This window comes from Microbacterium sp. 8M (assembly GCF_902506375.1).
Classification (GTDB): domain Bacteria; phylum Actinomycetota; class Actinomycetes; order Actinomycetales; family Microbacteriaceae; genus Microbacterium.
In genome coordinates this window covers 843,007-897,612 of record NZ_LR733284.1, presented here as the reverse complement: position 1 = coordinate 897,612, position 54,606 = coordinate 843,007, and the positions used below count along the sequence as shown (strand labels likewise).

The following is a 54,606-nucleotide window of genomic DNA, read 5'->3' as shown; positions in this document are numbered from 1 at the left end:
GGCCCGGTGTTGCCGACCACCACGGCGCCCGCGCGGGCGAGCACTCCGGCCAGCTCCGCGAGGGTGCAGGCGCCGGACAGGTCCAGCGTCCGCGCGGGAGCGGCCGCGCAGACCGCCGCGGCGTCGTCCCGCTCCCCGGGCCCGCCGGTGACGACGATCCGGTGCCCGGCTGCGGCGAGCAGTGTCGCGGCCGCCGCGAACCGCTGCACGGGCCAGCGCCGGGCGGGCACCGCCGCGCCGGGGTGCAGCACGAGGTACGGATCCGGGCCGGTGAGGGCAGTGGTGTCGGGCAGCGGCCGCAGCCGTAGCCGCCCGTCATCGACCGGCGGGTATCCCGCGGCGGCGGCGATCGCGGCGGCCCGCTCGGGCTCGGGGATGTCCTCGGGAAGGTCCTCCCCGGGGCGCAGCCGCACATCGAGCAGTGCGCCGGCGTGGTCGACGGATGCACCGCTGATCCGCGGTACGCCGGCGAGGCGCAGCAGCAGCGCGAGGGGCAGCGGCGACTGGTGGAACGAGGTCAGGATCACCGCCTCGTCGAAGCCGCGCGCACGCACCAGGTGCAGGAGCTCGTCGGCGCGTTCGCCGGTCATCGGCGGAGCCGGATCCAGGATCCAGGGGCACGCCCACACGACCACCTCGTCGACGCCGGGCAGCAGGGATCCGGCCTCCGCACCCTGCGGCCCGGCGAGCAGGGTCACCTCGGCCCGCGCCGCGATCGCGCGGATCGCCGGCCCGGCGACGATGACGTCGCCCATGCTGTCCAGCCGCGCCACGAGCACCTTCCGGCGCGGCGTGCCGCGTACGGCCGCTCGCGTGTTCCCGCTCGTGGCGGGCGTCACGCGCCCACCCCCACGGGCGGGCCCGGCGGGAAGGCGAATCCGGCGACCGCGGGCAGGGACCCGCCGGCGCGTGCCGCGTGGCCCAGCAGCAGCTCGACGGCCTCGAGGAGGTCGGCCGCGACCAGCGGCGCCGCCGCGATCTCCTCGGGCCGGGTCATGGCCGTGGGCACGAGCACGCCCTGCGCCCCCGCGGCCAGCGCCGCCTCGACATCGGCCCCGATATCGCCGATGACCGCGACCTGCTCCGGGGCGAGCCCCAGGGCCTCGGCGGCGTCGAGCACCATGCCGGGGCGCGGCTTGCGGCACCCGCAGCCGTCCTCGGGCCCGTGCGGGCAGATCCGCCACACGTCGAACGGGCCGAGCAGCAGCTCCACCCGGGCGTTCACGCGGCGCACCGCCTCCTCCACGAGCAGACCCCGGGCGATCCCGGACTGGTTGCTGATGACCCCGGTGCGCACGCCTTCGGCCCGCACCCGGCGCAGCGCCTCGGCGGCGACGGGAACCGGCAGCACGAGGGCCGGATCGGGGTTGTAGGGCACGTCGAGGATGAGCGTGCCGTCGCGATCGAACAGGATCGCCTCGGGCCGACGAGGGCCGGCATCCGCCACCGGCGGCGCATCGTGGAGCATGGTCATGTCAGAAGCACTTCCCCATCTCGAGGAGAAGCAAACTCCTCGGCGAGCACTTCTCCTCGACTTCTCCGCTTCTGCTCCTCTTTTCCTCGTCGCCGGCCTCGTGACCCCCGATTCCGGATCCCCTGGCAGAGCGCGACGGGATCCGCAAGGCCGTTCTGTGCGCGCGGATCCCTCGGCAGGGTGAGGTGATGCGCCGCTTCGACCGCCCAGAGGACCGGCCCGTCCTGCTCGCGCTGCGGGCCCTCAAACTCGGCGACCTCCTGGTCGCCGTGCCCGCACTGCACGGCCTGCGCCGGGCGTTCGGCGGCCACGAGCTCGTGCTCGCCGTGTCCGGGTGGCTGGAGCAGATCGTGGAGCTCGTCGACGGGATCGACGCGCTGCTGCCGACGCCGGGGCTGGACGAGCCGCTTCCCGTGCCGCCCGGAGCGGTCGACGTCGCGGCGAACCTGCACGGCAACGGGCCGGAGAGCCGCGCGCTGATCGACGCCCTCCGCCCGCGCCGCCGCATCGCGCACCGCTCGCCGGGGAACCCGGACGGGCCGGAGTGGGTGGACGGCATGCACGAGCGGGTGCGCTGGGCGCGTCTGGTCACGGCGCACGGCGCCCCGGCCGACCCCGACGACGTGCGGATCCGGGTCCCCTCGCGGGAGCCGCACGTCGAGGGCGCGGCGGTCGTGCACGTCGGCGCCTTCTACGGCGCGCGGCAGTGGCCCGTCGAGCGCTTCGCCGCGGTCGCCCGCGCGCTGCGCGGCGACGGAGCGCGGGTGGTGGTGACCGGCGGCGCCTCGGACCGCGCCCGGGCCGAGGCGCTGGCCGAGCGCGCGGGCATCCCCGGCGCCGACGTGCGGGCGGGCCGCTCCGACCTCGCCGATCTGGCCGCCCTCATCGCGCACGCCGGAGTCGTGGTCTCCGCCGACACCGGCGCCGCGCACCTGGCCTCGGCCTACGGCACGCCGTCCGTGGTGATCTTCGGGCCTGCGCCGGCGTCGGAGTGGGGTCCGCCGCCGGGTCCGCACCTCGTGCTCACCGACGAGGCGCGGCGGCGCGGCGACGTCTTCGCGGACGACCCGGATCCGGCCCTGCTCGCGATCACATCCGAGGACGTGATCCGGGCCGCCCGCGCCGTGCAGCGCTGACCTCGCCGTGGGGCGCTGATCGCGCCCGACGGCCGGGGCGTGCGTTCCGCCGAGCCGGCCCGACCTGCTCGGTCGCGGGGCCGCCGACCCGCCCGATCGCGGGGCCGCGACTCCCGCCGATCGCGGGGCCGCCGAGTCCCCGATCGCGGGGCCGCGACGTGCGCGACCCCGCGAAGCCTTCGCCCGCTCAGGCCGCCAGCAGCTCGGGCGACAGGCGTGCGCGCAGATCCCGCAGGATCCGGGTCAGCAGGCGCGAGATCTGCATCTGGGTGACGTGGCACTCGCGGGCGATCTCGTCCTGCGTGCAGTCCTGCACGAACCGCATCTTCAGGATCTTGCGGTCGCGCGGGCTGAGGCCGCGGCAGGCGTGCGAGATCGCGACGAGCTGGTCGGCGCGGGAGAAGTCGTCCCCCGGCGCGTGCAGCGTCTCCCCGAAGGTCGGACTCTCACCGTCCGTGTGCGGGCGGGACGGCATATCCAGCGAGACGGGCTGTCGCGCCTGACCGCAGCGCAGGCCCTCGGCGACCTGGGGGCGCGGGATCCCGGTCTCCTCCGCGACCTCGTCGAGCGAGGGCTCGCGGCCGAGCCGCTGACGCAGCGTCGAGGTCGCGGTGCGCAGTTCGGTGTCGAGCTCCTGCAGCGAGCGAGGCGGCCGCACCACCCAGCTGCAGTCGCGGAAGTAGCGCTTGATCTCGCCGGCGATCGTCGGCACGGCGAACGACACGATGTCGCCGCCGCGAGCGGGGTCGAAGCGCTGCACGGCCTTGACCAGCCCGACGTAGGCGACCTGGCGCACGTCTCCGTGCTCCTGCGGGCGCAGGCGGTACCGGTTCGCGACGGCGTCCGCGACGTCGAGGTACTCCATCACGACGCGCTGCTCGGCGCGGCGGCGCTCATGTTCCGGGCGGCCCTGCGCGCTCGCGAGCAGAGCGACCATGCGCGCGTTGCGCTGCTCCCGGTCGCCGAGGTCCGGATCCGGGACGGCCGTCTCCGGCGGTTCCGGCATCCTGACCGGGATCGCGGTCTCGGCGGGACGGCCGGGGGAGAGGGGCGCTGCACGCATGGTTCACCTCTTTCACTGGTGCGACGGCACGCCGAACACCGCATCGACGCTCGCGCGTCCGGGCTCGTCGTGCCGACTGCGGGGGAGGATCCGGGCGCCGTGCCCGGGAGTCGGTAGGTACCACTGAACGGCAGAGGAACTCGCAGGAGAACCCGCTTGCGAAGTGCGGATCCGAGGAGTAGAAGGAGCAGCGCCTCCGCCCGCGGGCTTCGCCGGACGCCGGCACCGGCGCGTCCGACCCCCTCCGATAGACTGGCCCCGCCCGATCGGGCCAGCTCATCTGCCGGTGCAAGCCCGGCGAAAGCACGGCGGCCACCGGCCGCACCCAAGGGGGATGCACCCATGCCAGGAATCGTGATCGTCGGCGTCCAGTGGGGCGACGAGGGCAAGGGCAAGGCCACGGATCTGCTCGGCGAGCGCACCGACTGGGTCGTGAAGTTCAACGGCGGCAACAACGCCGGGCACACCGTCGTCGTCGGCGACGAGAAGTACGCCCTGCACCTGCTGCCCTCGGGCATCCTCTCGCCCGGCGTCACCCCGGTGATCGGCAACGGCGTCGTCATCGACCTCGAGGTCCTGTTCCACGAGCTCGAGGCCCTCGGGTCCAGGGGCATCGACACGTCGCGCCTCAAGGTGAGCGCCAACGCGCACATCATCACCCAGTACCACCGCACGCTCGACAAGGTCACCGAGCGCTTCCTCGGCAAGCGCATGATCGGCACCACCGGCCGCGGCATCGGCCCCGCCTACGCCGACAAGATCAACCGCGTCGGGATCCGCGTGCAGGACCTGTTCGACGAGAACATCCTGCGCCAGAAGGTCGAGGGTGCGCTCGACCAGAAGAACCACCTCCTCGTGAAGGTGTTCAACCGCCGCGCCATCACCGTCGACGAGATCATGGCGGACCTGCTCTCCTACGCCGAGCGGCTTCGGCCGATGGTCGCCGACACCGGGCACCTGCTCGACGACGCGCTGCAGCGCGGCGAGGTCGTCGTGTTCGAGGGCGGCCAGGCCACCATGCTCGACGTCGACCACGGCACCTACCCGTTCGTGACGTCGTCCTCCGCGACCGCGGGCGGCGCCTCCACCGGATCCGGTGTGGGCCCCGGGCGCCTCGACCGCATCGTCGGCATCGTCAAGGCGTACACGACGCGGGTCGGATCCGGCCCGTTCCCCACCGAGCTCTTCGACGAGCAGGGCGAGTGGCTGCGTGCGCGCGGCTTCGAATTCGGCACCACCACCGGGCGTCCGCGCCGCGTGGGCTGGTACGACGCGCCGATCACCCGCTACGCGACGCGCGTGAACGGCATCACCGACCTCGTGCTCACGAAGCTCGACATCCTCGGCGGTCTCGAGCAGATCCCGGTGTGCGTCGCCTACGACGTCGATGGCGTGCGCTTCGACGACGTGCCGGTGAATCAGAGCGACTTCCACCACGCGAAGCCGATCCTGGAGTATTACCCGGGCTGGCAGGAGGACATCTCCACGGCCCGCACGTTCGACGATCTGCCCAAGAACGCGCAGGACTACGTGCTCGCGCTGGAGGCCATGAGCGGCACTCGCATCTCGGTGATCGGCGTCGGCCCGGAGCGCGACCAGGTGATCGTGCGCCACGACCTCGTCGACTGACATGACCCGGTTCTGGGTCGGCGGCTACGGCGCCGACATGGAGGGCCCCGCCGACGGGATCGGGTTGCTCGCCGTCGCCGAGGGCCAGGGCCCGACCACGCTCGGGTACCGCGGTGCGGTGGCGCCGGCCCCGTCTCCGTCGTGGCTCGCGCAGCATCCGACGCTCGACGTGGTCTATGCGGCGCTCGAGGGCCCGGGCGAGGTCGCCGCCTTCACGCAGACCGGTGAGCGCGCGCTGCGCCCGCTCGGGCGGCCAGTGCCGGCCGGGCAGTTCGTGTGCCACCTCGCCGTGGACCCGCGCGGCCGCTTCCTCGTGGCCAGCTGCTACGGCGACGGCCGGGTGGTGCGGACCGGGCTCGGCGCCGACGGCTCGCTGCAGCCCAACGCCCGCGACAAGGCCGCGGAACTGCGCGAGGCGCTGTTCGGCGGCGGGGACGGTGACGGGGAGGCGGCCTCGGCCGGCGACGTCAACAAGACGGCGGCCGTGGATCCCTACGCCTCGGATCCGAATCCTCGGGATCCGAACGGCGATCCCCGGGTCTCGCACGCGCATGCCGCGGCGTTCCTGGCCGACGGGCGGATCGCGACGACCGACCTCGGCTACGACCTGGTGCGGATCTGGCGCCCCGCGCCGACCGGGCTGACGCTCGACCACGAGGTCGTGCTGCCGCGCGGATCCGGCCCGCGGCACATGGTCGTGCACCCCAGCGGACACCTGCACGTGGTCACCGAGTACTCCTGCGAGTTGTTCACCCTCGCGCCCGATCGCGAGGGCCGCTGGGGCCTCATCGCCGGCACCCCGGTTTCGGCGATCGCGACGCCCGGCCACGACTATCCCGCCGAGCTCAGCCGCTCGAGGGACGGCGAGACCCTGTACGCCGGGGTGCGGGGCAGCAACACGATCGCCGCGCTGCGCGTGCGCGGATCCGGCGAGCGGGTCGAGCCCCTCGCGCTCGCCGACGCAGGCGTCGACTGGCCCCGCCACCACCTCGTGCACGACGGAGCCCTGCTCGTCGCGGGCCAGCGCTCCGACGAGATCAGCGTGCTCGACCTCGACGAGCGCACTGGCGCCCCCGGTCGCGTGCGGCACCGCACCCCGGCGCCCGCGCCGACCCACCTGCTGCTCGCCCGCTGACGCGAGTTACTTCCCTCACTACTAGGCTGCGAGGCTGACCCCGGACCGCTGGGCGACGCGATCGAACTGGGCCCGGAGCCTCGGCCAGCGCTCCTCGGCGCCGGAGTTCGCCTTGGCGGTCGCGAGCTGTTCCGCGATCGCGGCCTGGTCGTCGTTCGCGCACGACCAGGCGAAGAGGTCCAGGTCGAGCCCGGACGAGTTGGCGGCCATCGCCGTGGCGAGCGAGCGGGCGTCGGTGATGGCGGCGAGATGATTGTCGAGCTGCTCGAGCGCAACGCCGAACGCCCGCGCGAGGTCCTCGTCGCTCCAGCTCTCGAGATCGACCCACTGCCCCGGCCAGTCGCGTGGGGCAACGACCGGTGCGAGGTAGTTCCTTACCCAGGTGCTCATCCGCCGCCGAATGGACAGCCGGGGATGCTCCCAAGCGAGATGATCTGACTCCTGCGGATGCGCAGGTCTACAACCGGGCGTTCGGATGGGTCAGGCTCGGTCTTCCCTCGGGGTTGCGGCTGTGTGACCCGATATCCGATCTCCGGCGTCACGTCCTGCCGCCGTGACCGAGCGCCGACTGAGCGCCCAGCTGAGCAGCCCGCAGATCGCGAAGCCTGCCCCGAGGACAGCACATCCCGTCCACCCCGAAGAGGAATAGATGTTGGTGGTCGCCGTCGCACCGAGGGCCGAGCCCAGCGAGTAGAAGAACATATACCCGCCGATGGTGCTGCTGGTCCGGTCGGAGTGGGCGGCCGTGAGAATGGCCTGATTGCTCACGTGCGCCGCCTGGACCGCGAAGTCCAGGACGATCACACCGAGGATCACCAGCCAGAGCGACCAGGTCGCCTGTCCGGATGCCGCCCAGCACAGGGCCAGCAGGGCGAGTGAAGCCCCGATCACCGAGTTGGCGCGTCCGGCGTCCGCCCATCGGCCGGCTCGTGCGGCTCCGAGCGCGCCGGCGAGTCCGGCGATGCCGAACATACCGATCTGCGTCGGGCTCAGCCGCCACGGTTCAGCCGCCAGCGGCAGGGCGAGTCCGCTCCACAACGTCCCGAATGAGGCGAACAGGAAGAATGCGATCAGCCCGCGTGAGACGAAGAGCGGTTCGCGGAAGCGGTGTCCGAGTGACCTCAGCGTCTCGCTGTATGACCCGCGATTCGACCGAGGGTCGGTCGGCAGTTGCTTCAGGACCACGATCGCGAGCGCGACGAGCAGCAGCACCAGCGCGCCGTAGATGCTCCGCCACCCCCACAGGTCGGCGAGGGCCCCGGCCAGGACGCGTGCGCCGAGGATTCCGATGATGACCCCGGAGGTGACGATTCCGAGCGTGCGACCGCGTTCCGGCGGCGTCGAGAGGTCGGCCGCGAACGCCACCGTGGTCTGCACAACCACCGCGAACAGACCCGTCACCGCGAGACCGGCGAGGAGAACCCAGAGCCCGGGAGCGGTCGCGGCGAGCGTCATGCCGACCGCGGCGAGGAGCAGTTGGACGCCGATCAGCTTGCGTCGATCCAGCATCTCTCCCAAGGGGACGAGGACGACCAAGCCGAGCAGGTAGCCGAGCTGCCCTGACGCCACGACCCACCCCAGGTCAGGCTCGGGCACGCGCAGGTCCCGCCCGATCTGCGCAAGCACAGGCTGGGCGACGTAGATCGTCGCTACGGCGACCGAGCAGACCATCGCAAGCAGGGCCCTCCGGGGGTGCGTGAGTTCCACACCTTCTCCAATCAGTAGCAGTTTGAAACCTTTTGCAGCGTGGCAGAATAGGTTTCATTCCGCAACTCACCGGGAGGTGTGATGAAGCCGGATGTGAACGTTGATACCGTCGCTTGGACCGACCCGGCCTGTCCCGTCGCGCGCACGCTCGACCTCGTCGGCGAGCGGTGGAGTCTGCTGATCGTTCGAGACGCGATGGACGGGGCGACGTCTTTCACCGGGTTTCAGCAACGCACGGGGATGGCGCGCAACATCCTCGCCGACCGGCTCCGTCGCCTCGTCGATCACGGCATCCTCGCCCGCGAGACCGCGACGTCCGGCCGCCGCCAGCACTACGTGCTCACCGAAGCCGGCCGTGACCTGTTCACCGTCATCGTCGCTCTGCGCCAGTGGGGCGAGCGGCACGCGTTCGCCGACGACGAGTCGCACTCCACTCTGGTGGACGAACGCGGCCAGCTTCTCGAGCAGCTCCACCCGAGCGACTCTCGGGGTGAGCGCGTCGACGTCGACACGACGAGGGTCATGCGGAGCAACTGATCGGGGCTTCGGGGTGGCCCGACGTCGCGCCGGATTCTACGAAGTCGCCTGCAGCAGGGGGATGCACAGCAGCTCATCGACGCCGTCACGCCGCCTGCGCGACCGGGGCCGGCTGCAGCAGGTGCTCCACCACATACTCCGCGTCGCGGCCCATGCCCATGAGCGTGGGCGAGGCGATGGAGTATTGGAACGGCAGGCCCATGAACGCGAGCCATGGCACGACCGTGGACATGCCGCGTTCGTGGCGCACGCCCTGTTCGTCCGCGAATCCGGGGATGTCGATCCAGTCCAGGACCGGCCGGGATCCGGTGCACCACACGATCGTCGCGGGGTTGAGGCGCTCGCCGTCCTCGAGCACGGGGCGGCCGTCCTCGACGCCCGCCACGCGTCCGACCTGCCGGATCCCCGCCTTGCGCAGGTCGGACAGGTGGTTGCGCACGAGGTTCACGCCGTGACCGCGGCGCTCCTCCCAGAGGCGGCGCCCCTTCTCGGTATCGCTCGTCGCGTTGCGGAGCTTGCGGATGAAGATGTCGCTGATCAGGTTGCCGATCGGGGTGTCGATGTTGCCGGGCACCTGGCCGGGGTGCCGCCCCGCGATGACGGTGGCGTGACCCGCCGCGGCCGCTTCGAGCGCGATGTCCGTGCCGGAGTTCGCCGCGCCGACGACGAGCACGGATCCTGGAGCGAAGTCCTCGGGGCCGTGATAGTCGAGGGAGTGCAGCTGCCGGATCGACGGATCCACGTCGGCCGCGAAAGTCGGCACGACGGCGCGGTGGTGCACGCCGACGGCCACGACCACGCGCTGGGCGACGACGTCCTCCCCCGTGTCGAGCGCCAGGTGGAACAGCCCTTCGGCGTCCACGTGCAGGCGCTGCACCCGGGTCGCCGTGCGCACCGGGATCTCGAAGGTCGCGGCGTACCGCTCCAGGTAGTCGGCGAGCTGCGTCGCCGTGGGGTAGTCGAACACGCCGATGTCGAGCCGCAGACCCGGCAGCTGGGCCCAGCGCCGCGGCGTGAACAGGCGCAGGGAGCGGTAGCGCTCCCGCCAGCTGTCGCCGATGCGGGCGTGCGCGTCGAAGACCTGGATCCGCATGTCGCGGTCCATCGCACGGCGCGCGGTGTGCAGCCCCGCCGCTCCCGCGCCGACGATGGCCAGGTCGAGTGTCGTGGTGGACATGATCGCCTCCTCGGGCTTTCGAGAAAGGTAGGTCTCGGGATCGGGGCCCGGCATCGGCAGAAATGACCAATTCGGATCCGGATCCGGCAGCGCTGCGGGCAGGGATCCGGGCGATCGGATCCGGATCCGGTTCGGGCGGCGGCCGGACTGCGACGACGTCAGGTCGCGGCGACGAGGCCGTGCGCGTAGGCGTAGGCGGTCGCGGCCGAGCGCGACGGCACGCCGAGCTTGCTGAGGATGCTGCCCACATGTCGCGCGACCGTGCGGTCGCTGAGGAAGAGCCGCTCCGCGATGCGCCGGTTCGACCATCCCCGCGCGACGAGCTCGAGCACCTCGCGCTCGCGGCGGCTGAGGCCCGGATCTGTGGACGCCGGGGCGGACGCCGCGGCGAGCCGCTCCAGCCGGGCGAGGTCGGGCACGGCGCCGAGCCCCTCGAGCACCGCGCGGGCGGCGTCGAACTCGAGCAGCGCGCCCTCCTCGTCGCCGGCGGCGCGGGCGGCCGCTCCGATGTCGACGCGCACGAGCGCCGCCTGGTGGGGCGCGTCCAGGCGCCGCCAGTCCAGCCATGCGGCGCGCAGCAGCGGCAGCGCCTCGTCCGGATGGCCGTCGCGCAGCGCCACCTCGCCGCGCGCCTGCGCCGCTTGGGCCCGCAGGCACAGGGTGTCGAACGCCGCCGCGCATTCGGTGAGCTCCTCGGCGGCGGCCCGGGCGTCGGCGAGCCGGCCGCGGTCCAGGGCGACCGCCACCGTGGCGGCGAGCACCTCGGCGCGCTCCGCCGGACCTCCCATCGTGGCGCGCGCCCGGGCAAGGCCCGCCCACGCAGAGTCGAGTTCCCCGGCATCGCGGTGCAGCAGCGCGAGCCCGGGTTGCACGTCGCGGCCGAGCGCGGCGGCCTGGCGGAAAGCGTCCCGCGCGGCGGCGGCGCGACCCGCGATGCGATGCAGTTCCGCTGCCCGGTACCAGGCGTTGCCGAGGGTCTCGGTGCGCTTCTCGGTGCCGCAGACCTGCTCCGCCGCCCGTGCGGCCGCGGCCCATTCGCCGCCCAGCTGCATGACGGTCGCGCGGTGCAGAGTGCACTCCCCGCGGAACGGCTCCAGCCCGCGCTGGCTGTCGCACCAGTCGCCGAGGTCGCGCGTCCACACCCGGGCGCGCTCCAGGTCGCCGCGGGCGAGGAGGCTCGCCACCACGGCGCAGAACGCGGGCCCCGCCGCCCGGTCGCTGACCCGGTCGGATCCGATCATGAGCATCACCCGGTCGAGGCAGTCGAAGCCCTCCTCAGCCCGACCGATCCGCACCAGCGAGCGCCCCAGGCCCATGGTGGCGAGCGCGTCGAGGTCGTCGTCGCCCACGGCCGCCGCGAGGGCGCTCGCCTCGCGGTACAGCGGCACGGATCCCTCCAGGTCTCCCTGCGCGAACCGGGCCACCGCGCGGCACAGCGCCTGGAACGGCTCGGTGCGCTCATCCCCATCCGGGCGGCCGCACAGCTCGAACAGTCGCCCCATCCAGGTGCGCGCCCGCACCTCGTCGCCGTGCTCGCTGAGCGTGAAGCCGAGCCAGAACACGCAGCGCACCGCGGCGGCGAGGTCGCCGGCGTCGAGGAACGCGAGGTGCGCGCGCTCCCACGCGCGGGCGCTGACGTCGTCGCGGCCCGTGAACCACGCCGCCTGGCCGAGCTCGTCCAGCTCCGTCGCGTCGAGGAGCGCCTCCCGCGCGACGAGATCGTCGAATCGCCCGGTCCAGTCCACGACCGGCGCGCCCCGGATCGCCATGGGCACAGTATCTTCCCGCGCCCGGCGCGCGACAAGGGCCGGATCCGGTTCGCGTCCGTGATGGGGGGCGGCCCCGGGAAGGCCGCGAGGCCGACCGACTCCTAGGTCGCCTGCGGGCGCATGCCCATCCGGGCCAGCACCACGTCTTCCACGATCTGGATCACGTTGTAGAGCACGAGCGAGACCACGGTGACGACCACGACCGACGCCCACAGCGCGGTGAACTGGGCCTGCGGGATGAAGCCGCCGATCGAGCCGCCGATCCCGCCGCCGACCGCGAGCCACTCGGCGAGCAGCGCGCCCGTGATGGCTCCCGGCACCGAGATGCGCACGGCGGCGAAGAACGCGGGGAGCGACGACGGCATCGCGACCTTGCGCAGCTGGGCCCAGGATCCGCCGCCGTACACCGCCACGAGGTCGTTCATCTGCGCGGAGGCGGACTTGAGGCCGAACGAGATGTTCACCAGCGCCGGGAACAGCACCACGATGCCGCCGATCACGGCGACGGTCCAGAGGTCGCGTCCGAAGATCAGGATGATCACCGGAGCCATCGCGATGAGCGGCACCGAGCGCAGCAGCATCGCCACCGGCATGAGCGCGTGCTCGACGCCGCGGCTGAGCTGGAACGCCGTGGCGCCCAGCAACGCGACCACGAGCCCTGCCGCGAACCCGATCACCGAGTGCCCGAGCGTCACGACGAGGTTGCCGAAGATGAGCGCCCGGTTGGTCGCCGCCGCGGGGACGACGAAGAGATACTTCCAGACGTCGACAGGCCCCTTCGCGATCAGCGGGGAGACGCCCGACAGCCAGAGCACTCCGACCCACAGCACGCCGATGGCGAGCAGCGTGAGCAGGAACGTCAGCAACGCCCCGCCGCCCGCGGAGAGCGTGCGCCGTGTCCGCTCGCGACGCAGCCGGGCGCCGACATCCGGGATGGTCTGCGCCACCGTGGCCGTGATCACGTCGCTCACCGGGCCGCTCCCTTCGACCAGGGGGTGACAGCTCGTGCCACGAGCCCCACGAGGGCGAACCCGGCGAGGGCGACCGCGCCGCTGGCGAGGGCCAGGCCCCACACCACGGCGGCATCGGAGTTCTGCTGCGCGAGGATCATCGCCAGCCCGACCCCGCGCTCGATCTTGCCGAAGAACTCGCCGAGCACGGCGCCGAGGAACGCGGCGGGGACGGCGATCTGCAGCGCGTTCAGGACGGCCGGCAGCGCCGCGATCAGCCGCACCTTGATCAGCTGGGTGAAGGCGGATCCGCCGTACACGGTGACGACGTCGAGGCTGGCGCGGTCGGCCGACTTCAGCCCCAGCAGCGCGCCGACGACGGTCGTGAAGAACACCGACAGGGCGGCGAGGAAGACCGCGGTCCCGCTCGGCTGTCCCGCCGCGGCGGGAGGCCCGATGAGCACGACGGCGAGCATCCCCACGGCGACGATCGGGACGCAGTAGGTCGTGATCGCGAGCTGCATCGCCACGCCCTCGAGCTTCGGGACGACGAGCACGACGGCGGACAGCAGCAGCGCGAGGCCGTTGCCCCAGAGGTATCCGATGCCCGCCTCGGCGAGGGTCACCGCGAAGTTCTGCGCGTAGTAGGTCCAGCCGCTGCGGGCGAAGCCCGCCAGCACCTCGGGCGGAGTGGGGACGGTGATCGTGCCCACTGCGCTCCTGCCGAAGGCCGCCGCGATGACCCACCAGAGCGCGAACAGCGCCGCGGCGCCGATCACGCCGATCGCCCAGGGCGGCAGCTGTCGGCCTGCGGGCGCCGCGGTGCGCGCCTCAGTGGTCATCGGCTGCGGCTCCCCCGGCGCCGAAGAGCAGTTCGGACGCCTCGTCGACGTAGGCGTGGAACTCCGGGGTGCGCATCATCTCGGGCGTGCGCGGGCGCGGCAGGTCGATGGTCATCACGGCCTTGACGCGACCGGGGCGGGGGCTCATCACCGCCACCTGATCGGAGAGGAAGATCGCCTCGGATACGCCGTGGGTGACCAGGAGCGTGGTCGCCGGCTTCTCGGTCCAGATCCGCAGCAGCTCCAGGTTGAGCTTCTGCCGGGTCATGTCGTCGAGGGCGCCGAACGGCTCGTCGAACAGGAGCACGTCGGGCTTGAGGATCAGCGACCGCGCGATCGAGACGCGCTGGCGCATGCCGCCGGACAGCTGAGCCGGCTTCGCCTTCTCGAACCCGGTCAGCCCCACGAGGTCGATGAGCTCCGAGACGTACGCCTTGTCGACGCTCTGCCCCGCGATCTCGAACGGCAGCCGGACGTTCGACAGCACGCTGCGCCAGGGCATCAGCGCGGAGTCCTGGAAGGCGATGCCGAGCCGGTGCGCTCGCCGCAGCTCATCGGGGCTGCGGCCGTCGACGCGGATCGTGCCGCTGGTGGGCCGTTCCAGCCCGGCGAGGATGCGCAGGATCGTCGACTTCCCGCACCCGGACGGGCCGAGCAGCGAGAGGAAGGTCCCCTGTGCGGTGTGCAGATCGGCGTCCTGCAGCGCGACGACGCTGCGGCGTCCGCTCGTGAACACCTTGTTGAGGGCCGTGATCTGCAGGCCGGTGCCCAGGGCAGCGCCCTGCGCACCGGCCTCGACCGTGATCGCGGAATCCGACATGACGGTCTCGGGATCAGCCGGCGTACTTCACCAGCTCGGGGTGGGCCTTGTAGACCTCTTCGAGCAGCGACAGGTCGAACAGGTCCTTCGCGGTCAGCGTGATCCCTGCTCCGGCCAGGCTCTTGATCGTGCTCTTCTGGAGCGCGTCAGAGATGGTGAAGAGTCCGTTCTTCGCGGTCTCGTCGGAGACGACGAGCTTCTCGGCCTGCTCCTTCGGGCCGGCGATGGAGTTGGCCGGATCCAGCTTGAGATCCTTGCCGTAGTTCTCGACGGCGAGCTTCGCACCGGCCTCTGGATCCTTGACCGCGTCGGTCCAGCCCTTGATCTCGGCCACCAGGAACGACTTCAGCCGCTCGCGGTGCTGGGCGATCATGTCGTCAGTGGTGGTGACCGTCTCCGCGACGAAGGGCAGCCCGTTGTCGGCGAACGGCAGGTTCGTGGTCTCCACGCCCTTGGCCTTGACCGTGATCGCCTCGTTGGTCAGGTAGGCGATGAAGCCGTCGACGTCGCCGCTGAGCAGGGGCGCCGGGTCGTACTGCACGGGCACGATCGTGACGTCCTTGTCCGTGAGGCCGTTCGCGGCGAGCAGCGCCTTGAACAGGGCCGTGTTCGAGTCCTGGACGCCGATCTTCTTGCCCTTGAGGTCGGCGGGGGTCGCGATGTTCCCCTTGCTCTTCAGGGACAGCACCGTGAACGGGTTCTTCTGGTAGGTGGTGCCGATGATCTTCAGCGGTGCGCCTTCGCTCGCCACGACCGATCCGATCGAGACGGCGTCGGAGAGGGCGATGTCGGTCTTGCCGGACAGCAACTCGGCCGCACCGGTGGACGGGCCCGGAGTGAGGGTGACGGTCAGGCCCGCGTCCTTGTAGTAGCCCTTGGAGTCGGCGAAGAACTCGCCGGAGAACTCCTCGTTCTTGACCCAGCTGAGCTGGACGTTGAGGTGTCCGCCATCGGAGGCGCCGGCGGAAGCGGTCGGCGCGGCAGAGGCCCCGCCGGAGCACGCGCTCAGCGCGATCGCGGTGGCGGCGGCGGCGGCGACCACGGCCAGCGTGCGCCGGAGAGAGGAGGGGATTGTCATGGGTGGTCTCCTGCCGGGAAGCGGTCGGGTGGGTGCCGCGCCGACGGGCCGACGCGGACAGGAACCTCACGGTACGCACCGCATGTTTCGGCGAGAGGCACGGTCGGTTTCCCGGTGGTTTCGCGGCTGATCCGGCCGCTGCCGGGGCTCGCGGCGGAATCCTCGCGGTCGGCCCGACGTTCTGCGAGGGTGGACAGGGCGCCGCGCGACGGCGACGCCGAGCGCACGGAAGGCGGACGGATGACCGACGAATACGACCTGATCGTGCTGGGCGGCGGCCCGGTGGGCGAGAACGTGGCCGATCGCGCCGTGCAGGGAGGGCTGACCGTCGTCCTCGTCGAGAGCGAGCTCGTCGGCGGCGAGTGCTCGTACTGGGCGTGCATGCCGTCGAAGGCGCTGCTGCGCTCGCCGCAGGCGCTGCGCGCCGCCCGCCACGTGGGCGGCGCGGCCGAGGCGATCACCGGCGACCTCGACGTGCGGGCGGTGCTCGACCGCCGCGACTCCTTCACGAGCCACTGGCAGGACGACGGGCAGGTCGCCTGGCTCGACTCCGCCGGCATCGACCTCGTCCGAGGACACGGCCGGCTCAGCGGTGAGCGCAGGGTCGCCGTCACCCAGCCCGACGGCACCGTGCGCACCCTCACCGCGCGGCACGCCGTCGTGATCAGCACCGGATCCGACGCCGCCATCCCGCCGATCCCGGGGCTGCACGAGGCGAACCCGTGGACCAGCCGCGAGGCGACGAGCGCGGAGGAGATCCCGCCGTCGCTGGTCGTGATCGGCGGCGGCGTGGTCGCCGTGGAGATGGCCACCGCGTACGCCTCGCTCGGATCGGCCGTCACCGTGCTCGCCCGCAGCGGGCTGCTCGGATCCGTCGAGCCGTTCGCCGGCGAGCTCGTCGCGGAGGGGCTGCGCGGTCTCGGCGTCGACGTGCGCACCGGCGTCGCGACGAAGAGCGTCACCCGCGACACCGACGGGGTCACCGTCACGACCGACGACGGCGACGTGCGCGCCGCCGAGATCCTCGTCGCGACAGGGCGCACGCCGCGCTCGGGCGACATCGGCCTGGAGACCGTCGCGCTCCCGCCCGGACGCTGGATCCGCACCGACGACACCCTGCGCGTGCCCGGCGTCGACTGGCTGTATGCGGTCGGTGACGTGAACGGCCGCGTGCTCCTCACCCACGAGGGCAAGTACCAGGCGCGCGCGGCGGGCGACGTGATCGCCGCGCGGGCGAACGGGGAGACCGTCGACGACGAGCGCTGGGGGCGGCACGTCGCGACCGCCGACCACTCCGCGGTGCCGCAGGTGGTTTTCTCCGAGCCGGAGGTGGCCGCCGTCGGCGTCACCGAGGCGGCGGCGCGGGAGGCCGGGCACCGCGTCCGCGCCGTCGACGTGGAGTTCTCCTCGGTCGCCGGAGCGTCACTGCACGCCGACGGCTACCGCGGGCGCGCACGCATGGTGGTCGACGAGGATCGGCAGGTGCTGCTGGGCGTGACCCTGGTCGGGCCCGACGTGGCCGAGCTGATCCACGCGGCCGCGATCGCGATCGCCGGGGAGGTGCCGCTGGCCCGGCAGTGGCACGCGGTGCCCTCGTACCCGACGATGAGCGAGGTGTGGCTGCGGCTGCTCGAGGCGTACGGACGGCAGTCGGCCTGAGGGGCGTCGGATCCGTGTTCAAAGCGCGCAAATGGCTCCACTGGGGCCCCGGATCCAGCCATTTGCGCGCTTTGAAACCAGATTGATCGGTTCGGCGGGGGAATCCCGGCGGATGTCGGTCTGTTTCCGGATGTGGTGGGGCGCTTCTGGGATGTCGGAGGCTTGGCCTACTGTCGGAAGAGCGCCCGGCGGCGCACGCCGAGAGGAAGCGTCGCACCGATTCGAAGAGGACGGACGAGCATGCAGGCAGTATTCGACGGACGGGTCGTCGCGAACGCGGACGACTCCGACGTGGTGGTGATCGAGGGCAACCGGTACTTCCCGCCCACGGCCGTCACCGAGGGGGTGCTGCGGGAGAGCCCGACGCCGTACACCTGCGCGTGGAAGGGCGAGTGCCAGTACTACTCCCTCCGCGTGAACGAGCAGGACCACAAGGATCTGGCGTGGGCGTACCCGCATCCCTATCCGACGGCCATCGAGCGCGTCGGCGTCGACTTCTCCGGCTACATCGCGTTCGACCGCACGGTGGAGATCCGCGAGGGCGACGTGCCGCAGGAGGGGTCCCTCGCCTGAGGGTCCGCCGCGCATGATCGAGTTCCGCTCCGTCACGAAGACGTTCCCCGACGGCACCCGCGCGGTCGACGAATTCAGCCTGGTCATCCCCGCCCGGCAGACGACCGTGCTGGTCGGATCCTCGGGATCCGGCAAGACCACGCTGCTGCGCATGATCAACCGCATGGTCGAGCCCACCTCGGGGTCGGTCGAGATCGACGGCGAGAGCGTTCTGAACGGCGACCCGGTCGCCCTCCGCCGCCGCATCGGGTACGTGATGCAGAACTCGGGGCTGCTGCCGCACTTCACCGTGATCGACAACGTCGCCACGGTGCTGCGCCTGAACGGGGTGTCCCGGCGCGAGGCGCATGTGCGGGCGCGCGAGCTGCTCGACATCGTCGGCCTCGACCAGGCGCTCGCCGAGCGCTACCCCAGCCAGCTCTCCGGCGGGCAGCAGCAGCGCGTCGGCGTGGCTCGCGGGCTCGCCGCGGATCCCAACATCCTGCTCATGGACGAGCCGTTCGGAGCGGTCGACCCCATCGTGCGCACCGAGCTGCAGCAGGAGCTGCTGCGCCTGCAGCGCGAGCTCGGCAAGACCGTGGTGTTCGTCACGCACGACATCGATGAGGCGCTGCTGCTCGGCGACCGCATCGTGATCCTCGGCAAGGGCGCTCGCATCGTGCAGCAGGGCACGCCGGCCGAGATCCTCGCGGCGCCCGCCGACGACTTCGTCGCCGCGTTCATCGGCTCCGATCGGGGCCGCCGAGCGCTGCACCTGACCGAGACCCCTCACGGCACGGTGGTCGTCGACGCCGACGGCCGCGCTCAGGGAACCCTCGTGCAGACGCCGTCCGACCTCTTGGACGCGCATCCCCCTCGGCCGGCGGACGAGGTCGGCTGACATGACCTGGATCCTCGACAACCTCGGGCTCATCGTGGGCCTCGCCGCCGTGCATCTGCAGCAGAGCCTGATCGCTCTCGTGCTCGGGGTCGTCGTCTCGGTGCCGCTGGGATGGGTCGCCTGGCGGTACCGCCTGGTGCGCGGTCCGCTGATCGTGCTCACCGGACTGCTGTACACGATCCCCTCGCTCGCGCTGCTCATCCTGCTTCCCGCGCTCATCGGATATCAGGCGACGGAAGCACCGAACCTCGTCGTAGCGCTGACCATCTACAACGTCGCGATCCTCGTGCGCGCGGTCGCCGACGGCCTCGACTCGGTCGACGCCGACGTGCGGCGCGCTGCGACGGCCATGGGCTACGGATCCGCGCGCCGGTTCTGGAGCGTCGAGCTGCCGCTCGCCGGGCCCGTGATCCTCGCCGGGGTGCGCGTCGCGGCGGTCTCGACGATCGCCCTCGCCACGGTCGGCATCCTCGTCGGGGTGCAGAACCTCGGCTACCTCTTCACGAACGGGCTAGACCGCCGCCTCATCGAGGAGGTGTTCGCGGGCGTCCTCGCCGTGATCGTGCTGGCCGTCGTGGTCGACGTGCTGCTGGTGCTGCTCGGGCGCCTGCTGATGCCGTGGCAGCGGGCCACGGCGAAGCGCCGCGGCCGGCGCGGCGGATCCGCCGGCCCGCAGGTACAGGCCCCGGGAGCCGACGACGCGATCGACGGAGCCGCCGTCGAGGAGGTCCGCGCATGAACCTCTTCGCCGACGCCATCCGGTGGCTGCTCGACCCCGCGCAGTGGACCGGATCCTACGCACTGCCCGTGCTGCTCGGCCAGCACCTGCTCTACACCGTCGTCTCCGTGCTCGTGGCGAGCCTGATCGCCGTGCCCGCCGGATGGCTGATCGGGCACACCGGTCGTGGGCGGGAGGTCGCCGTGGCGATCTCGGGCGCCGCCCGCGCGATCCCGTCCTTCGGCCTGCTGATCCTGCTCGTGCTGCTGTTCGGCGTGCTGCAGGTGCCGACCGCCGCCCTGGTCACCCTGGTGCTGCTCGCGATCCCCTCGGTCCTCGCCGGCGCGTACACGGGGATCGAGGCGATCGAGCCGCGCGTGATCGACGCGGCGAAGGCGATGGGGATGACGCCGTGGCAGGTGTTCTGGAAGGTCGAGTTCCCGCTCGGCCTGCCCCTGCTCGTCGGCGGGCTGCGCGCGGCGACCCTGCAGGTGATCGCGACCGTGACGATCGCCGCCTGGGTGAACCTCGGCGGCCTGGGCTACCCGATCATCCAGGGCATCCCCCTCGGTCGCTTCGACCAGGTGCTCGCCGGCGCGCTCCTCGTCGCCGCCCTGGCCCTGATCGCCGACCTGCTGTTCGCGATCGCGCAGCGCGCCGCCGTCCCGGCCGGCGTCCGCGCGGCCGACGGGCGCTCCGACCACGAACCCCGCGGCGGCGCCCCGAGCGGGGACCCCGCGCCCCGGAGTCGGGCGAGGAGCGCGAAGGCCGCCGCCCGCATCTGACCTGCACCGACCCACCGAAGAGAGGCACACCATGTTCACCGCTCGCATCACCCGCATCGCCGCCGCGGCCGCCGCCACGGTCGCGGTCGCCCTCGCGCTCAGCGCGTGCGGCTCCAGCAACCCGCTCGACAAGCCCACCGAGACCGGCGGATCCGGCTCGTCCGACACGATCGTGATCGGATCCCAGGCGTACTACTCGAACGAGATCGTCGCGGAGATCTACGCGCAGGCCCTCGAGAAGGACGGCCTGAAGGTCGACCGGAAGTTCAACATCGGTCAGCGTGACGCGTACATGCCGGACGTGAAGTCGGGCGCCATCACCCTGTTCCCCGAGTACACCGGCAACCTGCTGGAGTACCTGGGCGGCAAGGCCGACACGAACAACCCGGACGACGTCTACGACGCGCTGAAGAAGGCGCTGCCCTCGGGTCTCGCCGCCCTCGACTACGCGAAGGCGGCCGATCAGGACACCTACACGGTGACCAAGGCGACCGCCGACAAGTACAGCCTCGAATCGATCGCCGACCTGTCGAAGGTGCCCGCCCCCGTCACGATCGGCGCGGCGCCCGAGTTCGAGAAGCGCCCGTACGGTCCGGCGGCCGCCAAGAGCCTGTACGGCGTCGACCTGACGTTCTCGGCCACCGGGCAGACCACGCTCGAGGCGCTCAAGGCCGGCACGGTGCAGGTCGCGGACATCTACTCCGCCGACCCGGCCTTCGCCACCGGTGACCTCGTCGCGCTGAAGGATCCGAAGAACCTCATCCTGCCGTCCAACATCGTTCCGATCGTGAGCGAGAAGGCGGCCGACAAGGTCTCCAAGGCGATCAACGCCGTGAGCGCCAAGCTCACCACGGAGGAGCTCGTCAAGCTCAACGTGCAGAGCACGGCCGACAAGAAGCAGCCGGCCGACATCGCCAAGGCGTGGCTCAAGGAGCAGGGCCTGAGCTGAGCCGACGCGAACGCCGATCAAGACGGCCCCGGGAGCGATCCCGGGGCCGTCTTGTCGTCTCGGCAGTTCGGCGGCGACGGCCGGTGACGGCCGCACGGGGGGCATGCGGACGCTGCACCGGGCGCTCCCCACCGCCCGCGCCGCGTACAGTGGCGGACGTGAGCGCCCCCAGCCTCGACCACCTGCGCACCTTCGTCACCGTGCACCGCACCGGATCCGTCACCCGGGCCGCCCAGCTGCTCGGCCTGTCGCAGGCGACGGTGTCCGCGCACGTGCAGGCGGTGGAGGCGGCCGTCGGCTTCCCGGTGTTCGACCGCGGCCGTACAGGGGTGACGACCACGCCGAAGGGCGTCGAGCTGGCGCGACGGGTGGCCGCGCACGTCGACGCGATCGAGGACGCCCTGCTTCCGGGGCTCGCGGAGAGCGCCGCGCCGGCCGTCCACGTCGGCGGAGCGGCGGAGATCCTGTCGGTCAAGGTCATCCCGCGGCTCGGTGAGCTGATCGATGCCGCGAGCGCGCCGATCCGCTTGGCGTTCGGCCTGGCGCAGGAACTCCTCGACGCGCTCGCGGCCGGGACGCTCGATCTGGTCGTCAGCGCCGTGTCCCCGCAGCGGGACGGGATTACGGCCATCCCCTTCTACGACGAGGAGTTCGTGCTCGTCGCCGCACCGGCGTGGGCCGCCGCGGATCCGGAAGACGTGCCGGTCGTGGCCTATGCGGAGAACCTCCCGATCGTGCGCCGCTACTGGCGCAGCGTGTTCGGCCGTGCGCCTTCCGCCCTGCGCATCGCGGCCGTGATCCCCGACTTGCGCGGGATCCGCGACGCGGTGCGCGCGGGGATCGGCATGTCGGTGCTCCCCGAGTACCTGGTGGCCGACGACCTGCGCAGCGGTGCGCTGATCGCGCTCGAGGAGCCGGAGATCCCGCCGCTGAACACGCTCTACCTCGCCACGCGCAGCGGCGACGCGGAGCGGTTCCCGGCGATCGCCGCCACCGCGGAGGCGCTGCGGCGGATCATCTCCTGACCACACCTCGGGAATCCGATGGCTGCGTTCGATTCCTCGACGTCGCCGGGATCCGCCGGGGGAGGAGCATGTACGGGTCGAAAGGACCCACATGTCGAAGATCCTCATGGTCGTCACCGCGGCCGACTCCCTCACGCTCGCCGACGGCTCCGCCCATCCCACCGGGTTCTGGGCGGAGGAGCTCGTCGTCGCACACCGCGAGCTCACCCGCGCCGGCCACGACGTCGTCATCGCGACGCCCGGCGGCCGCGTCCCTCCCGTCGACCCGGGATCGCTGAACGCCGAGGTCGTGGGCGACGCCGACCGTGCGGCGGAGTTCCGCGCGTACCTCGACGCGATCCGCTCCGACCTCGACCACCCGATCGCTCTGGACCAGGTCTCGGCCGCCGATTACGCGGCCGTGGTGCTCCCCGGCGGCCACGGGCCGATGGTCGATCTCGCCGTCGACGAGCAGCTCGGCCGGATCCTCGTCGCGGCCGACGACGCGGGACTGCCGATCGCACCGTTCTGCCACGGTCCGGCCGGGCTGCTCAGCGCCACCGCTGCCGACGGCTCGTTCGCCTTCGCCGGGCGCACGCTCACCGTGTTCACGGACGAGGAGGAGCGCACCGGCGGGCTCGGCGAGAACAGCCCGTGGTTCGTCGCGTCCACGCTGAGCGAGCGCGGTGCAGTGGTGCAGGGCGGGGAGCCCTGGACCTCGCACGTCGTGCGCGACGGCAACCTCATCACCGGTCAGAACCCGCAGTCCAGCCACGCTGTGGCGCAGGCGCTGCTCGACGTGCTCGCCGACTGAGCGGGCGTCGCCGGTCGCCGGTCGTCGGTCGTCGGCCGGTCGTCGGTCGCCGGGTGGTGCGGCGCCCTTCGTCTCGTCGCTGCGCTCCTCGCTCAGGGACCGATGTGCACCGGTCCCTGAGCGAGCGCAGCGAGACGAAGGGCGGGTCAGCGCGTCGGCGTCAGGTGCCGCGCGAAGAACCGCCCGGCATCCTCCGCGGCGTGCGGCGGCACGCCCGTATGGCCGCCGAGGTTGGCCTGCAGTGTCTTCTCCGCGGATCCGAACGCGTCGAACACATCGAGCGCGCGCTGCCGGTCGTTGCCCTCGTCGTCCCACTGCAGCAGCACGTGCACGGGGATCGTGACGCGTCGGGCCTCCTCGAACATCCGCAGCGGCACATAGCTGCCGGCGAACAGCCCGGCGGCGATGATGCGCGGCTCGATCGCGGCGAGTCGGATCCCGATCGCCAGCACGCCGCCCGAGTAGGCAACGGGGCCGCCGATCTCCGGGAGCGCGAGCAGCGCGTCGAGCGCGGCCTGCCACTCGGGCACCGCACGGTCGACGAGGGGCAGGACCAGCCGGTCGATGACGTCCTCGCCCGGCCGTTCGCCGGCGTCGAGCGCCTGCCACAGCGCGGCGCGGGCGCTCTCCAGCTCGGGCAGCGGCGTCCGGTCGCCGTTGCCCGGCAGTTCGAGGGCGACCGCGGCGCAGCCGAGCTCGACCGCGGCCCGCGCGCGGGCCTCCAGGCGGGGACGCATGCGGCCGAGGCCCGGCCCGGACGGGTGCCCGAGCAGGATGAGCGGCACGGGCGCCGCGGCGGAGGCGGATCCGGGCATCCACAGCGTGCCGGGGATGCCGCCGTCGCCGCCCGGGACGCCCAGGACGAAGTCGCGTTCGACGATGCCGTCGCCGCGCGGTCGTGCCGAAGTGAAGCTGAGTTCAGGGGTGATGTTCATGGTCGTGCCTTTCGGGAGTGCGCTTGCGCGGCGCTCCCGGACGACCTATCGCCCGACCGTGGCTCCGATCAGGAGCGCCCACGTCGATTCGTTCATCGGGACCACCTCCTGTTCTCATGCCAGCACGGCGTAGGCGACAGTAGCACGCTCCGACGCGGCCCGTTAAGCGGATCCCGTCCCGAATCGCCGAGGAATCGGGGGACACCGTCGGCGAATCGGGACACGTCGGCGCCCTTCGTCTCGCCTTCGGCTCGCTCAGGGACCGGTTCATCCCCCGCGATGGATCAGTCCAGCGCGCTCATCACGTGCTTGATGCGCGTGTAGTCGTCGAAGCCGTACTGCGAGAGGTCCTTGCCGTAGCCGGAGTGCTTGAAGCCGCCGTGCGGCATGTCCGAGACGAACGGGATGTGCGTGTTGATCCACACGCACCCGAAGTCCAGATCGCGGGAGAACCGCAGCGACCGGGCGTGGTCGGTCGTCCACACGGATGCGGCCAGCGCGTAGGGCACATCGTTCGCATACGCGAGCGCCTCGTCGTCGTCCTGGAACGACTGCACGGTCAGCACGGGGCCGAAGATCTCGTTCTGCACGGCCTCGTCGTCCTGGCGCATGCCGGAGACGATCGTGGGCTCGAAGAAGTACCCCACGTCGCCCTGGCGCTTCCCGCCCGTCTGGATCACGGCGTGCGCGGGCAGGCGGTCGATGAAGCCCTGCACCTGCGCCAGCTGCGCGGCGCTGGACAGCGGGCCGAAGAACACGCCCTCCTCGTGCGGGGCCCCGGTGCGGGCGTGCGTGCGCACCCGCTCCACGAGCGCCTTCACGAGCTCATCGTGCACCGACGCGTGCACGATGACGCGGGTGGCCGCGGTGCAGTCCTGGCCGGCGTTGAAGAACGCGCCCGTCACGATGCCTTCGGCGGCCTTCGCGATCGAGGCGTCGGGGAACACGATCGCCGGGGCCTTGCCGCCGAGCTCCAGGTGCACGCGCTTCACGTCGGCAGCCGCCGACTCCGCGACCGCCATGCCCGCGCGCACGGATCCGGTGATCGCGACCATCTGCGGCGTCTTGTGCGCGACCAGGGCGGCCCCCGTGCTGCGGTCGCCGAGCACGACGTTGAGCGTGCCGGCGGGCGTGTGCTCGGCGACGATCTCGGCGAGAAGCAGCGTGGTGAGCGGCGTCGATTCCGCGGGCTTCAGCACGACCGTGTTGCCCGCGGCGAGGGCCGGCGCGATCTTCCAGACCGCCATGTTCAGCGGGTAGTTCCACGGGGTGACCTGGCCGATCACGCCGATCGGCTCGCGGCGCACGTACGACGTGTGGCCGGCCATGTACTCGGCGGCGGCCCGGCCCTCGAGGCTGCGGGCGGCGCCGGCGAAGAAGCGCAGCTGGTCGACCGACTGGTCGATCTCGTCGGCCACGAGGTTCGCCCGGGGCTTGCCGGTGTCCTGCGACTCGAGGTCGGCGAACTCCTCGGCGCGGGCCGCCATGGCGTCGGCGATCCGGAAGAGCGCGAGCTGACGCTGCGCGGGGGTGGTGTCGCGCCAGACGGGGAACGCGGCGGCCGCTGCAGCGTAGGCGGCGTCGATGTCGCTCTGGTCCGAGATGGGCGCCTGCCCGTACACCTGCTCGGTGACGGGGTCGATGAGGTCCATCCGGCCCTCGCCGTGTGCGGCGACGGATCGTCCGCCGATGAAGTTCTGCAACAGTGCTGTTTCGGACAGGGTGCTCTGCATGCTGATCAGGATAGGCGACCATCAACGAAATCGGAAGAAAATGAGATCCGATTCTGCGAAATCAGTTGCATCCATAGCTTCTGAATGTCAAGATCGTCACATGAGCGACAAGCCCAAGGTGCCCGTGCTGGACGACGTGTCGAAGCGGATCATCGAGCTGCTGCAGGAGGACGGCCGCCGCCCCTACGCCGAGATCGGTCGTGCTGTCGGTCTCAGCGAAGCCGCTGTCCGTCAGCGTGTGCAGCGCCTCACCGACAGCGGCGTGGTGCAGATCGTCGCTGTGACCGATCCCCGCCAACTCGGATTCTCCCGCATGGCGATGCTCGGGATCCGCGTGGACGGCGATCCGCGTGTCGCCGCAGAGGCGCTCACGAGTATTCCGGAGATCGCATATGTCAACGTGACGCTGGGATCCTTCGACATCCTCGCCGAGGCCATCTGCGAGAGCGACGAGGATCTGCTCGAGCTCATCGCGACCCGGATCCGCACCATCGATGGCGTCTCGCACACCGAGTGCTTCCTCTACGCGGGGCTCCACAAGGACCTCTACAACTGGGGCACGCGCTGACCCGCTGAAGCCCGGCTCCCTCGCACCCGGCCGCATCGCGGCGGGGCGCTGTGTCGCGCCTCGGCGCGCCGACCATCCACCCTTCTGGACAAGGAAGACCCATGGGAACGACCGTCTTCGAACGACGGCTGCCGAGCGCCTCGGTGATCGAGCGCGCTCTCGAGGACTCCGTGCACGCGGTGTTCTGGCTCGACGACGTGGAGCGCACCGCGTACCCGGCACTGTCGGGCGAGGTGCGCGCCGACCTCGCGATCGTCGGAGGGGGGTACGCGGGCCTGTGGACCGCGATCCGCGCCAAGGAGCGCGACCCGCAGCGCTCGGTCGTGCTGCTCGAGGCGAATCGCGTGGGCTGGGCGGCGTCGGGGCGCAACGGCGGCTTCTGCGAGGCGAGTCTCACCCACGGCGAGGAGAACGGCCGCAACCGCTGGCCCGAGGAGCTGGGCGAGCTCGAGCGCCTGGGGCTGGAGAACCTCGACGGGATCGAGGAGACCGTCGCGCGCTACGGCATGGACGTCGATTGGGAGCGCACCGGGCAGCTGTCGGTCGCCGTCGAACCGCACCAGGTGGCGTGGATGGCGGGCGACGGCTTCCTCGACGAGGCGGCGGTGCAGGCCGAGGTGCGCTCGCCGACCTACCTCGCCGGATCCTGGGACCGCGAGGGGTGCGCCATGGTGCACCCGGCGAAACTCGCGTTCGAGCTCGCCCGCGTCGCCGCCGAGCTCGGAGTGCGCATCTTCGAGCGCACCCGCGTCACCGGGCTCCGCGGCAAGGGCGTGCAGACCGTGATCGCGGAGCACGGATCCGTGGTCGCCGACCAGGTCGTGCTCGCCACGAACGTGTTCCCGTCGCTGCTCAAGCGCAACCGGCTGATGACCGTGCCGGTGTACGACTACGCGCTGATGACCGAGCCGCTCACCGCGGAGCAGTACGACGACATCGGCTGGAAGAACCGGCAGGGCCTGGCCGACAGCGCGAACCAGTTCCACTACTACCGGCTGAGCGCCGACAACCGGATCCTGTTCGGCGGCTATGACGCCGTCTACCATTTCGGCGGCAAGGTGCGGGAGGAGTACGAGGACCGTCCGGAGACGTTCCGCCGGCTCGCCTCGCACTTCTTCACCACGTTCCCGCAGCTCGAGGGGCTGCGGTTCACGCACCGCTGGGCCGGAGCGATCGACTCCTGCAGCCGGTTCTGCGCCTTCTTCGGCACGGCTCGGGGCGGCCGTGTCGCGTACGCGACGGGGTTCACCGGTCTCGGCGTCGGCGCCACCCGGTTCGCGGCGGACGTCATGTTGGATGAGCTCGCGGGACTGGAGACCGAGCGCACCCGCCTGGAGATGGTGCGCACGAAGCCCATCCCGTTCCCGCCGGAGCCCGCCGCGTCGATCGGGGTGAACCTGGTGCGCGCCGCGATGAACCAGGCCGATCACAACCAGGGCCGGCGCAACCTGTTCCTGAAGGCGCTCGACGCGGTCGGCATGGGGTTCGACTCATGACCGCTCCGGTCCCTGAGCCCGTCGAAGGGCCCGGAATCCGCCGGCCTGCCGGGACTGCTCCGGTCCCCGAGCCCGTCGAAGGGCCCGGAACCCGCACCGCTCCGGTCCCTGAGCCTGTCGAAGGGCCCGGAACGCGCCTCCCCGCCGCCGGCACCGCGGTGGCCGATCTCGCCCTCGTGCACGTACCGCTGCCCGCGTCCGAGGTGCTCGCCGGCGCCCCGACGACCGCGATCGCCGTGCTCGACGACACCGGCGACCGCGAGATCGGCGTCTGGGAGATGACGCCCGGCACCGCGACCGACACCGAGGCCGACGAGCTGTTCGTGGTGCTCTCCGGGCGCGCGACGATCGCCTTCGAGGATCCTTCGCTTCCCGATCTCGAGATCGGATCCGGATCCGTCGTGCGCCTGGCCGAGGGCATGCGGACGACCTGGACGGTCACCCAGACGCTGCGGAAGGTCTACATCGCCTGAGCGGGTTCCGGGGAGCGCGCCTGACGGAGGTCAGCGTCCGTGCGCGAGCAGGGCCAGGTGCAGGGCGGAGAGGGTCTCGCCGTCGTCGAGGTCGGCGTCGAGCAGGTCGGCGATGAGCGCCAGCCGCTGGTAGAACACCGAGCGGGACAGGTGCGAGGCGCTCGCCGCCGCCGTGCGGTTGCCGGGATGCGCCACCACCGCGCGCAGCACCCGGAGCAGGTCGCCGTCCGTGGCGTCGTCGTGCCGGATCAGCGGGGCGAGCAGGCGCGCGCTGTGCTCCTGCAGGCGATGGTCACCGCTCAGCTCGGCGGCGAGGCGGGCCAGCGGCCGGTCGGCCACGCGCAGCAGCGTTCCGGCCTCGGCCTGGCGGGCGAGGCGTCGCACGATCGGGATCGCGGCGAGCAGCTCGGTCGTGGAATCGGCCGGGTCGCTGACCGCGCCGGATCCGAGATCGGCGACGAGGGCGTCCGGAAGGCGGGATCCGGCGGGCAGGGAGACGAGAAGGATCCGCTCTCCGTCCACGACCGCGGACAGGATGCCGACGCCTCGCCCTTCGTCTCGCGGCGACCCGCTATGAGCGAGCGTGAGCGCGTCGACGGGTCGCTCAGGAACTGGGGTGATGGCCGCCGGGCCCGCCGCGACGTGCAGCGTCCGGCCGCGCACAGGGAAGCCCGACGCCTCCAGTCGGGCCTCGATGTCGGCGACGGTCGTGTAGCGCTCGCCGAGCAGTGCCGCGATGAGGCCCTCGGCGCGCAGCCGGGACCAGGCGCCCTCGCCGTCGGCGAGCCGGGAGAGCGCGAGCGCGGTCGCGGCCTGCTCCAGCACCGTGGCCGGGCCGGCGGGATGCGGCGGTCCGGGCAGGGCGATCAGCTCGCCCCACTGCGTGCCGCGCGCGGCGACGGGCACCCGGGTCCATTCCGGCGGCAGTCGTCGCGAGCGCCCGGGCCAGCCGGCGAGCACGTCTGCCTCGGAGAGGCCGGCGGTGTCGGCCGCGACGACCTCGTGCGCCAGGTCTTCCAGGACCACGGGCGCGCGCAGCGCCCGGGCGGTCTCGCGCACGACGACTTCGACGGGGGCGCCGCGCAGGGTCAGCGCCGTGAACAGCTCGTGGAGGCGCTGCCGCTCCTGCAGCGCCTCCACCTGGCCCGCGATGATGCGGCGGTGCACCTCCTCGGTGACCGTGACGAACTTCACCTCGCGGTCGAGCGAGACCAGCGCCAGGTCGCGGGCGCGGCAGGCCGCGACCAGAGGCGGCGGCACGACGGCGAACCGGGTCCCCAGCTCCAGCACGATGCCGGCGAGGCCTGCGTCGGCGAGCTCGTCGACGAGGCGGGCGAGCGCTGGGGCGTCGCCGGGCCAGCCGGCGCCCGTGGTGAGCAGCAACTCTCCGCCGTCGAGCAGCGCCGCGACGCGGTCGCTGTCGGAGACGTGCACCCAGCGCACCGGCACGTCGAGGGATCCGGCCAGCACCTCGGGGATCCCGGCCTGGAGCGAGGGGACCTGGACGGCGTCGGCGACGGTCGGCAGACCCGGGTCGCCCTTCGCCTCGGCCGCGCCGCGCGCGTCCTCGCTCAGGGGTCGGGGGTCAGGGCCCTTCGTCTCGCTGCGCTCGCTCAGGGACCGATCCGGACGATCTGTCCGGACCGCATCGAAGTCCGGACGATCTGCGGGCATGGATCCATCCTCCCCTCCGTCAGCATGGGAGAGCAAGCCTTCGGACGCCGTCGATCAGAGTGTCCGAAACCTGCCCGTCACCGAACCCGAGGAGCACCACCCGTGACCCTGATCCCGCACTTCATCGCCGGCGCCGAGACGGCCGAGGCCGAGCGCACCGGCCCCGTCTACAACCCGGCCACCGGTGAGGCCCACCGCACCGTCGCCTTCGCGAGCGCCGCCGAGGTGGAGCAGGCGATCGCCGCCGCGAAGGCCGCCGGTCCCGCGTGGCGCGCGACCAGCCTCATCAAGCGCGCGGACGTGTTCTTCCGGCTGCGTCAGATCCTCGCCGAGCGCACGCCCGAGATCGCCGCGATCGTCACGAGCGAGCACGGCAAGGTGCTCTCCGACGCCGCGGGCGAGGTCTCGCGGGGCATCGAGAACGTCGAGTTCGCCGCCGGCCTCGTGCACCTGCTCAAGGGCGAGCACGCTGAGCAGGTCGCGCGCGGCGTCGACGTGCACTCGGTCAAGCAGCCCGTCGGCGTCGTCGCCTGCATCACCCCGTTCAACTTCCCCGTGATGGTGCCGCTGTGGATGGTCGCCTCCGCGATCGCCTGCGGCAACACCGTCGTCCTGAAGCCGAGCGAGAAGGATCCGTCCGCGGCGATCTGGCTCGCGAAGGCGTTCCAGGAGGCGGGCCTGCCCGACGGCGTGCTCAACGTCGTCAACGGCGACAAGGCCGCGGTCGACACCCTGCTCGATTCGCCCGACGTCAAGGCCGTCAGCTTCGTCGGATCCACTCCGATCGCGAAGTCGATCTACGAGCGCGCCTCCGCGAACGGCAAGCGCGTGCAGGCCCTCGGCGGTGCCAAGAACCACATGGTTGTCATGCCCGACGCCGACATCGACGCCGCAGCGGCCGCCGCGGTCTCCGCCGCCTACGGCTCCGCGGGCGAGCGGTGCATGGCCGTCTCGGTGCTGGTGGCCGTGGGCGACGTCGCCGAGCCCCTGATCGCGTCGATCACCGAGAAGGTGCAGAACCTGCGCATCGGCGACGGCACGGACGCCGCAAGCGAGATGGGCCCGCTGGTCACCCGCGAGCACCGCGACCGCGTGGAGAGCTACGTCGCGGGCGCCGCGGCCGAGGGCGCCACCGTGCTCATCGACGGCACGCAGCGCATCGCCGCCGGCGAGCGGCTCGACGAGAACGGGTTCTTCACCGGCATCAGCCTCATCGACCACGTGAAGCCCGGGATGAAGGTGTACGAGGACGAGATCTTCGGCCCGGTGCTCTCGGTCGTCCGCGTGGCCAGCTACGCGGAGGCGATCGAGCTCATCAACGCGCACCAGTTCGGCAACGGCACCGCGATCTTCACCCGCGACGGCGGCACCGCCCGCGAGTTCGAGTTCGACATCGAGGTCGGCATGGTCGGCGTCAACGTGCCGATCCCCGTGCCGGTCGGCGCGTTCTCCTTCGGCGGCTGGAAGGCCTCGCTGTTCGGCGACTCGCACATCTACGGCCCCGAGTCGATCCACTTCTACACGCGCTCCAAGGTCGTCACCACGCGCTGGCCCGACCACACCCCGGCGCAGGTCGACCTGGGCTTCCCGAGCAACCACTGAGACGGAAGGATCAGCATCATGACCGTCACCACCGAAGCCGCGGCGTTCACCGACCGCAACGGAGTGCCGCACGCCCTTCCCGATGCCGCCGCCGATGCGCAGGTGCGCGCCGACGACCGCGCGCACGTGTTCCACTCCTGGAGCGCGCAGGCGCTCATCGACCCGGTGCCCGTCGCCGCCGGCGAGGGATCCACGTTCTGGGACTACCAGGGCAACGCCTACCTCGACTTCTCCAGCCAGCTGGTGAACCTCAACCTGGGCCACCAGCACCCCGACCTCGTCGCGGCGATCCAGCAGCAGGCCGGCCGGCTCGCCACGATCCAGCCGTCGATGGCGAACGACGTGCGCGGCGAGCTCGCCCGGCTGATCGCCGAGGTCGCCCCCGAGGGCATGAACAAGGTGTTCTTCACCAACGGCGGCGCCGACGCCAATGAGAACGCCGTCCGCATGGCGCGCGCGTTCACGGGACGCCGCAAGGTGCTGTCGATGTACCGCAGCTACCACGGCTCCACGGCCACGGCGATCTCGCTCACGGGCGACCCGCGGCGCTGGGCGAACGACGGGATCGACAACGGCACGGTGCGCTTCTTCGGGCCGTACCTGTACCGGTCGGCGTTCCACGCATCGACGCTCGCCGAGGAGTCTCAGCGCGCGCTCGAGCACCTCGGGCAGACCATCCAGCTCGAGGGCCCGGGGACCATCGCGGCGATCATCATCGAGACCGTCGTCGGCACCAACGGCGTGCTCGTGCCGCCGCCGGGCTACCTGCAGGGCGTGCGTGAGCTGTGCGACCGCTACGGCATCGTCTACATCGCCGACGAGGTGATGGTCGGATTCGGGCGCCTGGGGGAGTGGTTCGGCATCGACGCGTTCGACGCGCAGCCCGACCTCATCACCTTCGCCAAGGGCGTGAACTCGGGCTACGTGCCGCTCGGCGGCGTCGTCATCTCCGACCGCATCGCGGCGGCGTTCGACACGGTGCCGTTCGCCGGCGGCCTCACCTACTCGGGTCACCCGCTCGCGTGCGCCGCCGGCGTCGCGACCTTCGAGGTGTTCCGTCGCGACGGCATTCTGGAGCGGGTGCGCGACCTCGGCGCCCGCATCGTGGAGCCGACGCTGCGCGCCTGGGCCGAGAAGCACCCCAGCGTCGGCGAGGTGCGCGGCCAGGGCCTGTTCTGGGCCGTCGAGCTCGTGCGCTCGAAGGAGACCCGCGAGCCCCTGGTGCCGTTCAACGCGGCCGGGGCGGACGCGGCCCCCATGGGCGCGTTCGTCGCCGCGGCGAAGAAGGGCGGCGTCTGGCCGTTCGTGCACTTCAACCGCACCCACATCGCGCCGCCGCTCGTGATCACGGAGGACGAGCTCGTGCGCGGACTCGCCGTGCTCGACGAGGCGCTCGACGTCGCCGACGGCTACACCGTCTGACGGCCTGCGTCTGAACGCCGGATCCCGTCCCGCTCGGGGACGGGATCCGGTGTTCTTGCGTATCCCGGAGCCCGAAAGCGTCGGGTCGACCCGGCTCAGCGGGCGACGGGGATGCCGCTCTCAGCCGGCGACGGGATCCGTGGCGGCAATGCGGTCGACCCGCCAGCCGTCGTCCACACGGTGCACGGTCGACACGGAGAGGTTCTCGGGGCCCGAGGTGAGGTGGGCGAGATCGACGCCGAGCGCGTCGAGCAGGGTGAGGATCGTGATGCCGCTCGTCACGACGAGCACCTCGGATCCGGCCTCCGCCACCTCGTGCAGCGCCTCGGTCGCCCGCCGGGCCACGTCGGCGGGGGACTCGGCGAGCGGATCCACCTCGGCGAGCGTGTCGAGGGTCTCCATGAAGGGGTTGTCGGCCGCCACGTGGTCCGCCATGAACTCGAAGAACGTGGTCGCCCGGGCGGCCTCGAGCTTGCCGAAGCACAGCTCGCGCCAGCGGGGATCGGACTGCGCCTGCAGGTCGGATCCGGCCGCCGCGAGCAGCCGTGTCGCGGTCTCGCGATGGCGGATGCCGTCGCCCGAGAACGCCGCGTCGAACCGGATCCCGGCCTCCGCGAAGTCATGGCCGCGCTCGGTGGCCTGGATGCGTCCGAGCTCGGTGAGCGGCGCGTCGGACCAGCCCTGCATCCGCTCCGCCGCGTTCAGCATGCTCTGCCCGTGCCGCACCACCCAGATCCGCGTCATGCTTTCAGCCTAGGACGGGGGCCGACACCGGTCGCCGGGTGGGGAACCCCGGAACCGCGCGTTCAGGTCGCACTTTCTGCTCTTCCCGGACCCGTTTTGGAGCAGAAAATGCGACCTGAGCGGAAGTGGGGATCCGGAGACGCGGGCAGCCGGCCGGGCGGTCGGCCGGCGCCGCCGGCCGCGGTCAGATCCGGGCGTCCTGCCGGGGGATCCAGACCTGCTTGATGATGATGAGGATCGACGCGGTCACCGGAACGGCGATGAGCGCACCGAGCAGGCCGAGCAGCGTGCCGCCGACCAGGGCGCCGATGACCACGAGCGAACCCGGGATCGAGATCGCCCGGTTCATCACCCGCGGCGTGATGACGTAGGCCTCGATCTGGATGTAGACGAGGTAGATGATCGCGAACACGAGCGCCAGCACGGGGTTCACGAACAGGGCCACCACGGATCCGAGCACGAGGAACAGCAGCGGGCCGACGAGCGGGATCAGCGTGATGAGGAAAGCCAGGGTCGCCATCAGCGGCGGGAAGGGCAGCCCCAGCACGAGGTAGAGCACCAGCACGACCATCGCGTTGATGAACGCGAGGATCACCATGCCCATGACGTATCCGCCGACGGCATCCACGATCTGGGTGCTGATGCGGTCGATGCCCCCGCGGTTGCGGGCCGGCGCGAGCTGGAGGAGGCCGGTCTTCATGGACGGCAGCGTGGCGAGGAAGTACAGCGTCAGCACGATGACGATGAGCACGCCGGACAGCCCGGAGGCGATCGCGCCGCCGACCTGCAGCGCGCCGCCGCCCAGCTGGGTGAGCTGCTGGGGGTCGCTGAGGAACTTCTGCGCCTGCGACTGCAGCTGGGAGATGAGGTCGTGCAGCCCCGCGCCGAACTGCTTCTCCATGAAGTGGTACAGGTCGGTGCGGGTGAAGGCGGCGATGGTCTCCGGGAACGAGGTCGCGAACTGCGCGATCTGCTTCACGACGATGGGCACGATCGACCACACGATGAGACCGAGGACGACCGCGAAGGCGAGGATCACGATCACCACGGCGAGGGCCCGCTTCATCCTGTGGCGCTCCAGCCACTGCACGGCGGGCTCGAGCCCGAGCGCGGCGAACAGGGCGAACGCGATGTAGATGAGCACCTCGGACAGGCTGCGCAGCGCCAGGCCCAGGAGGATCGCGGAGAGACCGCCGAGGGTGACCAGGAAGCCGAAGACGAACGGACGGTCGATCCGGGTCCAGATGGAGGCGGTGGGGGCAGCTGCCTCGACGACGCGGGGCGGCTGTTCGGCGGGCTGCGTCGCGGCGTGCCTCTTGAGCCTGTGCCGCCGCTTGCCGTTCTCGGGGGCGCTGTTCCTGCGTCGGGAGTTGTCGGCCGTCATGACTTCACTGTAGGTGACCGGATCCGCCTGGCCCGGGAACGAGGGAGAGGGCGCGAGCGGTGTTCTGCGGGGCCGGGGAGCAGATCGCCCTCGGACGGATGCCCAGGCCGCGAGCCGGCGCTATCGTCGGAGGGTCGCGAATTCCCCGACAGCACGTCCGCCGCCCGGTGAGGAGCCCTCATGACCGCCACCGATCCCCGCACCGAACTGCTGAGACTGCGCGCCAGCATCGACAACATCGATGCCGCCCTGATCTTCATGCTCGCCGAGCGGTTCCGCTGCACGCAGCAGGTCGGCGTGCTCAAGGCCGAGCATCAGATGCCGGCGTCGGATCCGAACCGCGAGGAGCAGCAGGTCGCACGGCTGCGCGCGCTCGCCGAGGAGGCGCACCTGGATCCGGAGTTCGCCGAGAAGTGGTTCAACTTCGTCGTCGCCGAGGTGATCCGCCACCACACCGAGGCCGCAGAGTCGCGCTGACTCCCGAAGGTCGTCGTCGCCGGTCCGCTCCTCTGCTCGTGCTCGAGGCGTTTGCTCGGGGGCGGGCCGGGACTGGGGCCGGGGCGTGGGACACGGCTACGGCCGGGGCGTGGCGGTGGTGCGCCGCGCGGGAGACATCGGTGCCACGCGCGACAGCCGGGCCGCCTCCGCCGCTCAGCGGCGCCTTCGGCGCGCCCGCCGTGAAGCCTCGGTGTGCGCGCGGTGAAGCCTCCGCCGTGCCCGCTGAGAAGAACGCGCAAAATTGGAGTGACGGAAAGTGATTGTTTTATCGTAAGATCAAGCAAGGTCGCGCACGCTGCGTCGGCCGGAACTGCCGAGGAGGACGCATGACCGACCCGAACGAGAAGCTCGCCCCCGGCGCCCACATGCGCGCCGAGCTCGAGTCTCAGCCCGAGACGTGGGAGCGCGCCGCCGGCATGACCGCCGAGCAGGCGCTGCTGCCGGAGAAGGGCGAGCGAGTGGCGGTGATCGGCTGCGGCACCTCCTGGTTCATGGCGCAGTCGTACGCCGCGCTGCGCGAGCGCGCCGGCTTCGGCATCACCGACGCCTACGCGGCCAGCGAGGCGTTCCTGGACCGCGACTACGACGCCGTGGTGGCGCTCACCCGGTCCGGCACGACGACCGAGGTGCTCGAGCTCGTCGACCAGGTGAAGGGATCCGGATCCGCGCCGCGCGTCGTCGGCGTGATCGGCGACGAGACCTCGCCGCTCGTGAGCATGGTCGATGACGCGATCGTGCTGCCCTTCGCCGACGAGCGCTCCGTGGTGCAGACGCGGTTCGCCACGACCGCGCTCGCCCTGTTCCGCGCGTCGCTCGGGGAGGACCTCACCGGCGCGATCGCGGACGCCCGCACTGCCCTCGCCGACGTCGACCCGACGCTCGCGAGCGCCGAGCAGTACACCTTCCTCGGCCGGGGCTGGACCATCGGCCTGGCGCACGAGGCCGCCCTGAAGATGCGCGAGTCCTCCCAGTCGTGGACCGAGTCGTACCCGTCGATGGACTACCGCCACGGTCCGATCGCCATCGCGGCGCCCGGCCGCATCACCTGGCAGTTCGGCGCGGCTCCCGAGGGGCTGGACGCCCAGGTCGCCGCCACCGGCGGACGCTGGGTGCAGCACCCCATCGACCCGCTGGCCGATCTGGCCCGGCTGCACCGGGTGGCGCTCGACCGCTCCCTCGCGGCGGGTCTGAACCCCGACGAGCCGCGCAACCTCACCCGCTCCGTCATCCTCGAGGACTGAGGGGAACCGCCATGCCCGCAGCGGATCCGCTCGCGCAGCCGGCGGAGCTCGGCGCCGGCGCCCCGGTGCTGGCCTTCGACGTGGGCGGCACGGACATCAAGTCGGCCCTGTTCGACGCCGACGGCGTGATGCTCGGCCTGCGTCGGACCCCGACGCCGGAACCCGGATCCGACCTTCCCGAGCGGCTGGTCGCGCGACTGGTCGAGCTGGGGACGGAGCTGCGCGCGGAGCACCCCGGGGTGGATCCGGTGGCGGTGGGGCTGGTCGTGCCCGGCATCGTCGACGAGGTCGCCGGAGTCGGCGTCTTCGCGAGCAACATGGGCTGGCGGAATGCCCCGATCCGCGCCCTCGCCGAGGAGGCGTTCGGGCTGCCGGTCGCCTTCGACCACGACGTGCGCACCGGCGGCTGGGCCGAGCACGTGCTCGGCGGCGGCCGGCCGTACACCGATTCGATCGTGCTCATCATCGGCACCGGGATCGCCGGCGCCCTGGTGCTGGGCGGAGTGCCGTTCACCTCGGGCGGCTACGCCGGCGAGGTCGGGCACTCGCCGGTCGCGGACGAGCCGCTGTGCCCGTGCGGCGCCCGCGGCTGCCTCGAGGCGATCGCGTCCGCCGGGGCGATCGCGCGGCGCTACACCGCTCGCACCGGGATCGCGGTGGACGGAGCGAAGGAGGTCATCGCGCGCGCCGGTGCGGGCGACGAGGACGCCGCCGCCGTCTGGGACGAGGCGCTTGACGCGCTCGCCCTGTCGATCGCGCAGCTCACCGCCGTGATCGCGCCCCAGGCCGTGGTGATCGGCGGCGGACTGTCGCGTGCCGGCGGCGCTCTCTTCGACGAGCTGCGCGCACGCCTGCAGGCGCGGCTGAGCTTCCACCGCATCCCGGATCTGGTGCCCGCGCAGCTGCTCGGCAACGCGGGGATCCTGGGTGCGGCGCTGCGGGCGAGGAGCCTTCGATGATCGTCACCGTCACCCCGAACCCGGCGCTCGATCTCACCTGGCACGTCGACCGGATCGTGCCCGGGGGCACGCATCGCGCCGACACCGGCGTCGCCCGGGCGGGCGGCAAGGGGCTGAACGTCGCCCGGGTCGCCCATGCGCAGGGCGCCGCCGTGCGCGCCCTGGCCACCGCCGGCGGACCGACCGGGGCCGAGTTCGCGGCGGAGCTGGCCGCATCCGGCGTGCCGCACGAGCTCGTCGCCGTGCAGGGCGCGACCCGCCGCAGCATCGCGCTGGTCGACGCGCACCTCGGCGACACCACGATCGTGAACGAGCGTGGCGTGAACCCCGCTCCCGTCGAGTGGGAGGCGCTGAAGGACGCGGTGCGCCGGGCGCTCGCGGAGGGCGGGGAGCCCAGGCGCCGGGCGGAGAACAGCGATGCCCCTTCGCGCGCGGCAGCCGCACGCAGTCCCCGCGTGCGCAAGCCGGTGCTGGTGCTCTCCGGATCCCTGCCCCCGGGGGCGCCCGACGACCTGCTGCCCGGGCTGATCCGCCTGGGTCGCGACGCCGGGGCAACGGTGATCGCCGACACCTCCGGGCCCGCGCTCCTGGCCGCCGCCGACGCGGGCGCGACCGTGCTCAAGCCCAACGCCGCAGAGCTCGCCGAGGCGACCGGCATCGCCGACCCCATCGAGGGGGCGTGCGAACTGCTGCACCGCGGCGCGTCGCTGATCCTGCTCTCCCGCGGCGCCGACGGGATGCTCGCCGTCACCTCCGAAGAGATCGTGCGCGCCCGCCTCGCGGAACCCCTGGCGGGCAACCCGACCGGCGCGGGCGATGCGGCCGTCGCCGCGTGCGCCGTGCTGCTCGCGCGGGGTGTCAAGGATCCGACCGCCCTGCTGCGCCGGGCGACGGCGTGGTCGGCGGCCGCCGTGCGCATGCCGGTGGCCGGCGAGATCCACGCGTCCTGGTCGGAGCTGGAATCTGCTTTGATCGTTGACAGCCCGTCGTTGACGGCGCTGCGCCGGCCGTCTGCCGAAAGGACCACCCGATGACCCTCGTCTCCGCGCGCGATCTCGTGCATGATGCGGCCCGCCGCGGCACAGGCGTCGGCGCGTTCAACGTGATCCATCTGGAGACGGCCGAGGCGCTCGTGGCCGCGTCCGCCCGGGCGGAGCTGCCCGTGATCCTGCAGATCTCGCAGAACTGCGCCGACTACCACGGCGGCCTCGAGCCGATCGCTCTCGCCACGCTCGCGGTCGCCCGCAGAGCCGCGACCCCCGTCGCGGTGCATCTCGACCACGCCGAGCGGACCGACCTCGTCGACGAGGCCATCGCGCTCGGATTCGGATCCGTCATGTTCGACGGCGGCAAACTCGACTACGCCGAGAACGTGGCGCTCACGGCGCAGGTCGTCGAGCGCGCTCACGCCGCAGACGTGTACGTCGAGGGCGAGCTGGGCGAGGTCGGCGGCAAGGACGGCGCGCACGCGCCCGGCGTCCGCACCGACCCGCAGGAGGCCAAGGCGTTCGTCGCGGAGACGGGCGTCGACGCGCTCGCCGTGGCGGTCGGCTCCTCGCACGCGATGACCGACCGCACCGCGGCGCTCGACGTCGACCTCATCGCGCGGCTGCGCGCGGCGCTGCGAGGGGCGGGCGAGGACGGCGCCGACGTGCCGCTCGTCCTGCACGGGTCGAGCGGGGTGCCCGACGACGCGATCGTCGCGGCGGTGCGCGCGGGCATGACGAAGATCAACGTGTCCACGCACCTGAACGGTTTCTTCACCCGCGCCGTCCGGGAGCGGCTGGAGGAGGACCAGCGGCTCGTGGACTCCCGCAAGTACCTGGCCCCCGCGCGGGACGCCGTCGCCGGCGAGGCCGCACGGCTGCTGCGTCTGTTCGCCGGGGCGGAGGCGTGACGATGATGACCGCGACAGGGATCCGCGCATGAACCGCGCCAACCGCCTCACCGCGATCCTCGACCTGCTCGCCGCCCGCGGCGACGTCTCCGTCGAGGAGCTCGTGGAGCGCTTCGACGCGTCCGCCGCAACGATCCGCCGCGACCTGGACAGCCTCTCCGAGCGGCGCCTGCTCACCCGCACCCACGGCGGGGCGGTGGCGCAGTCCGTCGCCTACGAGCTGCCCATCCGGTACAAGAGCCATCAGCGCACGTCGCAGAAGGAGCGCATCGCCCAGGCGGCGTCCGCGCTCGTGGCGCCAGGTTCCGTGGTCGGGCTCTCCGGCGGCACCACGACGACCGCCATCGCGACGGCCCTCGCCGCCCGCGAGGACCTCGCCGAGCACGGCCTGACCGTCGTCACCAACGCGGTGAACATCGCCGCGCAGCTCGCCACCCGCCCCGACATCAAGGTCGTCGTCACCGGCGGCGTGATCCACTCCCGCAGCTACGAGCTCGTCGGCCCGTTCGTGGAGCAGCTGCTCTCCGGCATCACACTCGACATCGCGTTCATCGGCGTGAACGCGATGTCGGTCGACGGCATGGCGAGCACTCACGACGAGCGCGAGGCGGCCGTGAACCGGATGATGGCGACCCGCGCCCGCCGGGCGGTGATCGTCGCGGATTCGTCGAAGGTCGGCGCGACGGCCTTCGCGGCCGTGGGTGGATCCGAGCTGTTCCCCACGCTGCTCACCGACGACGGCCTCGCGCCGGACGATCGGAACGCCCTGCGCGAGGCCGGATACGACGTGGTGCTGGCCGACTGAGCCCGCCGCCGGAGGTGCGTCAGGCGTTCCCGTGCGGATCGAGGCGGTTCACCGTGGCGACCGTCTCGGCGTAGTCGCCGCGCACCTCGCCGAACCGGAGCAGCTTCACGTTCTCCACGAGGATCTCGTGCGCGTCGGGCTGCGCCTCGATGAGGGCCATGGTCTCATCGACGAAGGCGTCGAGCGGCATCGCGAACGGGCTCTCGCTCTGGCCGGGCAGGAGCTCGGTGGCGACCGCAGGCGGGACGAGCTCGAGCACCGAGACGGAGGTGCCGGCGAACTGCAGGCGGATCGACTCCGACAGCATGTGGATCGCTGCCTTGGTCGCGTTGTAGGTCGGCGTCACGCGCAGTGGCGTGTGCGCGAGACCGCTCGAGACCGTGACGATCGTCGCGTCGGGCCGGCTCTGCAGATGGGCGGTGAACGCGGCGATGAGCCGGATCGGGCCGAGCAGATTGGTCGTGACGATCTCCTCCGCATCGGCGAGGAAGCCGTCGGAGCGCCAATCCTCCACGCGCATGATCCCGGCCATCGCGATCAGCACGTTCAGATCGGGATGCTCGGCGAGCACCTGCGTCGCGGCCGCGCGGATGCTCTCGGGGTCGGCGGTGTCGATGCGCACGGTGGCGAAGCCGTGCTCTGTGGCGAGCTGCGCGAGCACTTCGGCGCGGCGCCCGCCGATCACGACGGTGTTGCCGGCTGCCTGCAGGCGGAGGGCGAGAGCGAGTCCGATGCCGCTCGTCGCGCCGGGGATGAAGACGGTGTTTCCGGAGATGTTCATGACCTCAGACTCCGCGGGATCCGGCGCGGGCATAAGAGACCCCGTGATCGGGGGATCGGCAGTCCCTGGCTGCGTGCCCGGCGCCACCCGAGAATGGATCCATGGACCGCATCGCACTCGCCGAATTCCTGAGGCGCCGCCGGGAGGCCCTGCGCCCGGGCGACGTCGGCCTGAGCGTGGGCGCACGACGCCGCGCCCCGGGCCTACGGCGCGAGGAGGTTGCGCAGCTCACCGGCATGTCCGTCGACTATTACACCCGGCTCGAGCAGCGGCGCGGACCGCAGCCCAGCGAGCAGATGCTCGCCGCTCTCGCCCGGGCCCTGCGCCTGACCGCCGATGAGCGCGACTATCTCTTCCGCACCGCGGGCCACTCGGCTCCGGACCGCCACAGCGCCCTGCCGCATGTCGCTCCGGCTCTGCTGCGGGTGCTCGACCGCCTCGACGACACTCCGGCCCTGATCCTGTCGAACCTGGGCGAGACGCTCGTGGCGAACCGGATGGCGCAGGCCCTGCTCGGCGACCCGTCGGAGCGCACGGGCCTTGCCCGCAGCGACGTCTACCGCTGGTTCACGGATCCGGCATCGCGGGCGGTCTACCCCGAGGAGGACCACGCGCGGCACGCACGCGCCCAGGTCGCCGGCCTGCGTGCGGCTTACGGCGTGATGGGCGCCCGATCGCGGGCGGGCGAGCTCGTGCGCGCGCTGCAGGCGCAGAGCCCGGAGTTCGCGGAGCTGTGGGATCGGCACGAGGTCGCCACGCGGTTCGAGGACCACAAGACGCTCGTGCACCCCGAGATCGGCCCGATCGAGCTGGACTGCCAGGCGCTGTTCACCGAGGACCAGTCGCAGGCGCTGCTCGTGCTGACCGCCCCCGAGGGCACCGAAGGGTGGCAGAAGCTGCAGCTGCTCGCGGTGATCGGCGCGCAGCGCTTCGACGCCGCCGGCCGGTCCTGAATCGCCGAGCGGTTCTGGCGGTCCTGACCGGAGCGGGCCGCTGACGCCCTGATGCCGCGTCAGGCCAGCGGGAAGGTCGCCTCGACGCGCAGGCCGCCCTCGCGGCGGGCGGTGAGCACGAGCGAGCCTCCGAGCACCTCGACGATCGAGCCGGCGATGGCCAGTCCCAGACCGGATCCGGCATGCCCGCCGTCGCGCACGCGGCCGCCCCCGCGCTGGAACGGCTCGACCAGCGTCGCGACGCGCGCCGGATCCAGCACCTCCCCGGTGTTCTCCACGACGAGAGCGCCATGGCCGCCGAGGCGGACCGTGCGCACGGTCGCCGATCCGCCCGACGGCAGGTTGTGCACCAGCGCGTTCTGCACGAGGTTGAGCGCGAGCTGATCGAGCAGCGCCGCATCCCCGCGGACGAAGACCGGATCGCCGACGGCGTCGAGCCGCACGTCGTGCGCGGCCGCGACCTCGTGCAGCAGCTCCACTGCGCCCTCCGCCGCGAGCGAGAGGTCGACCTCGGCGCGCTCGGGCGGGCGCGCATCCAGGCGGGCGAGCAGCAGCAGCGCCTCGGTGAGTGCGATCGCGCGCTCGTTCGCCGCGCGCAGCCGCTCCAGCAGCTGCGGCACGTCGGGATCCGGCTCGGCCTGGGCGACATCGAGCAGCGCGCGGGTGATCGCGAGCGGCGTGCGCAGCTCGTGCGACGCGTTCGCCGCGAATCGGCGTTCGCGCTCCAGGTCGGCCTGGATCCGGTCGAGCATGCCGTCGAACACGTCGGAAAGCCGGCGGAACTCGTCATCGCGCCCGGGCAGCGCGATCCGCGCGGTCAGGTCGCCGTCGCCCACCGCCCGCGCGGTGTCGGCCATGATCGCGAGCGGGCGCAGCACGCGGCCGGCGAGCAGCCAGCCGCCGATCACGCTCAGGCCGATGAGGGCGAGCAGCGCCCAGGTCGCGGCCGGGACGAACGCGCGGATGAGGTCGGAGCGGTTCGGTGCCCAGCTTCCGCCGTCGAACGGGCCCGTGCTGTACACGCTGCCGTCGGGCACGTACCGCAGCAGCCAGAGCGCGACCACCCCCAGCAGCACGGCGCCCGCGATCGCGACCAGCACCACGTAGCTGAGCGTGAGGCGCCAGCGCACCGACAGCCCCGGCGCTCGCGCGACGCGAGGGCCGAACGGTGCGGGCGTCGGGCGGTCAGGCATGCCGGGTGCGCTCCGTCCGGACGGCGTCTCCGGCGCGCGCGGCGCCGGGCCGCGGGTCCGCGTCGCCGTCCACGTCGATCCGGTACCCCACGCCCGGAACGGTGAGGATCACCCACGGCTCGCCGAGCCGCTTGCGCAGCGCCGACACCGTGATGCGGACGGCGTTCGTGAACGGATCCGCATTCTCGTCCCAGGCGCGCTCGAGCAGCTCCTCGGCGCTGATGACGCCGCCGCCGGCCTCGACGAGCACCTGCAGCACGGCGAACTGCTTGCGGGTGAGGGCCACGTAACGCCCGTCGCGGTACACCTCGCGCCGGAAAGGATCGACGGTGATGCCGGCGAGCTCGTGCACCGGCGGGACCGACCGCGGTGCACGCCGGGCCAGCGCGCGGATGCGCAGGATGAGCTCGCGCATCTCGAAGGGCTTGGTGAGGTAGTCGTCGGCGCCGAGCTCGAACCCGGTCGCCTTGTCGTCCAGCCGGTCGGCCGCGGTGAGCATGAGGATCGGCAGGCCGGATCCGGACGCGACGATCGCGCGGGCGATGTCGTCCCCGCTCGGGCCCGGGATGTCGCGGTCGAGCACGGCCACGTCGTAGGAGTTCAGGTCGAGCAGCTCGAGCGCCGTGTCGCCGTCGCCGGCGGTGTCCGCCGCGATCGCCGCGAGGCGCAGTCCGTCACGGACCGCGCCGGCCAGGGCGGGTTCGTCCTCCACGATCAGCACGCGCATGCCAGAAAGCCTAGGCACCCGGATGTATCGGGAGCGTATGCGAAAGCGCTTACGGCCCGGCAACGTGCGCCCGGATGCGCTGGACGCATGGACACCACCACGAGACCGAGCACCTCGCTGCGCCCCGGCATCGCACCGGAATGGATCCTGGATCCGGGTGGACCCGCGGATGGGCAGTGCCGCGCCGGCGACCGGCGAGCCCGTTCACGGCGACCTCTGTTCCGCCTGCTGGTGACGCTGCTCGTCGTCGGGACGATCGGGGCAGGCACGGCTGCGGCCGTCGTCACCGCGGCGGTCGCGTCGCGACCGGATTACCCGGGTGGCGTCGCCGTGGCGGGAGACGATGAGGGATCCGCGGCTGCGCGCGGCGGGGGACGGCCGACCGCCGAGGACGGCTTCATCGCCGACGGCGACTCGGTCGCCGTCTCGGACATGTCGGCGCCTGCCGTCGCGAGGCTGGATCCGGCCCTGCGCGAGGCGCTGCAGCGGGCGCACGACACGGCAGAGGAGGACGGCATCGACCTGCGGGTCGGCAGCGGCTGGCGGTCGAAGGCCTATCAGTCGTGGCTGCTGCGCGAGGCGGTGCGCACCTACGGCTCCGCCGAGGAGGCCGCACGCTGGGTCGGCACTCCGGAGACCTCGCAGCACGTGAAGGGCGAGGCGGTCGACATCGCGCCCTACGCGGCCGCGGACTGGCTGCACCGCCACGGTGCCGAGTTCGGGCTGTGCCGCACATACGACAACGAGCCGTGGCACTTCGAGCTGAGCCCGTCGGCGGTCGAGGCCGGGTGTCCGGCGATGTTCCGCGACCCCACCGAGGATCCGCGGATGCAGGGGTGAGCCGGGTCGCCGCCCACGGGCGGAGTCGTGGCGGCGACCTGCGTGTCGGGGTCGGCTGAAGGAGCCGGGACGATGCCTACTTGTAGAAGCCGTCGCGCAGGTTGATGCCGTGCTCCACCCAGGCCTTGAGCGCGGCCAGCATTCCGGTCCAGCCCTCGCAGTTGCCGAAGGCGCTCTTGGCGCCGTCCGCGGTCGCACGCCAGCTCGACTCCGTGATGGTGACGAGGGTGCGCGTGCCGCCGTCGATCGGGGCGAACTCGAACACGGTGCGGGTGGTGCCGGTGTCGTTGCTTCCGGGCGCGGCTGCCCATTCGATCACGATGCGCTCGGGTGCGGCTGCCTCGACGACCTCGACGGGAAAGCGGCCGGGGAAGTCTGCGAAGTCCCATGTCACCTCGGCGCCCGGCTCGAGGCGGCCGCGCGCACCGCCGGTGGTGAAGTAGCGGGAGAGCTGCTCCGGATCGGCGACGGCCTCGTAGACCTCGGCCGGCGGGCGGGAGACGCGACCCGAGACGGAGAAGGACAGTTCTGTCAGCGGAGCCATGTCCGCAGCGGTTTCGCTCTCAGACATGTTGTAAGATTACAACATGTCATCCGCGGAGGTAACCGGCGACGACGATCTCGTCTTCAAGGCGCTCGCCGCCCCGGTCCGCCGCCGCATGCTCGATGCGCTGCGCGAGGCGCCGCGGACGACCGGCGAGCTGTGCGCCTGCTTCCCCGAGCTCGACCGCACGACGGTGCTCCAGCACCTCCGCGTGCTGGAACGGGCTGAGCTGGTGATCGGCCGCCGCGAGGGACGCGAACGGCACCTCACCCTCGCGCCGCTGCCCATCAAGCGGATCCACGACCGCTGGATCGGAGCGTACGCTGCGGCGGCCGTGCAGCTGCTCGACGACCTCGACCGCGGCTGATCGCCGCGGGTCGGATCCTCAGTGCTGCGCGCCGTCGCCCGGCGCCATCTCGAAGTCGTACCAGGACGGGACGGGGCGATCGGGGAAAGCCTCGTGCCATAGCGCCGACATGCTCAGCTCGCCCTCGCGAAGGTTCGGCACCTCGATGCGCTCCTCGAGGATCCGCCCGGCCGTTTCCCGGTCGCCCACGCCGAGCGCCGCGCGGATCTCTGCCACGCGGAACCGCCCGAGGGCGCGGACCTCGGTGGGCAGGGTCTCCAGCAGCCGGCGCGTCTCCTCCGCGCGACCGTCGGCGAGCAGGGCGTCGGCGAGCTCGAGGGCCAGCGGGGCAAGGCCGGGCACGAGCGCGTGTGCTTCGGTGAGGCGGTTGATCCCCTCCGACTGCGCGGCGGTGCCGCCGGCCGACTGCCGCAGGGCGAGGCCGAGCCCGCGCAGCGCCCACGGGCTGCGCCGGTGCCGCAGCGACGCCTCGTAGTGCGAGATCGCCGTGCCGTGCTCTCCGCGGGCGTGCGCGGCGACCGCGCGGTGGTAGTGCGTGAGCCAGGTGGCGGGCGCCTCGGCGAGCAGATGGTCCCACTCATCGCCGGTGACGTACGAGGCGGGTGCGTCGAGCGGATCCGGTTCGTCGGCGCCGCCATCGTGGCCGCCGCCTCCGGCCGCGCTGCCCGCGGAGCGGTCGGCCGGGGCGTCGAGCAGGCCCGCCCAGTACGCGCCCTCGGCGCCGTCGCGCACGAAGCGCACCCCGTCCGGCACGGCGAACGCGGTGCCCGCGCGGTCGGCGAGCTCCTGCTCCAGCGCACCCCAGGGCGACCCGATCGACAGCAGCGCGTCCGGGGCGATATCGGCGGCGGATGCGAGGCGCGCGACGCCGGCGGATCCCGCCGCGTCGGCGGCCTGAAGCACCCGGCCGCCGACGATCGCAGTGTCATCGCTCCAGGATCCGTCCAGAGCCGGATCCTCGAGCTGCAGCGGCAGGAACGTCTCGGTCCACTCCCACGTCGCGCCACCGGGCATGCGCAGGTGCTCGTACTGCGTGGTGGCGAGCCCCGCCTGGATCTCGAAGTACGCGCCGGTGTCGCCGCCGAGCCAGTCGCACCAGTGCCGCCCGCCCGGGGTGTCGCCCCAGACGAACAGCTTGCGTCCCACGAGCGGCGCCGTCGAGACGTGAGCGAGCCCGGATCCGTCCTCATCGACGGCCGCGATCCACGGACGCGCCGCGGTGCCGGCGGGATCCGGCGACGCCGCGAGGCCGGGTGCGAGGTCGAAGAAGTAGTCCGCGGCGGCGGAGGCCGTCGCCGGGTGGCGGGGATCCCGCTGGTTCAGGTCGACCCGCTCCAGGGTGCCGTCGTAGGCGGTCATGTAGGCGTGCGTCGCCGGGGCGAACACGCGGCTGCCCGGAGTCTGCGCGACCGCGATGTTGGTCCACCAGTACATCCCGGTCTCGCGTTCGCGCGGGTTGCGCACCCGCACCCGCACGTGCAGGGCGGCCTCGTCGAGCGTCGCATCGATCTGCAGGATCAGCCCGCGCACGCGCTCGTACTCCCACAGGCGCAGGATCGGCTCGCCGTCCGATCCCGTGATCTCGGCGGCGTAGAGCGGATCGACCGTGAGCGGCCAGTGCCCGCGCATGCCGATGTTCCACTCGGCGCCGCCGGAGAACCACGCGTCTCGCAGCGCGAGGTTCGCCGGCTGGAAGATGGCGTTGCGGTACACGAGGTCGCGTCCGGTGCGCTTGTCGAAGAGGCGCACGAGCCGCCCGCCGAGATCGAGGGCGAACTCGGCGCGAAGCCGTTCGTTCTCGAGCACGGCGACGCGCAAGGGGGCGGGTGCGCGCCGGCGGTCGTAGCCGTCCTGGATCAGGTAGGGGTGGATCGACGACACCTGCCCGTACCGGATGTTCGCCGCCATCTCGGCGGGCAGCCCGGCCGTCGTGGCCTCATAGGGCGCCTGCGGCATCGTCGCCACGGCGGGAAGGGGATTCGGCGGTCCGACGGGGGCGGTGGGGAGGACGACCTCGGTGACGGTCAACGTTGCGCTCATCGTGCCCCAGTATCCTCGCCTCTGCTGTGCGCCGGGCGTTCCCCGCGCCGTGCATTCCCCGCGCCCTGTTCCTGGGCGCGGAGCGGGCCGCGGCGGGTGCGGTCGCCCGCGTACGCTGGGCGGGTGCCCGAGTTCCCGTACGCGCGCCTGCGCCGGTTCCCCGATGTCGAGGCGCCGAACCTGCAGGCGTGGGACGCGACGGACGAGCTCCTCGTGGCCGCTGCGCTGGCGGACGCGGGCGAGCGCAGGATCGACGGATCCGCCATCGCGGTGATCGGCGACGGGTACGGCGCGCTGACGCTGCCGCTCATCGCCGCGGGCTTCACGGGTGTGCGGGTGCACCAGGACCTGGTCACCGGGCGCCGCGCGCTGGCACGCAATGCGGAGGAGGTGGGACTTGCCGGATTCGCACCGCACGAGCTCGATGCGGGTCTGCTCGACGGCGTCCGCCTCGTGCTGCTTCAGCTGGCGAAGGGGCTCGCCGAGCTCGAGGAGATCTCCGACGCCATCGCGCGCTGGGCGGCACCCGAGGTGGTGCTCCTCGCCGGCGGCCGGGTGAAGCACATGACCCTGGCGCAGAACGAGGTGCTCGGCCGGTGCTTCGAGCGGGTGCAGCCGCAGCGGGCGGAGCGGAAGTCGCGGCTGATCGTGGCGTCGGTCCCGCTGGCGGTGCGGGCGGATCCGCCGTTCCCGGTGTCGTCGACGCACGCCGAGTTCGGTCTCACGTTGTGCGCGCACGGCGGAGCGTTCGCCGGGGACCGTGTGGACATCGGCACACGTGTGCTCCTCGGCGTGATGCGCGAGCGGGCAGCCGAGCTGACGGCGCTCGCCGGGCGCGACGGATTCACGGCCGTCGATCTCGGGTGCGGCACGGGGGCTCTCGCCGCATCCCTGGCTCTCGCCGCTCCCGCAGCGCGCATCATCGCGACCGACCGCTCGGCGGCCGCGGTGCGCTCGGCGCGGGCCACGATGGAGGCGAACGGCGTCGCCGACCGGGTGACCGTGACCCTCGACGATGCCGGATCCGAGATCCCGGACGGATCCGTCGATCTGGTGCTGCTGAATCCCCCGTTCCATCTGGGTGCGAGCGTGCACGAGGGTGCCGGGCGCCGGCTGATCGACGCCGCGGCCCGGATGCTGCGGCCCGGCGGCGAGGTCTGGACGGTGTTCAACTCGCATCTCGATCATCGCCGGGCGCTCGCGGCAGCTGTCGGAGAGACCGAGCAGCTCACGCGCACCCCGAAGTTCACCGTGACGAGGTCGGTCTGGCGCTGAGCAGCCGGATCCAGTCCCTGAGCCTGTCGCAGGTCACCTGGTCCGGTCCCTGAGTCTGTCGATGGGCCCGGACGGTCGGGGACCCGCGCCGTCCAGTCCGGTCCCTGAGCCTGTCGAAGGGCCCGGACGGTCGGGCACCGCGTCGCTCCACCCGTCCGGTCAGGCGATGTGTTCGGTGCGTGCGCGTCCGCCGAGGCGGGGTGCGGATCCGGTGCCGGGTGGCGGGAGGAACCAGACTTTGGCGTGGATGCCGGTCCCGTCGATGCGGATGTCCCAGCCGTTGTCGTGTACCAGGTGGTGGCAGGTTTCGCAGAGCAGGATCCCGTTGGTGAGGTCGGTGGTGCCGTGGTCTCTGGCCCACCAGTCGATGTGGTGGGCTTTGGTCATTCCGGGTGGGAGTCCGCAGAACGCGCACCCGCCGTCGCGTTCGGTGAGCGCGAGGCGTTGCGCGCGGGTGAACAGGCGCCGTTCGCGCCCCCAGTTCAGGATCTCCCCGTCGTCCCCGCACACCCACCGAGTGACGCGGCCTCCGCCGGCCATGCGGCGGACGGTGTCGATGCTGACCGGCTGGGTGATCCCGTCGACGAGTCCGAACCCCGTGCCGGTCTCTAGATCTGCTGCGTTGACCCGGACCACGACGGTCGCGCCGTTCAGGGTGGTGTTGCGCAGGCAGGTGAGCGCGTGCTCCGCGAGGTGCACGAGCGCGTCGGCCTGGATCTGCTGCACGGTCCGCCGGTCCGCGTCCGGTGCGGCCGGGTCCCGTCCCTCGCGTTTCGCGGCGAACTCGGCCGACACGTACCCTTCGATCGCGGTCTTCACCGCCGCACCCCGGGCGGGGTCGAGGGTCGCGTTCAGGTGCAGCATCCCGTCGCGTTCGAACATCGACAGCGACGCCCGCGCCCGCAGTTCCTCTTCACGGGGTGCGACCCCGTCCGGGTCCAGGTGCGCCTCGAGGCGGGTGATCATCCTCCGCACCTCATCCAACGACAGCCCGGGCGCCATAGCGACCAGGAACTCCTCCGCCTCCGCGGCGGCGTCACGGCCGACCTTGACGATCATCCGGTCGAGGAAGGTGACCAACAGGTCCGCCGCGGCCGCGCCGATCCGCCCCTCCGTCAGGGCGGCGCGGACGGCAGGGAACTTTGCCGGCAGCGGCTTGCCGAGCAGGTTCGTGCGCGGCGCGGTCGCCTCCCCGACCTTCACCAGCCGGTGCGCATCCCCGGTCGACGAACCCGTAGTGGTGGCGATCAGGTGCGCCGCGGTCCGGAACCCCTGCTGTTTCGCCAGCGACTCCGGCCCGAGCTCCCGCCGCGACTCCCGGGCGATCCCGGTTGCGACCTCCGCGTGCACCGCATCCAGGGTCCGCCGCACCCGACCGATGGCATCGTTCACCGCGACCAGCTGAGCCCGCGACAAGCCCGCACCCGACCCCGCTCCACCCCACGTCCGCTCGAGGAGCCGGGTGGCTTCCAGAAGCGGGTCGAGGGTGCTGGGCATGCTCCGATCCTACCAAGAATCGAAACTATGTTCTAGAGTTATCCACACCCCTTTTCATCAGGAGACCTGGGAAATCCCTGCAAATCGGACTGCCGGCGCCCGCGAGGTGAGCGGGTCGGCGCGCCGTCACCGGACTTCGACGTCGACGACCCAGCCAGCGCTCCGGGCAACGATCGCGCCGTCCTCGGAATCCGGCCGCGGAGCGGGATCCGCCGCGCCGGAGAAGTCCCGGCCGGCGGCCGTCGGCACGCGCACCTCACGTCGCAGCCGCACGGTTCCGGAGGTGGTGGCCGAGGTGAGCACGTACGGCGGGGCGGGCCCCGCGCCCGCGGAGACGCCGTTGCCGAGATCGAGCCGCTCAGGCTCCGGCCGCGGAGGGCGAGGCACCCGTACCACTCGCTCGTCGACGATCACGGCGTGGATGGCTCGCACCCTGCCCTGGATGGTCTGCGCCGGGCGCTCATCGTCTCCCGCATCGTGGTGTGACTCGACCATGTCGATCGACTCGGCGAACGCCGCTCCGAACCGCTCGACGAACCGGGTGTCGCGCGGCCGACGGCAGGTGAACGAGACCGCATCCCCCACCGCGAACGGCTCGCCGCAGCAGGCCCATTCCCACCCGGAAAGCCACACGCGCACGGTGCTCATCCGCCCACCCTACGCCGTGCCGCACGCGCCGGCAGCCCGGGCGGATTTGCCACCGGATCAGGATCTCGTTACGTTGGAATGCGGGCCGCGAGGCCCCAAGACCAGTCCGCGGCCGCGTCCTTCTTTCGATTCTGCTGTGCACGAAGAGGCGTGGGCGTACGGTCGATGATCTCTGCGCAGGATCCGAAATCCTGCGCCTGCGCCGCCTGCACGGCTTTGTCGAAGCGGCCCTGTGATCGTCACCCGGGCGTGACCGATGCAGGCCTCCCCGCACGGGTGAGGCCGCGGGGGAAACGTGTCCGATACCGCTCTGGAAGCGCGTCATCTGTTCAAGGTGTTCGGGAAGAATCCGAACCAGGCCATCCGCCGTCTGAAGGCCGGCGAAACCCGATCCGATGTGTCCGACGCCGGCACCGCCGCCGTCATCGACGCGAGCTTCACCGTGAAGCGCGGCGAGATCTTCGTGATCATGGGCCTGTCCGGATCCGGCAAGTCCACCATCATCCGCATGCTGAACGGGCTGCATGAGGCGACTGACGGATCCGTCCTCGTCGCCGGCGACCCGATCACCGGCATCCCGGCGTCGCGGCTTCGCGAGATCCGCCGCGACCGCATCTCCATGGTGTTCCAGCACTTCGCCCTGCTGCCGCACCGCACGGTGGCCGCGAACGTGGCCTATCCGCTCGAGCTGAAGGGGATCGGCAAGACCGAGCGCCTGGCACGGGCCGAGGAGATCCTGACCCTCGTGGGCCTGGAAGGGCAGGGGGAGAAGCTGCCGTCCGAGCTGTCCGGAGGCATGCAGCAGCGCGTCGGCATCGCCCGCGCCCTCGCCGCCGACACCGACATCCTGCTCATGGACGAGGCGTTCAGCGCGCTGGACCCGCTGATCCGCCGCGAGATGCAGGAGCAGCTGCTCGACCTGCAGCAGAAGCTGCAGAAGACCATCGTCTTCATCACGCACGACCTCAACGAGGCCATGTTCCTCGGCGATCGCATCGCCGTCATGCGCGACGGCCGCATCGTGCAGATCGGCACGCCCGAGGACATCCTCACCGACCCCGCGAACAGCTACGTCGAGCAGTTCGTGCAGGACGTCGACCGTGCCCGCGTGCTCACCGCCGCCAACGTCATGGAGCGCCCGCGTCCGGTCGTCTCCGAGACCGCCGGTCCGCGCACGGCGCTCAAGCAGATGCGCGACGCCTTCATGTCGGCGACGTACGTCGTCGGCCGCGACCGCAAGCTCATCGGCATCGTCACCGATCGCGACGTGGTGAAGCTGATCCGCCGCGGCGCCACCACGATCACCTCCGCGCTCAAGCCCGCCACGCAGGTCGTGGACGAGGGCGAGGTGCTCATGAACCTCTTCATCCCGGCCGTGGAGTCGCCGCTGCCGCTGGCCGTGGCCGATGCCGAGGGCCGGCTCGTCGGCGTCATCCCGCGCATCACCCTGCTCGCCGCGCTCGGTCCCGGACCCGGCGCCACCGGCGAGATCAACCTGCCGGTGCTGCCGCTGCCGCAGGCCGAGATCGACGCCGTCCTCGACGACGGCTGGACCGCCCCCACAGCCGGCCCTGCAACGGGAACCACCCGCACTGCGCCGGGCTCGTCGACCGAGGAGGTCACCCGATGAACGTCCTTCCCCTCGGATCCTGGGTCGCGGTCGCCGTCGACTGGATCAAGGACAACCTCGACGGCCTGTTGCACGTCATCTCGGTCGCCGTGTCGTTCCTCGTCGACGGGCTGAGCTTCCTCCTGCTGCTGCCGTGGTTCTACGTGGTGATCATCGTCGCCGCGCTCATCGCGTGGCTCGTGCGCTCGTGGCGGCTCGCGATCGGCACCGTGGTCTCGTTCGGGCTGATCGTGGCGATGGGCCTGTGGGTCCCCGCGATGCAGACGCTCGCCCTCGTGCTCGTCGCGGGCGCGATCGCCGTGCTGATCGCGATCCCGCTCGGCATCTGGTCGGCCCGCAACACCACCGTGCGCGCGGTGCTCAAGCCCGTGCTGGACTTCATGCAGACCATGCCGGCCTTCGTCTACCTGATCCCGGCGATCGTCTTCTTCAGCATCGGCGTGGTGCCGGGTCTCGTGGCCACGGTCATCTTCGCCCTGCCTCCGGGCGTCCGCTTCACCGAGCTCGGCATCCGCGGCGTCGACTCCGAGACGGTCGAAGCCGGGCAGTCGTTCGGTGCGACCCCGGCGCAGATCCTGCGCGGGATCCAGCTGCCGCTCGCGATGCCGACGATCCTCGCCGGTGTGAACCAGGTGATCATGCTCGCCCTCTCGATGGCGGTCATCGCCGGCATGGCCGGCGCCGACGGACTCGGCAAGCTCGTGGTCGAGGCGATCTCGACCGTCAACATCGCCAAGGGCGTCGAGGCCGGACTCGGCGTGGTGCTCATCGCGGTGTTCCTCGACCGGGTGACGGCATCGCTGGGCTCGCTCGGCGAGCACCCCGGGTCGCTGCTCGGCATGCTGGCGCGCCGACGCAGCGAGCGACGCCTCGCGGCGACCTCCGCCGTGATCGAGGCGACCCCGGAAGGATCCGTCGAGGAGAAGGAGCTGCAGCATGCGTAAGCGCACGATGTCCACCCTGGTGGCGCTCGGCGTCGCCGCTCTCGTCGCCCTGACCGGCTGCGCGAGCGACGGCGCGGGCGGCACGCTCGAGATGGCAGGCAAGGCTCCCTCGCACGCGACCGGATCCGGCGACAAGGGCACGATCACGATCGGGTTCCTTCCCAGCTGGACCGACGGCCGCAGCACGGCGTACCTCCTGCAGGACCAGCTCGGCAAGCTGGGCTACGACGTGAAGATGCAGACTCTCTCCGACGCCGGCCCGCTGTACGCGGGTCTGTCGCAGGGCGATGTGGACATCTTCCCGTCCGCGTGGCCGGAGCTCACGCAGAAGGCCTACATGGACACCTACCGGGGCTCGATCGACGACCTCGGCACGTACTACGACGACGCGCGCCTCACGATCGCGGTGCCGACCTACTCGGACATCGACTCGATCGACGAGCTCAAGGGCAGGGGCGCGCAGTTCGGCGGCAAGCTCATCGGCATCGAGCCCGGTGCCGGCCTCACCGCGCAGACCCAGAAGATGATGCCGCAGTACGGTCTGGGCGACGAGTACCAGCTCGTCACCTCGTCCACGGCGGCGATGCTCACCGAGCTGAAGTCGGCGACCGACAAGAAGCAGGAGATCGCGGTCACCCTGTGGCGTCCGTTCTGGGCCAACAGCGCCTTCCCCGTGAAGGATCTCAAGGATCCGAAGGGCGCGATGGGCAAGCCGGAGGGGCTGCATTTCCTCGGCGCGAAGGGCTTCGCGAAGGAGCACCCCGACGCCGCGAAGCTGATCTCGAAGATCGTCCTCGACGACGACCAGTACGGCTCGCTCGAGGACACGGTCGTGAACGAGTTCGGCGAGGGCGAGGAGCCTCAGGCGATCGACGCCTGGATCCGGAAGCACGGCGACGAGTTCTCCTGGATCGAGAAGTGATCCACCACGTGCGGCGGGAGCTCAGATCTCAGCGGTGACCAGGGGATCGGGGTCTGCGGTGCGTGACGCCGCCACCGGCCTCGGTGCGTGACGCCGCCGCCGGCCTCGGTGCGTG

General features: G+C 72.0%; 53 protein-coding genes (1 of these 53 only partly in view). 30 read left to right on the top strand and 23 right to left on the bottom strand.

Annotated elements, in window-relative coordinates; genetic code table 11:
- Together AERO9AM_RS04255 and AERO9AM_RS04250 are read right to left on the bottom strand one after the other, a co-directional pair.
- Positions 1 to 755: the 5' portion of a glycosyltransferase family 9 protein gene (locus tag AERO9AM_RS04255; RefSeq protein WP_159577350.1), read on the bottom strand. 340 nt of this gene lie to the left of the window's left edge; only the first 755 of its 1,095 coding nucleotides appear in the window; the start codon lies at positions 753 to 755; the stop codon falls past the left edge of the window.
- Between the two features lie 80 nt (positions 756 to 835).
- A complete protein-coding gene (locus tag AERO9AM_RS04250; RefSeq protein ID WP_236602472.1) occupies positions 836 to 1,474 on the bottom strand; it encodes a D-glycero-alpha-D-manno-heptose-1,7-bisphosphate 7-phosphatase in 639 nt (212 codons plus the stop codon).
- A 188-nt stretch (positions 1,475 to 1,662) separates the two neighbouring features.
- Here AERO9AM_RS04250 and AERO9AM_RS04245 point away from each other — a divergent pair, with 188 nt between their 5' ends.
- Positions 1,663 to 2,610: a glycosyltransferase family 9 protein gene (locus AERO9AM_RS04245; RefSeq protein ID WP_159575042.1), complete on the top strand. Its 948-nt coding sequence runs from the start codon at positions 1,663 to 1,665 to the stop codon at positions 2,608 to 2,610.
- Between the two features lie 187 nt (positions 2,611 to 2,797).
- Here AERO9AM_RS04245 and AERO9AM_RS04240 read toward each other — a convergent pair whose 3' ends face one another.
- A complete protein-coding gene (locus AERO9AM_RS04240) occupies positions 2,798 to 3,673 on the bottom strand; it encodes a sigma-70 family RNA polymerase sigma factor (protein ID WP_159575041.1) in 876 nt (291 codons plus the stop codon).
- 342 nt (positions 3,674 to 4,015) lie between these two features.
- Here AERO9AM_RS04240 and AERO9AM_RS04235 point away from each other — a divergent pair, with 342 nt between their 5' ends.
- Positions 4,016 to 5,302 (top strand): adenylosuccinate synthase, encoded by a 1,287-nt coding sequence (locus tag AERO9AM_RS04235; RefSeq protein WP_159575040.1) that lies wholly within the window; start codon positions 4,016 to 4,018, stop codon positions 5,300 to 5,302.
- Between the two features lies 1 nt (position 5,303).
- A complete protein-coding gene (locus tag AERO9AM_RS04230; protein WP_159575039.1) occupies positions 5,304 to 6,437 on the top strand; it encodes a lactonase family protein in 1,134 nt (377 codons plus the stop codon).
- Positions 6,438 to 6,458: 21 nt separating this feature from the next.
- Here AERO9AM_RS04230 and AERO9AM_RS04225 read toward each other — a convergent pair whose 3' ends face one another.
- Complete coding sequence (locus AERO9AM_RS04225) at positions 6,459 to 6,827, bottom strand: hypothetical protein (protein WP_159575038.1); 369 nt, start codon at positions 6,825 to 6,827, stop codon at positions 6,459 to 6,461.
- A gap of 90 nt (positions 6,828 to 6,917) precedes the next feature.
- Positions 6,918 to 8,144: an MFS transporter gene (locus AERO9AM_RS04220; protein ID WP_236602471.1), complete on the bottom strand. Its 1,227-nt coding sequence runs from the start codon at positions 8,142 to 8,144 to the stop codon at positions 6,918 to 6,920.
- Between the two features lie 81 nt (positions 8,145 to 8,225).
- Between AERO9AM_RS04220 and AERO9AM_RS04215 the strand changes: the two genes are divergently transcribed.
- On the top strand, positions 8,226 to 8,681 hold the full coding sequence (locus AERO9AM_RS04215; RefSeq protein WP_159575037.1) for a winged helix-turn-helix transcriptional regulator: 456 nt from the start codon (positions 8,226 to 8,228) through the stop codon (positions 8,679 to 8,681).
- A gap of 85 nt (positions 8,682 to 8,766) precedes the next feature.
- On the opposite strand, the gene AERO9AM_RS04210 is transcribed toward AERO9AM_RS04215, so the two are convergent.
- From AERO9AM_RS04210 to AERO9AM_RS04185, 6 genes are all read right to left on the bottom strand, one after another.
- Positions 8,767 to 9,858 (bottom strand): flavin-containing monooxygenase, encoded by a 1,092-nt coding sequence (locus AERO9AM_RS04210; RefSeq protein WP_159575036.1) that lies wholly within the window; start codon positions 9,856 to 9,858, stop codon positions 8,767 to 8,769.
- A 158-nt stretch (positions 9,859 to 10,016) separates the two neighbouring features.
- Complete coding sequence (locus tag AERO9AM_RS04205) at positions 10,017 to 11,627, bottom strand: response regulator transcription factor (RefSeq protein ID WP_159575035.1); 1,611 nt, start codon at positions 11,625 to 11,627, stop codon at positions 10,017 to 10,019.
- A 101-nt stretch (positions 11,628 to 11,728) separates the two neighbouring features.
- Complete coding sequence (locus AERO9AM_RS04200; RefSeq protein ID WP_236602470.1) at positions 11,729 to 12,598, bottom strand: ABC transporter permease; 870 nt, start codon at positions 12,596 to 12,598, stop codon at positions 11,729 to 11,731.
- On the bottom strand, positions 12,595 to 13,419 hold the full coding sequence (locus AERO9AM_RS04195) for an ABC transporter permease (RefSeq protein WP_159575034.1): 825 nt from the start codon (positions 13,417 to 13,419) through the stop codon (positions 12,595 to 12,597). Before AERO9AM_RS04195 ends, AERO9AM_RS04200 begins: the two co-directional genes overlap by 4 nt.
- Positions 13,409 to 14,239 (bottom strand): ABC transporter ATP-binding protein, encoded by an 831-nt coding sequence (locus AERO9AM_RS04190; protein WP_159575033.1) that lies wholly within the window; start codon positions 14,237 to 14,239, stop codon positions 13,409 to 13,411. The genes AERO9AM_RS04195 and AERO9AM_RS04190 overlap by 11 nt, the downstream gene beginning before the upstream one ends.
- A gap of 13 nt (positions 14,240 to 14,252) precedes the next feature.
- Positions 14,253 to 15,317, bottom strand: coding sequence for an ABC transporter substrate-binding protein (locus tag AERO9AM_RS04185; protein ID WP_159575032.1), 1,065 nt, complete (start codon positions 15,315 to 15,317; stop codon positions 14,253 to 14,255).
- 240 nt (positions 15,318 to 15,557) lie between these two features.
- On the opposite strand from AERO9AM_RS04185, the gene AERO9AM_RS04180 reads away from it, so the two are divergent.
- The 8 genes from AERO9AM_RS04180 (at position 15,558) to AERO9AM_RS04145 (ending at position 22,699) form a co-directional block, all read left to right on the top strand.
- The gene (locus tag AERO9AM_RS04180) at positions 15,558 to 16,976 is read left to right on the top strand and encodes a dihydrolipoyl dehydrogenase family protein (RefSeq protein ID WP_159575031.1); all 1,419 of its coding nucleotides are present in this window, start codon (positions 15,558 to 15,560) and stop codon (positions 16,974 to 16,976) included.
- A gap of 240 nt (positions 16,977 to 17,216) precedes the next feature.
- Complete coding sequence (locus AERO9AM_RS04175) at positions 17,217 to 17,549, top strand: DUF427 domain-containing protein (protein WP_159575030.1); 333 nt, start codon at positions 17,217 to 17,219, stop codon at positions 17,547 to 17,549.
- A 13-nt stretch (positions 17,550 to 17,562) separates the two neighbouring features.
- A complete protein-coding gene (locus AERO9AM_RS04170; RefSeq protein ID WP_159575029.1) occupies positions 17,563 to 18,429 on the top strand; it encodes an ABC transporter ATP-binding protein in 867 nt (288 codons plus the stop codon).
- 1 nt (position 18,430) lies between these two features.
- Complete coding sequence (locus AERO9AM_RS04165) at positions 18,431 to 19,168, top strand: ABC transporter permease (protein WP_159575028.1); 738 nt, start codon at positions 18,431 to 18,433, stop codon at positions 19,166 to 19,168.
- Positions 19,165 to 19,932, top strand: coding sequence for an ABC transporter permease (locus tag AERO9AM_RS04160; RefSeq protein WP_159575027.1), 768 nt, complete (start codon positions 19,165 to 19,167; stop codon positions 19,930 to 19,932). The genes AERO9AM_RS04165 and AERO9AM_RS04160 overlap by 4 nt, the downstream gene beginning before the upstream one ends.
- Positions 19,933 to 19,963: 31 nt before the next feature.
- Entirely contained in the window at positions 19,964 to 20,881 is a 918-nt protein-coding gene (locus tag AERO9AM_RS04155) for an ABC transporter substrate-binding protein (protein ID WP_159575026.1), read from the top strand.
- A gap of 158 nt (positions 20,882 to 21,039) precedes the next feature.
- Entirely contained in the window at positions 21,040 to 21,906 is an 867-nt protein-coding gene (locus AERO9AM_RS04150; protein WP_159575025.1) for a LysR family transcriptional regulator, read from the top strand.
- A gap of 91 nt (positions 21,907 to 21,997) precedes the next feature.
- The gene (locus AERO9AM_RS04145; protein WP_159575024.1) at positions 21,998 to 22,699 is read left to right on the top strand and encodes a type 1 glutamine amidotransferase domain-containing protein; all 702 of its coding nucleotides are present in this window, start codon (positions 21,998 to 22,000) and stop codon (positions 22,697 to 22,699) included.
- Positions 22,700 to 22,845: 146 nt separating this feature from the next.
- On the opposite strand, the gene AERO9AM_RS04140 is transcribed toward AERO9AM_RS04145, so the two are convergent.
- Together AERO9AM_RS04140 and AERO9AM_RS04135 are read right to left on the bottom strand one after the other, a co-directional pair.
- Positions 22,846 to 23,634 carry an alpha/beta hydrolase gene (locus tag AERO9AM_RS04140; protein WP_159575023.1) on the bottom strand — a complete coding sequence of 263 codons (789 nt, stop codon included), beginning with the start codon at positions 23,632 to 23,634 and terminating at the stop codon, positions 22,846 to 22,848.
- A gap of 284 nt (positions 23,635 to 23,918) precedes the next feature.
- A complete protein-coding gene (locus tag AERO9AM_RS04135; protein WP_159575022.1) occupies positions 23,919 to 25,367 on the bottom strand; it encodes an aminobutyraldehyde dehydrogenase in 1,449 nt (482 codons plus the stop codon).
- Between the two features lie 100 nt (positions 25,368 to 25,467).
- Between AERO9AM_RS04135 and AERO9AM_RS04130 the strand changes: the two genes are divergently transcribed.
- The 3 genes from AERO9AM_RS04130 to AERO9AM_RS04120 all read left to right on the top strand — a co-directional run bounded on the left by AERO9AM_RS04130 (position 25,468) and on the right by AERO9AM_RS04120 (position 27,904).
- On the top strand, positions 25,468 to 25,935 hold the full coding sequence (locus AERO9AM_RS04130) for an Lrp/AsnC family transcriptional regulator (protein WP_159575021.1): 468 nt from the start codon (positions 25,468 to 25,470) through the stop codon (positions 25,933 to 25,935).
- A gap of 101 nt (positions 25,936 to 26,036) precedes the next feature.
- Positions 26,037 to 27,431: an NAD(P)/FAD-dependent oxidoreductase gene (locus tag AERO9AM_RS04125; RefSeq protein WP_159575020.1), complete on the top strand. Its 1,395-nt coding sequence runs from the start codon at positions 26,037 to 26,039 to the stop codon at positions 27,429 to 27,431.
- A complete protein-coding gene (locus AERO9AM_RS04120; RefSeq protein WP_159575019.1) occupies positions 27,428 to 27,904 on the top strand; it encodes a cupin domain-containing protein in 477 nt (158 codons plus the stop codon). The genes AERO9AM_RS04125 and AERO9AM_RS04120 overlap by 4 nt, the downstream gene beginning before the upstream one ends.
- A gap of 30 nt (positions 27,905 to 27,934) precedes the next feature.
- Here AERO9AM_RS04120 and AERO9AM_RS04115 read toward each other — a convergent pair whose 3' ends face one another.
- Positions 27,935 to 29,578, bottom strand: a complete 1,644-nt coding sequence (locus AERO9AM_RS04115; protein WP_159575018.1) for a PucR family transcriptional regulator — start codon at positions 29,576 to 29,578, stop codon at positions 27,935 to 27,937.
- A 102-nt stretch (positions 29,579 to 29,680) separates the two neighbouring features.
- Here AERO9AM_RS04115 and AERO9AM_RS04110 point away from each other — a divergent pair, with 102 nt between their 5' ends.
- A complete protein-coding gene (locus AERO9AM_RS04110) occupies positions 29,681 to 31,180 on the top strand; it encodes a CoA-acylating methylmalonate-semialdehyde dehydrogenase (protein ID WP_159575017.1) in 1,500 nt (499 codons plus the stop codon).
- Positions 31,181 to 31,198: 18 nt separating this feature from the next.
- The gene (locus AERO9AM_RS04105) at positions 31,199 to 32,602 is read left to right on the top strand and encodes an aspartate aminotransferase family protein (protein WP_159575016.1); all 1,404 of its coding nucleotides are present in this window, start codon (positions 31,199 to 31,201) and stop codon (positions 32,600 to 32,602) included.
- 120 nt (positions 32,603 to 32,722) lie between these two features.
- On the opposite strand, the gene AERO9AM_RS04100 is transcribed toward AERO9AM_RS04105, so the two are convergent.
- Together AERO9AM_RS04100 and AERO9AM_RS04095 are read right to left on the bottom strand one after the other, a co-directional pair.
- Positions 32,723 to 33,346 (bottom strand): histidine phosphatase family protein, encoded by a 624-nt coding sequence (locus AERO9AM_RS04100; RefSeq protein ID WP_159575015.1) that lies wholly within the window; start codon positions 33,344 to 33,346, stop codon positions 32,723 to 32,725.
- A gap of 184 nt (positions 33,347 to 33,530) precedes the next feature.
- On the bottom strand, positions 33,531 to 34,730 hold the full coding sequence (locus tag AERO9AM_RS04095; RefSeq protein ID WP_159575014.1) for an AI-2E family transporter: 1,200 nt from the start codon (positions 34,728 to 34,730) through the stop codon (positions 33,531 to 33,533).
- Between the two features lie 180 nt (positions 34,731 to 34,910).
- Here AERO9AM_RS04095 and AERO9AM_RS04090 point away from each other — a divergent pair, with 180 nt between their 5' ends.
- The 6 genes from AERO9AM_RS04090 (at position 34,911) to AERO9AM_RS04065 (ending at position 40,130) form a co-directional block, all read left to right on the top strand.
- A complete protein-coding gene (locus tag AERO9AM_RS04090; protein ID WP_159575013.1) occupies positions 34,911 to 35,207 on the top strand; it encodes a chorismate mutase in 297 nt (98 codons plus the stop codon).
- Between the two features lie 347 nt (positions 35,208 to 35,554).
- The gene (locus AERO9AM_RS04085) at positions 35,555 to 36,469 is read left to right on the top strand and encodes an SIS domain-containing protein (RefSeq protein ID WP_159575012.1); all 915 of its coding nucleotides are present in this window, start codon (positions 35,555 to 35,557) and stop codon (positions 36,467 to 36,469) included.
- 11 nt (positions 36,470 to 36,480) lie between these two features.
- Positions 36,481 to 37,428 (top strand): ROK family protein, encoded by a 948-nt coding sequence (locus AERO9AM_RS04080; RefSeq protein WP_159575011.1) that lies wholly within the window; start codon positions 36,481 to 36,483, stop codon positions 37,426 to 37,428.
- Positions 37,425 to 38,462, top strand: a complete 1,038-nt coding sequence (locus AERO9AM_RS04075; RefSeq protein ID WP_159575010.1) for a 1-phosphofructokinase family hexose kinase — start codon at positions 37,425 to 37,427, stop codon at positions 38,460 to 38,462. Before AERO9AM_RS04080 ends, AERO9AM_RS04075 begins: the two co-directional genes overlap by 4 nt.
- Entirely contained in the window at positions 38,459 to 39,325 is an 867-nt protein-coding gene (locus tag AERO9AM_RS04070; RefSeq protein WP_159575009.1) for a class II fructose-bisphosphate aldolase, read from the top strand. Before AERO9AM_RS04075 ends, AERO9AM_RS04070 begins: the two co-directional genes overlap by 4 nt.
- 28 nt (positions 39,326 to 39,353) lie before the next feature.
- Positions 39,354 to 40,130 (top strand): DeoR/GlpR family DNA-binding transcription regulator, encoded by a 777-nt coding sequence (locus AERO9AM_RS04065; protein WP_159575008.1) that lies wholly within the window; start codon positions 39,354 to 39,356, stop codon positions 40,128 to 40,130.
- 19 nt (positions 40,131 to 40,149) lie between these two features.
- Here AERO9AM_RS04065 and AERO9AM_RS04060 read toward each other — a convergent pair whose 3' ends face one another.
- Entirely contained in the window at positions 40,150 to 40,911 is a 762-nt protein-coding gene (locus tag AERO9AM_RS04060) for an SDR family oxidoreductase (protein WP_159575007.1), read from the bottom strand.
- Positions 40,912 to 41,012: 101 nt separating this feature from the next.
- On the opposite strand from AERO9AM_RS04060, the gene AERO9AM_RS04055 reads away from it, so the two are divergent.
- Positions 41,013 to 41,864 carry a helix-turn-helix transcriptional regulator gene (locus AERO9AM_RS04055; protein WP_159575006.1) on the top strand — a complete coding sequence of 284 codons (852 nt, stop codon included), beginning with the start codon at positions 41,013 to 41,015 and terminating at the stop codon, positions 41,862 to 41,864.
- Between the two features lie 59 nt (positions 41,865 to 41,923).
- On the opposite strand, the gene AERO9AM_RS04050 is transcribed toward AERO9AM_RS04055, so the two are convergent.
- Both AERO9AM_RS04050 and AERO9AM_RS04045 read right to left on the bottom strand, forming a co-directional pair.
- Positions 41,924 to 43,057 (bottom strand): sensor histidine kinase, encoded by a 1,134-nt coding sequence (locus AERO9AM_RS04050; protein ID WP_159575005.1) that lies wholly within the window; start codon positions 43,055 to 43,057, stop codon positions 41,924 to 41,926.
- Entirely contained in the window at positions 43,050 to 43,784 is a 735-nt protein-coding gene (locus AERO9AM_RS04045; RefSeq protein ID WP_159575004.1) for a response regulator transcription factor, read from the bottom strand. Before AERO9AM_RS04045 ends, AERO9AM_RS04050 begins: the two co-directional genes overlap by 8 nt.
- A gap of 87 nt (positions 43,785 to 43,871) precedes the next feature.
- On the opposite strand from AERO9AM_RS04045, the gene AERO9AM_RS17460 reads away from it, so the two are divergent.
- On the top strand, positions 43,872 to 44,624 hold the full coding sequence (locus AERO9AM_RS17460) for a M15 family metallopeptidase (protein ID WP_159575003.1): 753 nt from the start codon (positions 43,872 to 43,874) through the stop codon (positions 44,622 to 44,624).
- A gap of 76 nt (positions 44,625 to 44,700) precedes the next feature.
- On the opposite strand, the gene AERO9AM_RS04035 is transcribed toward AERO9AM_RS17460, so the two are convergent.
- On the bottom strand, positions 44,701 to 45,195 hold the full coding sequence (locus tag AERO9AM_RS04035) for an SRPBCC family protein (RefSeq protein ID WP_236602469.1): 495 nt from the start codon (positions 45,193 to 45,195) through the stop codon (positions 44,701 to 44,703).
- A 16-nt stretch (positions 45,196 to 45,211) separates the two neighbouring features.
- Between AERO9AM_RS04035 and AERO9AM_RS04030 the strand changes: the two genes are divergently transcribed.
- The gene (locus tag AERO9AM_RS04030) at positions 45,212 to 45,535 is read left to right on the top strand and encodes an ArsR/SmtB family transcription factor (protein WP_159575002.1); all 324 of its coding nucleotides are present in this window, start codon (positions 45,212 to 45,214) and stop codon (positions 45,533 to 45,535) included.
- Between the two features lie 18 nt (positions 45,536 to 45,553).
- Here the strand turns inward: AERO9AM_RS04030 and AERO9AM_RS04025 are convergent, their stop codons facing one another.
- Complete coding sequence (locus AERO9AM_RS04025; RefSeq protein ID WP_159575001.1) at positions 45,554 to 47,575, bottom strand: DUF5107 domain-containing protein; 2,022 nt, start codon at positions 47,573 to 47,575, stop codon at positions 45,554 to 45,556.
- Between the two features lie 123 nt (positions 47,576 to 47,698).
- Between AERO9AM_RS04025 and AERO9AM_RS04020 the strand changes: the two genes are divergently transcribed.
- Positions 47,699 to 48,850 (top strand): class I SAM-dependent methyltransferase, encoded by a 1,152-nt coding sequence (locus tag AERO9AM_RS04020; RefSeq protein ID WP_159575000.1) that lies wholly within the window; start codon positions 47,699 to 47,701, stop codon positions 48,848 to 48,850.
- A 159-nt stretch (positions 48,851 to 49,009) separates the two neighbouring features.
- On the opposite strand, the gene AERO9AM_RS04015 is transcribed toward AERO9AM_RS04020, so the two are convergent.
- Together AERO9AM_RS04015 and AERO9AM_RS04010 are read right to left on the bottom strand one after the other, a co-directional pair.
- Positions 49,010 to 50,347, bottom strand: a complete 1,338-nt coding sequence (locus AERO9AM_RS04015) for an HNH endonuclease (RefSeq protein WP_159574999.1) — start codon at positions 50,345 to 50,347, stop codon at positions 49,010 to 49,012.
- A gap of 126 nt (positions 50,348 to 50,473) precedes the next feature.
- Complete coding sequence (locus tag AERO9AM_RS04010) at positions 50,474 to 50,995, bottom strand: DUF6578 domain-containing protein (protein WP_159574998.1); 522 nt, start codon at positions 50,993 to 50,995, stop codon at positions 50,474 to 50,476.
- Positions 50,996 to 51,290: 295 nt separating this feature from the next.
- On the opposite strand from AERO9AM_RS04010, the gene AERO9AM_RS04005 reads away from it, so the two are divergent.
- From AERO9AM_RS04005 to AERO9AM_RS03995, 3 genes are read left to right on the top strand one after another with little or no spacing between them, the layout of a single operon-like run.
- Positions 51,291 to 52,625 carry a quaternary amine ABC transporter ATP-binding protein gene (locus tag AERO9AM_RS04005; protein WP_159574997.1) on the top strand — a complete coding sequence of 445 codons (1,335 nt, stop codon included), beginning with the start codon at positions 51,291 to 51,293 and terminating at the stop codon, positions 52,623 to 52,625.
- Positions 52,622 to 53,569, top strand: a complete 948-nt coding sequence (locus AERO9AM_RS04000; protein WP_159574996.1) for an ABC transporter permease — start codon at positions 52,622 to 52,624, stop codon at positions 53,567 to 53,569. Before AERO9AM_RS04005 ends, AERO9AM_RS04000 begins: the two co-directional genes overlap by 4 nt.
- Complete coding sequence (locus AERO9AM_RS03995; protein WP_159574995.1) at positions 53,562 to 54,491, top strand: glycine betaine ABC transporter substrate-binding protein; 930 nt, start codon at positions 53,562 to 53,564, stop codon at positions 54,489 to 54,491. Before AERO9AM_RS04000 ends, AERO9AM_RS03995 begins: the two co-directional genes overlap by 8 nt.
- The last annotated feature ends 115 nt before the right edge of the window (positions 54,492 to 54,606 follow it).

Bases quoted from the DNA above. Each gene is read 5' to 3' on its own strand.
- AERO9AM_RS04000 (WP_159574996.1), top strand. From the start codon at position 52,622: ATGAACGTCCTTCCCCTCGGATCCTGGGTCGCGGTCGCCGTCGACTGG.
- AERO9AM_RS04130 (WP_159575021.1), top strand. From the start codon at position 25,468: ATGAGCGACAAGCCCAAGGTGCCCGTGCTGGACGACGTGTCGAAGCGG.
- AERO9AM_RS17460 (WP_159575003.1), top strand. From the start codon at position 43,872: ATGGACACCACCACGAGACCGAGCACCTCGCTGCGCCCCGGCATCGCA.
- AERO9AM_RS04050 (WP_159575005.1), bottom strand. From the start codon at position 43,057: ATGCCTGACCGCCCGACGCCCGCACCGTTCGGCCCTCGCGTCGCGCGA.
- AERO9AM_RS04105 (WP_159575016.1), top strand. From the start codon at position 31,199: ATGACCGTCACCACCGAAGCCGCGGCGTTCACCGACCGCAACGGAGTG.
- AERO9AM_RS04035 (WP_236602469.1), bottom strand. From the start codon at position 45,195: ATGTCTGAGAGCGAAACCGCTGCGGACATGGCTCCGCTGACAGAACTG.
- AERO9AM_RS04010 (WP_159574998.1), bottom strand. From the start codon at position 50,995: ATGAGCACCGTGCGCGTGTGGCTTTCCGGGTGGGAATGGGCCTGCTGC.
- AERO9AM_RS04030 (WP_159575002.1), top strand. From the start codon at position 45,212: ATGTCATCCGCGGAGGTAACCGGCGACGACGATCTCGTCTTCAAGGCG.
- AERO9AM_RS04215 (WP_159575037.1), top strand. From the start codon at position 8,226: ATGAAGCCGGATGTGAACGTTGATACCGTCGCTTGGACCGACCCGGCC.
- AERO9AM_RS04015 (WP_159574999.1), bottom strand. From the start codon at position 50,347: ATGCCCAGCACCCTCGACCCGCTTCTGGAAGCCACCCGGCTCCTCGAG.
- AERO9AM_RS04240 (WP_159575041.1), bottom strand. From the start codon at position 3,673: ATGCGTGCAGCGCCCCTCTCCCCCGGCCGTCCCGCCGAGACCGCGATC.
- AERO9AM_RS04160 (WP_159575027.1), top strand. From the start codon at position 19,165: ATGAACCTCTTCGCCGACGCCATCCGGTGGCTGCTCGACCCCGCGCAG.
- AERO9AM_RS03995 (WP_159574995.1), top strand. From the start codon at position 53,562: ATGCGTAAGCGCACGATGTCCACCCTGGTGGCGCTCGGCGTCGCCGCT.
- AERO9AM_RS04140 (WP_159575023.1), bottom strand. From the start codon at position 23,634: ATGAACATCACCCCTGAACTCAGCTTCACTTCGGCACGACCGCGCGGC.
- AERO9AM_RS04205 (WP_159575035.1), bottom strand. From the start codon at position 11,627: ATGGCGATCCGGGGCGCGCCGGTCGTGGACTGGACCGGGCGATTCGAC.
- AERO9AM_RS04065 (WP_159575008.1), top strand. From the start codon at position 39,354: ATGAACCGCGCCAACCGCCTCACCGCGATCCTCGACCTGCTCGCCGCC.
- AERO9AM_RS04170 (WP_159575029.1), top strand. From the start codon at position 17,563: ATGATCGAGTTCCGCTCCGTCACGAAGACGTTCCCCGACGGCACCCGC.
- AERO9AM_RS04100 (WP_159575015.1), bottom strand. From the start codon at position 33,346: ATGACGCGGATCTGGGTGGTGCGGCACGGGCAGAGCATGCTGAACGCG.
- AERO9AM_RS04155 (WP_159575026.1), top strand. From the start codon at position 19,964: ATGTTCACCGCTCGCATCACCCGCATCGCCGCCGCGGCCGCCGCCACG.
- AERO9AM_RS04085 (WP_159575012.1), top strand. From the start codon at position 35,555: ATGACCGACCCGAACGAGAAGCTCGCCCCCGGCGCCCACATGCGCGCC.
- AERO9AM_RS04225 (WP_159575038.1), bottom strand. From the start codon at position 6,827: ATGAGCACCTGGGTAAGGAACTACCTCGCACCGGTCGTTGCCCCACGC.
- AERO9AM_RS04195 (WP_159575034.1), bottom strand. From the start codon at position 13,419: ATGACCACTGAGGCGCGCACCGCGGCGCCCGCAGGCCGACAGCTGCCG.
- AERO9AM_RS04045 (WP_159575004.1), bottom strand. From the start codon at position 43,784: ATGCGCGTGCTGATCGTGGAGGACGAACCCGCCCTGGCCGGCGCGGTC.
- AERO9AM_RS04245 (WP_159575042.1), top strand. From the start codon at position 1,663: ATGCGCCGCTTCGACCGCCCAGAGGACCGGCCCGTCCTGCTCGCGCTG.
- AERO9AM_RS04165 (WP_159575028.1), top strand. From the start codon at position 18,431: ATGACCTGGATCCTCGACAACCTCGGGCTCATCGTGGGCCTCGCCGCC.
- AERO9AM_RS04060 (WP_159575007.1), bottom strand. From the start codon at position 40,911: ATGAACATCTCCGGAAACACCGTCTTCATCCCCGGCGCGACGAGCGGC.
- AERO9AM_RS04025 (WP_159575001.1), bottom strand. From the start codon at position 47,575: ATGAGCGCAACGTTGACCGTCACCGAGGTCGTCCTCCCCACCGCCCCC.
- AERO9AM_RS04075 (WP_159575010.1), top strand. From the start codon at position 37,425: ATGATCGTCACCGTCACCCCGAACCCGGCGCTCGATCTCACCTGGCAC.
- AERO9AM_RS04250 (WP_236602472.1), bottom strand. From the start codon at position 1,474: ATGACCATGCTCCACGATGCGCCGCCGGTGGCGGATGCCGGCCCTCGT.
- AERO9AM_RS04175 (WP_159575030.1), top strand. From the start codon at position 17,217: ATGCAGGCAGTATTCGACGGACGGGTCGTCGCGAACGCGGACGACTCC.
- AERO9AM_RS04125 (WP_159575020.1), top strand. From the start codon at position 26,037: ATGGGAACGACCGTCTTCGAACGACGGCTGCCGAGCGCCTCGGTGATC.
- AERO9AM_RS04230 (WP_159575039.1), top strand. From the start codon at position 5,304: ATGACCCGGTTCTGGGTCGGCGGCTACGGCGCCGACATGGAGGGCCCC.
- AERO9AM_RS04095 (WP_159575014.1), bottom strand. From the start codon at position 34,730: ATGACGGCCGACAACTCCCGACGCAGGAACAGCGCCCCCGAGAACGGC.
- AERO9AM_RS04235 (WP_159575040.1), top strand. From the start codon at position 4,016: ATGCCAGGAATCGTGATCGTCGGCGTCCAGTGGGGCGACGAGGGCAAG.
- AERO9AM_RS04190 (WP_159575033.1), bottom strand. From the start codon at position 14,239: ATGTCGGATTCCGCGATCACGGTCGAGGCCGGTGCGCAGGGCGCTGCC.
- AERO9AM_RS04185 (WP_159575032.1), bottom strand. From the start codon at position 15,317: ATGACAATCCCCTCCTCTCTCCGGCGCACGCTGGCCGTGGTCGCCGCC.
- AERO9AM_RS04135 (WP_159575022.1), bottom strand. From the start codon at position 25,367: ATGCAGAGCACCCTGTCCGAAACAGCACTGTTGCAGAACTTCATCGGC.
- AERO9AM_RS04180 (WP_159575031.1), top strand. From the start codon at position 15,558: ATGACCGACGAATACGACCTGATCGTGCTGGGCGGCGGCCCGGTGGGC.
- AERO9AM_RS04120 (WP_159575019.1), top strand. From the start codon at position 27,428: ATGACCGCTCCGGTCCCTGAGCCCGTCGAAGGGCCCGGAATCCGCCGG.
- AERO9AM_RS04145 (WP_159575024.1), top strand. From the start codon at position 21,998: ATGTCGAAGATCCTCATGGTCGTCACCGCGGCCGACTCCCTCACGCTC.
- AERO9AM_RS04090 (WP_159575013.1), top strand. From the start codon at position 34,911: ATGACCGCCACCGATCCCCGCACCGAACTGCTGAGACTGCGCGCCAGC.
- AERO9AM_RS04070 (WP_159575009.1), top strand. From the start codon at position 38,459: ATGACCCTCGTCTCCGCGCGCGATCTCGTGCATGATGCGGCCCGCCGC.
- AERO9AM_RS04055 (WP_159575006.1), top strand. From the start codon at position 41,013: ATGGACCGCATCGCACTCGCCGAATTCCTGAGGCGCCGCCGGGAGGCC.
- AERO9AM_RS04115 (WP_159575018.1), bottom strand. From the start codon at position 29,578: ATGCCCGCAGATCGTCCGGACTTCGATGCGGTCCGGACAGATCGTCCG.
- AERO9AM_RS04080 (WP_159575011.1), top strand. From the start codon at position 36,481: ATGCCCGCAGCGGATCCGCTCGCGCAGCCGGCGGAGCTCGGCGCCGGC.
- AERO9AM_RS04210 (WP_159575036.1), bottom strand. From the start codon at position 9,858: ATGTCCACCACGACACTCGACCTGGCCATCGTCGGCGCGGGAGCGGCG.